This is a genomic window from Draconibacterium mangrovi, from assembly GCF_010586825.1.
In the GTDB taxonomy this organism is placed as follows: Bacteria; Bacteroidota; Bacteroidia; order Bacteroidales; family Prolixibacteraceae; genus Draconibacterium; species Draconibacterium mangrovi.
This window is the reverse complement of record NZ_JAAAGB010000017.1, coordinates 1-57671: the sequence shown is the minus strand read 5'-3', so window position 1 is coordinate 57671 and position 57671 is coordinate 1. Positions and strand designations below refer to the sequence as shown.

Annotated in this window: 57 protein-coding genes; 24 read left to right on the top strand and 33 right to left on the bottom strand. The window is 40.5% G+C overall.

Features of this window, described 5'->3' with window-relative positions; translation table 11 throughout:
* Nucleotides 1–394: 394 nt before the first annotated feature.
* From fabF to G4420_RS22520, 6 genes are all read right to left on the bottom strand, one after another.
* The gene (gene fabF / locus G4420_RS22545) at nucleotides 395–1645 is read right to left on the bottom strand and encodes a beta-ketoacyl-ACP synthase II (RefSeq protein WP_163326213.1); all 1251 of its coding nucleotides are present in this window, start codon (nucleotides 1643–1645) and stop codon (nucleotides 395–397) included.
* A gap of 151 nt (nucleotides 1646–1796) precedes the next feature.
* Complete coding sequence (locus G4420_RS22540) at nucleotides 1797–2627, bottom strand: nitroreductase family protein (RefSeq protein ID WP_163326212.1); 831 nt, start codon at nucleotides 2625–2627, stop codon at nucleotides 1797–1799.
* A gap of 153 nt (nucleotides 2628–2780) precedes the next feature.
* Nucleotides 2781–3812 (bottom strand): ACR3 family arsenite efflux transporter, encoded by a 1032-nt coding sequence (gene arsB, locus G4420_RS22535; protein WP_163326211.1) that lies wholly within the window; start codon nucleotides 3810–3812, stop codon nucleotides 2781–2783.
* A 34-nt stretch (nucleotides 3813–3846) separates the two neighbouring features.
* Nucleotides 3847–4272 carry an arsenate reductase ArsC gene (locus tag G4420_RS22530; protein WP_163326210.1) on the bottom strand — a complete coding sequence of 142 codons (426 nt, stop codon included), beginning with the start codon at nucleotides 4270–4272 and terminating at the stop codon, nucleotides 3847–3849.
* 21 nt (nucleotides 4273–4293) lie between these two features.
* A complete protein-coding gene (locus tag G4420_RS22525) occupies nucleotides 4294–4629 on the bottom strand; it encodes an ArsR/SmtB family transcription factor (RefSeq protein ID WP_163326209.1) in 336 nt (111 codons plus the stop codon).
* Between the two features lie 261 nt (nucleotides 4630–4890).
* Nucleotides 4891–5823 (bottom strand): magnesium transporter CorA family protein, encoded by a 933-nt coding sequence (locus G4420_RS22520; RefSeq protein ID WP_163326208.1) that lies wholly within the window; start codon nucleotides 5821–5823, stop codon nucleotides 4891–4893.
* A 310-nt stretch (nucleotides 5824–6133) separates the two neighbouring features.
* Between G4420_RS22520 and G4420_RS22515 the strand changes: the two genes are divergently transcribed.
* Both G4420_RS22515 and G4420_RS22510 read left to right on the top strand, forming a co-directional pair.
* Nucleotides 6134–6457, top strand: coding sequence for a hypothetical protein (locus G4420_RS22515; RefSeq protein ID WP_163326207.1), 324 nt, complete (start codon nucleotides 6134–6136; stop codon nucleotides 6455–6457).
* Between the two features lie 102 nt (nucleotides 6458–6559).
* On the top strand, nucleotides 6560–6952 hold the full coding sequence (locus G4420_RS22510; RefSeq protein ID WP_163326206.1) for a hypothetical protein: 393 nt from the start codon (nucleotides 6560–6562) through the stop codon (nucleotides 6950–6952).
* A 92-nt stretch (nucleotides 6953–7044) separates the two neighbouring features.
* Here the strand turns inward: G4420_RS22510 and G4420_RS22505 are convergent, their stop codons facing one another.
* From G4420_RS22505 to G4420_RS22475, 7 genes are all read right to left on the bottom strand, one after another.
* Complete coding sequence (locus G4420_RS22505; RefSeq protein WP_163326205.1) at nucleotides 7045–7818, bottom strand: pyrroline-5-carboxylate reductase family protein; 774 nt, start codon at nucleotides 7816–7818, stop codon at nucleotides 7045–7047.
* A 30-nt stretch (nucleotides 7819–7848) separates the two neighbouring features.
* Nucleotides 7849–8892 (bottom strand): permease, encoded by a 1044-nt coding sequence (locus G4420_RS22500; RefSeq protein ID WP_163326204.1) that lies wholly within the window; start codon nucleotides 8890–8892, stop codon nucleotides 7849–7851.
* Nucleotides 8893–8992: 100 nt separating this feature from the next.
* A complete protein-coding gene (locus G4420_RS22495) occupies nucleotides 8993–9217 on the bottom strand; it encodes a (2Fe-2S)-binding protein (RefSeq protein WP_163326203.1) in 225 nt (74 codons plus the stop codon).
* Nucleotides 9214–9921 carry an aromatic aminobenezylarsenical efflux permease ArsG family transporter gene (locus G4420_RS22490; RefSeq protein ID WP_163326202.1) on the bottom strand — a complete coding sequence of 236 codons (708 nt, stop codon included), beginning with the start codon at nucleotides 9919–9921 and terminating at the stop codon, nucleotides 9214–9216. The genes G4420_RS22495 and G4420_RS22490 overlap by 4 nt, the downstream gene beginning before the upstream one ends.
* Before the next feature lies 1 nt (nucleotide 9922).
* Complete coding sequence (locus G4420_RS22485) at nucleotides 9923–10321, bottom strand: nitrophenyl compound nitroreductase subunit ArsF family protein (protein ID WP_163326201.1); 399 nt, start codon at nucleotides 10319–10321, stop codon at nucleotides 9923–9925.
* Between the two features lie 22 nt (nucleotides 10322–10343).
* A complete protein-coding gene (locus G4420_RS22480) occupies nucleotides 10344–10577 on the bottom strand; it encodes a thioredoxin family protein (protein WP_163326200.1) in 234 nt (77 codons plus the stop codon).
* Nucleotides 10578–10638: 61 nt separating this feature from the next.
* A complete protein-coding gene (locus G4420_RS22475; RefSeq protein WP_163326199.1) occupies nucleotides 10639–10938 on the bottom strand; it encodes an ArsR/SmtB family transcription factor in 300 nt (99 codons plus the stop codon).
* Nucleotides 10939–11111: 173 nt separating this feature from the next.
* Between G4420_RS22475 and G4420_RS22470 the strand changes: the two genes are divergently transcribed.
* From G4420_RS22470 to G4420_RS22460, 3 genes are all read left to right on the top strand, one after another.
* Nucleotides 11112–11597, top strand: a complete 486-nt coding sequence (locus G4420_RS22470; RefSeq protein ID WP_163326198.1) for a glutathione peroxidase — start codon at nucleotides 11112–11114, stop codon at nucleotides 11595–11597.
* A 95-nt stretch (nucleotides 11598–11692) separates the two neighbouring features.
* Complete coding sequence (locus G4420_RS22465) at nucleotides 11693–12136, top strand: MarR family winged helix-turn-helix transcriptional regulator (protein WP_163326197.1); 444 nt, start codon at nucleotides 11693–11695, stop codon at nucleotides 12134–12136.
* A gap of 99 nt (nucleotides 12137–12235) precedes the next feature.
* Entirely contained in the window at nucleotides 12236–13231 is a 996-nt protein-coding gene (locus G4420_RS22460; RefSeq protein WP_163326196.1) for an FAD:protein FMN transferase, read from the top strand.
* A gap of 9 nt (nucleotides 13232–13240) precedes the next feature.
* On the opposite strand, the gene G4420_RS22455 is transcribed toward G4420_RS22460, so the two are convergent.
* Nucleotides 13241–13489, bottom strand: coding sequence for a hypothetical protein (locus tag G4420_RS22455; protein ID WP_163326195.1), 249 nt, complete (start codon nucleotides 13487–13489; stop codon nucleotides 13241–13243).
* 161 nt (nucleotides 13490–13650) lie between these two features.
* Between G4420_RS22455 and G4420_RS22450 the strand changes: the two genes are divergently transcribed.
* From G4420_RS22450 to G4420_RS22435, 4 genes are read left to right on the top strand one after another with little or no spacing between them, the layout of a single operon-like run.
* Complete coding sequence (locus G4420_RS22450; RefSeq protein WP_163326194.1) at nucleotides 13651–14007, top strand: hypothetical protein; 357 nt, start codon at nucleotides 13651–13653, stop codon at nucleotides 14005–14007.
* Nucleotides 14008–14053: 46 nt separating this feature from the next.
* Nucleotides 14054–14971, top strand: a complete 918-nt coding sequence (locus tag G4420_RS22445; RefSeq protein ID WP_163326193.1) for a hypothetical protein — start codon at nucleotides 14054–14056, stop codon at nucleotides 14969–14971.
* Between the two features lie 43 nt (nucleotides 14972–15014).
* Nucleotides 15015–15287, top strand: coding sequence for an acylphosphatase (locus G4420_RS22440; protein WP_163326192.1), 273 nt, complete (start codon nucleotides 15015–15017; stop codon nucleotides 15285–15287).
* A 51-nt stretch (nucleotides 15288–15338) separates the two neighbouring features.
* Nucleotides 15339–16781, top strand: coding sequence for a pyridoxal-dependent decarboxylase (locus tag G4420_RS22435; protein ID WP_204273792.1), 1443 nt, complete (start codon nucleotides 15339–15341; stop codon nucleotides 16779–16781).
* A gap of 26 nt (nucleotides 16782–16807) precedes the next feature.
* Here the strand turns inward: G4420_RS22435 and nth are convergent, their stop codons facing one another.
* Nucleotides 16808–17452, bottom strand: coding sequence for an endonuclease III (nth, locus tag G4420_RS22430; protein WP_163326191.1), 645 nt, complete (start codon nucleotides 17450–17452; stop codon nucleotides 16808–16810).
* Nucleotides 17453–17743: 291 nt separating this feature from the next.
* Between nth and G4420_RS22425 the strand changes: the two genes are divergently transcribed.
* A complete protein-coding gene (locus G4420_RS22425) occupies nucleotides 17744–19009 on the top strand; it encodes a serine hydrolase domain-containing protein (RefSeq protein ID WP_163326190.1) in 1266 nt (421 codons plus the stop codon).
* 3 nt (nucleotides 19010–19012) lie between these two features.
* Nucleotides 19013–20899, top strand: coding sequence for an ABC-F family ATP-binding cassette domain-containing protein (locus tag G4420_RS22420; RefSeq protein WP_163326189.1), 1887 nt, complete (start codon nucleotides 19013–19015; stop codon nucleotides 20897–20899).
* 10 nt (nucleotides 20900–20909) lie between these two features.
* Here the strand turns inward: G4420_RS22420 and G4420_RS22415 are convergent, their stop codons facing one another.
* From G4420_RS22415 to ffh, 3 genes are all read right to left on the bottom strand, one after another.
* Nucleotides 20910–21302, bottom strand: coding sequence for a DUF3276 family protein (locus tag G4420_RS22415; RefSeq protein WP_163326188.1), 393 nt, complete (start codon nucleotides 21300–21302; stop codon nucleotides 20910–20912).
* 213 nt (nucleotides 21303–21515) lie between these two features.
* Nucleotides 21516–22391, bottom strand: a complete 876-nt coding sequence (gene folD, locus G4420_RS22410) for a bifunctional methylenetetrahydrofolate dehydrogenase/methenyltetrahydrofolate cyclohydrolase FolD (protein WP_163326187.1) — start codon at nucleotides 22389–22391, stop codon at nucleotides 21516–21518.
* Between the two features lie 111 nt (nucleotides 22392–22502).
* Nucleotides 22503–23843: a signal recognition particle protein gene (gene ffh, locus G4420_RS22405; protein ID WP_163326186.1), complete on the bottom strand. Its 1341-nt coding sequence runs from the start codon at nucleotides 23841–23843 to the stop codon at nucleotides 22503–22505.
* A 233-nt stretch (nucleotides 23844–24076) separates the two neighbouring features.
* On the opposite strand from ffh, the gene G4420_RS22400 reads away from it, so the two are divergent.
* The 4 genes from G4420_RS22400 to G4420_RS22385 all read left to right on the top strand — a co-directional run bounded on the left by G4420_RS22400 (nucleotide 24077) and on the right by G4420_RS22385 (nucleotide 28699).
* Nucleotides 24077–24766: a hypothetical protein gene (locus G4420_RS22400; protein WP_163326185.1), complete on the top strand. Its 690-nt coding sequence runs from the start codon at nucleotides 24077–24079 to the stop codon at nucleotides 24764–24766.
* A gap of 258 nt (nucleotides 24767–25024) precedes the next feature.
* Nucleotides 25025–25615 carry a hypothetical protein gene (locus tag G4420_RS22395; protein WP_163326184.1) on the top strand — a complete coding sequence of 197 codons (591 nt, stop codon included), beginning with the start codon at nucleotides 25025–25027 and terminating at the stop codon, nucleotides 25613–25615.
* Between the two features lie 120 nt (nucleotides 25616–25735).
* Nucleotides 25736–27871: a Tex family protein gene (locus G4420_RS22390; protein WP_163326183.1), complete on the top strand. Its 2136-nt coding sequence runs from the start codon at nucleotides 25736–25738 to the stop codon at nucleotides 27869–27871.
* 123 nt (nucleotides 27872–27994) lie between these two features.
* Nucleotides 27995–28699 (top strand): M15 family metallopeptidase, encoded by a 705-nt coding sequence (locus G4420_RS22385; RefSeq protein ID WP_163326182.1) that lies wholly within the window; start codon nucleotides 27995–27997, stop codon nucleotides 28697–28699.
* Here G4420_RS22385 and G4420_RS22380 read toward each other — a convergent pair.
* Together G4420_RS22380 and G4420_RS22375 are read right to left on the bottom strand one after the other, a co-directional pair.
* The gene (locus G4420_RS22380; protein WP_163326181.1) at nucleotides 28689–28910 is read right to left on the bottom strand and encodes a PspC domain-containing protein; all 222 of its coding nucleotides are present in this window, start codon (nucleotides 28908–28910) and stop codon (nucleotides 28689–28691) included. The genes G4420_RS22385 and G4420_RS22380 overlap by 11 nt on opposite strands.
* Before the next feature lie 46 nt (nucleotides 28911–28956).
* The gene (locus G4420_RS22375) at nucleotides 28957–29211 is read right to left on the bottom strand and encodes a hypothetical protein (protein ID WP_163326180.1); all 255 of its coding nucleotides are present in this window, start codon (nucleotides 29209–29211) and stop codon (nucleotides 28957–28959) included.
* A 336-nt stretch (nucleotides 29212–29547) separates the two neighbouring features.
* Here G4420_RS22375 and G4420_RS22370 point away from each other — a divergent pair, with 336 nt between their 5' ends.
* From G4420_RS22370 to G4420_RS22335, 8 genes are all read left to right on the top strand, one after another.
* Nucleotides 29548–31278 (top strand): alanine/glycine:cation symporter family protein, encoded by a 1731-nt coding sequence (locus G4420_RS22370; RefSeq protein ID WP_163326179.1) that lies wholly within the window; start codon nucleotides 29548–29550, stop codon nucleotides 31276–31278.
* 256 nt (nucleotides 31279–31534) lie between these two features.
* Nucleotides 31535–32686, top strand: a complete 1152-nt coding sequence (locus G4420_RS22365; protein WP_163326178.1) for a hypothetical protein — start codon at nucleotides 31535–31537, stop codon at nucleotides 32684–32686.
* 102 nt (nucleotides 32687–32788) lie between these two features.
* Entirely contained in the window at nucleotides 32789–33823 is a 1035-nt protein-coding gene (locus G4420_RS22360; protein WP_163326177.1) for a sialidase family protein, read from the top strand.
* 663 nt (nucleotides 33824–34486) lie between these two features.
* Nucleotides 34487–36979, top strand: coding sequence for an endonuclease MutS2 (locus tag G4420_RS22355; protein WP_163326176.1), 2493 nt, complete (start codon nucleotides 34487–34489; stop codon nucleotides 36977–36979).
* 60 nt (nucleotides 36980–37039) lie between these two features.
* Entirely contained in the window at nucleotides 37040–37732 is a 693-nt protein-coding gene (locus tag G4420_RS22350; RefSeq protein ID WP_163326175.1) for an HAD family hydrolase, read from the top strand.
* Between the two features lie 91 nt (nucleotides 37733–37823).
* On the top strand, nucleotides 37824–39572 hold the full coding sequence (locus G4420_RS22345) for an arylsulfatase (RefSeq protein ID WP_163326174.1): 1749 nt from the start codon (nucleotides 37824–37826) through the stop codon (nucleotides 39570–39572).
* Nucleotides 39573–39624: 52 nt separating this feature from the next.
* Entirely contained in the window at nucleotides 39625–40041 is a 417-nt protein-coding gene (locus G4420_RS22340) for a VOC family protein (RefSeq protein WP_163326173.1), read from the top strand.
* Nucleotides 40042–40067: 26 nt separating this feature from the next.
* On the top strand, nucleotides 40068–41921 hold the full coding sequence (locus G4420_RS22335; protein ID WP_163326172.1) for a right-handed parallel beta-helix repeat-containing protein: 1854 nt from the start codon (nucleotides 40068–40070) through the stop codon (nucleotides 41919–41921).
* A 1431-nt stretch (nucleotides 41922–43352) separates the two neighbouring features.
* Here G4420_RS22335 and G4420_RS22330 read toward each other — a convergent pair.
* The 5 genes from G4420_RS22330 to G4420_RS22310 all read right to left on the bottom strand — a co-directional run bounded on the left by G4420_RS22330 (nucleotide 43353) and on the right by G4420_RS22310 (nucleotide 48925).
* On the bottom strand, nucleotides 43353–44099 hold the full coding sequence (locus G4420_RS22330) for an energy transducer TonB (RefSeq protein ID WP_163326171.1): 747 nt from the start codon (nucleotides 44097–44099) through the stop codon (nucleotides 43353–43355).
* 308 nt (nucleotides 44100–44407) lie between these two features.
* Entirely contained in the window at nucleotides 44408–44914 is a 507-nt protein-coding gene (locus G4420_RS23630) for a helix-turn-helix domain-containing protein (protein ID WP_394351217.1), read from the bottom strand.
* 180 nt (nucleotides 44915–45094) lie between these two features.
* The gene (locus G4420_RS22320) at nucleotides 45095–45472 is read right to left on the bottom strand and encodes a hypothetical protein (RefSeq protein WP_163326169.1); all 378 of its coding nucleotides are present in this window, start codon (nucleotides 45470–45472) and stop codon (nucleotides 45095–45097) included.
* Nucleotides 45473–45709: 237 nt separating this feature from the next.
* Nucleotides 45710–48001 carry a beta-glucosidase BglX gene (bglX, locus tag G4420_RS22315; protein WP_163326168.1) on the bottom strand — a complete coding sequence of 764 codons (2292 nt, stop codon included), beginning with the start codon at nucleotides 47999–48001 and terminating at the stop codon, nucleotides 45710–45712.
* Nucleotides 48002–48211: 210 nt separating this feature from the next.
* Nucleotides 48212–48925, bottom strand: a complete 714-nt coding sequence (locus tag G4420_RS22310) for a ThuA domain-containing protein (protein WP_163326167.1) — start codon at nucleotides 48923–48925, stop codon at nucleotides 48212–48214.
* A gap of 185 nt (nucleotides 48926–49110) precedes the next feature.
* On the opposite strand from G4420_RS22310, the gene G4420_RS22305 reads away from it, so the two are divergent.
* Nucleotides 49111–50343: an alpha/beta hydrolase family protein gene (locus tag G4420_RS22305; RefSeq protein ID WP_163326166.1), complete on the top strand. Its 1233-nt coding sequence runs from the start codon at nucleotides 49111–49113 to the stop codon at nucleotides 50341–50343.
* Between the two features lie 266 nt (nucleotides 50344–50609).
* On the opposite strand, the gene miaB is transcribed toward G4420_RS22305, so the two are convergent.
* The 8 genes from miaB to G4420_RS23335 all read right to left on the bottom strand — a co-directional run.
* Nucleotides 50610–51950, bottom strand: coding sequence for a tRNA (N6-isopentenyl adenosine(37)-C2)-methylthiotransferase MiaB (miaB, locus tag G4420_RS22300; RefSeq protein ID WP_163326165.1), 1341 nt, complete (start codon nucleotides 51948–51950; stop codon nucleotides 50610–50612).
* A 125-nt stretch (nucleotides 51951–52075) separates the two neighbouring features.
* Complete coding sequence (locus G4420_RS22295; RefSeq protein ID WP_163326164.1) at nucleotides 52076–52720, bottom strand: ferredoxin--NADP reductase; 645 nt, start codon at nucleotides 52718–52720, stop codon at nucleotides 52076–52078.
* 154 nt (nucleotides 52721–52874) lie between these two features.
* Entirely contained in the window at nucleotides 52875–53879 is a 1005-nt protein-coding gene (locus tag G4420_RS22290; protein ID WP_163326163.1) for a sugar ABC transporter substrate-binding protein, read from the bottom strand.
* A gap of 124 nt (nucleotides 53880–54003) precedes the next feature.
* Nucleotides 54004–54579, bottom strand: coding sequence for a Maf-like protein (locus tag G4420_RS22285; protein ID WP_163326162.1), 576 nt, complete (start codon nucleotides 54577–54579; stop codon nucleotides 54004–54006).
* Between the two features lies 1 nt (nucleotide 54580).
* Nucleotides 54581–55111, bottom strand: coding sequence for a KdsC family phosphatase (locus G4420_RS22280; RefSeq protein ID WP_163326161.1), 531 nt, complete (start codon nucleotides 55109–55111; stop codon nucleotides 54581–54583).
* A 2-nt stretch (nucleotides 55112–55113) separates the two neighbouring features.
* Entirely contained in the window at nucleotides 55114–55896 is a 783-nt protein-coding gene (locus G4420_RS22275) for a Rossmann-like and DUF2520 domain-containing protein (RefSeq protein WP_163326160.1), read from the bottom strand.
* The gene (locus tag G4420_RS22270) at nucleotides 55893–57500 is read right to left on the bottom strand and encodes an O-antigen ligase family protein (protein ID WP_163326159.1); all 1608 of its coding nucleotides are present in this window, start codon (nucleotides 57498–57500) and stop codon (nucleotides 55893–55895) included. The genes G4420_RS22275 and G4420_RS22270 overlap by 4 nt, the downstream gene beginning before the upstream one ends.
* Nucleotides 57484–57671 (bottom strand): hypothetical protein (locus tag G4420_RS23335; RefSeq protein WP_204273791.1); only part of this gene is annotated, 188 nt, incomplete at its 5' end. The genes G4420_RS23335 and G4420_RS22270, both read right to left, overlap by 17 nt.

Genomic DNA, 57671 nt, shown 5'->3' with positions numbered 1-57671 from the left:
TTGCATTGCGGGTGCAGTGGTGTGCGTTGTCTCTGCTCCTTTCTTGACCGTCATGCCCTATCGGACACTGACGCTCTCCGAAATCCGCCCCGACAACATGTACCAACCGTTAACACAAATAAAAACCAAACAGATGAAACTCAATTAACCGGGCACAAATGCCCAACTTGTAACACAGCTATCAGTTTAAAACTATTCCGGCACAGAGAGGAGCTAGCGTAAAAATAGCCAAAAAAGGCAAGATCAATTTTGAAATTATTAAGGTTTTAGAAGACTAACCGGCATGTTATCCCTGGTTTAACTTCTTAAATAATGAAAGTTTAAATTAAAGAAGTTTCCCGCAGATAATCGAGGATTATTTTATCCGCGTAAATCCGCGAAATCTGCGTGCAATCTATTCCACCCACTTTTTAAACACCAAAGTAGCATTGTGCCCTCCAAAACCAAAGCTGTTGGTAATGGCCACATCAACGTTGGTATGCACACTTTCTCCGGTAACAATATTGATCGTTTTCGGAATTACAGGATCAATCTCGGTAGTATTGATAGTAGGTGTGATTATCCCCTTTTCGATGGCTTTGATACAAAGAATCGATTCCACTGCTCCGGCAGCTCCCAGCAAATGGCCGGTCATCGATTTTGATGAACCGATTTTCAGGTTGTGAGGATTTTCGCCAAACAAGCGGCGTATGGCATTTATTTCGCTGATATCGCCAATTGGTGTTGATGTAGCGTGGGCATTCAGGTAGTCCACCTCGTCGGGTTGTACCCCGGCTTCTTTCAACGCAAACTCCATCGCTTTTGATGCGCCTTCGCCATCGGGGTGCGATGCCGCCACATGGTAGGCATCTGATGTCATGGCAGCGCCTACAATTTCGGCATATATTTTTGCGCCACGTTGTTTGGCATGTTCGTAGTCTTCAAGAATCAATGTTCCGGCGCCCTCTCCCATCACAAAACCATCGCGGTTTACATCAAAAGGCCGTGATGCCTGTTCCGGGTGCTCGTTGTTTACAGACAGGGCACGCATGGCATTAAAACCACCGATTCCCATTTCAATAATTCCGGCTTCTGATCCGCCTGTAACAAAAACTTTGGCTTTCCCCAGCTTTATGTAGTTGTAGGCATCCATAATGGCCGTGTTCGAAGTGGCACAAGCCGACGATGTAGTAAAGCTCATTCCTTTCAGGCCATACTTTAGCGAAATCATTCCGGCCGCCATATTTATCAGCATTTTTGGCCCCAACATCGGACTAAATCGAGGAATGTTGGTTTTGGCATAAACTTTTACTTCTTTTTCGTAATAATCCATGCCTCCCTGGCCCGATCCCCATATCACGCCAATGTCGTAAGGGTCGATGCCTGCCAAGTCCAAACCACTATCCCGCAAAGCTTCGCCGGTAGTAACCAGTGCATATTGCGAAAACAAGTCGGTACATTTTATATCCGACCGGTCGAGATGCTCCATTACATTAAAGCCTTTAAGCTCGCAGGCAAATTTGGTTTTAAAATTGGATGTATCGAATTTGGTGATGGGAACTGCGCCGCTTTTTCCGCTCACCGCATTTTCCCAAAATTCGTTTATATTATTTCCGATAGGCGTAAGTGCTCCAAGCCCGGTAATTACAACTCGTCGTTTTTCCATAATAAAACGGCACTCCCAGTTCGAGATATGCCAAATTGGTTATGATTTAGTTTCCGATTTATTCATAACGGCAATCTCTGCTGCTATGATTCACAAGCAAATATAAGCACTTATTTAAAAGATGAACTTTATCCCACCGGCAATTTCATTTTTAGTCCAGCTCGATACGGTTCAGATGCAGTCCTTCGCTTTGAACAGAGCGGGCATATTTTACTGCAGGTTTTCCGAAAAGCAACACTCCTGCGATTACATGATCTTCGGGAAGTCCAATTTTATGGCCTAATTCAGGAACGATATCGCGGATAATCCATTTTACAAAACCGTTCCATAAGGTTCCGATGCCGTTACTGTTGGCCAGCAGTTCGAAATAACTTAAAGCAATAGTAGCATCGGTTTCGGGCGTGGCAATTGCTTTTGGAGCCGAAGCAATCAATAAATGCGGTGCATTGCGGAAAATTACATCAATTTGTTTACTGTACCACAAACGCTGAAAATCGTTCATAAATGCCATCGGTGCAGGAAGTTTTCCTTCGTCGAAAGCGTTTTTGATACCGGCATAAGCCAGCTCTCTTAATTTTGCCAGGTCATTTTTATTATCGACAACCGAAAACATCACCATATTTTTATTGTGCCCCGTAGGTGCATAAGCTGCCGTTGCCAACAATTCATGTATGAATTCCGGCTCCAGTTCATCGGTTTTGAATTTACGAATTGAGCGACGTGTTTTGATTAACTGTGCCAATTTATCCGGTTCAACAATATTCTTTTTAACCGGAATGCTGTCTTCCGGCTTCTTCCCCAAAATTGAAAGCGCTGCCGTTGGGCAAATTGCCAGACAGTGCTGACATCTTATACACTGTGCTTCTTTTCCTTCTTTAATTTCCGGGTATTCGCTTTTTGGGTTGATTACCAGTGTTGGGCAATCGGCGGCACACAAACCACATTGGGTGCATTTCTGCTTATCTATTTTAAAATCGATCATCTTGGTTTTTTCTTTTTGGTGGTACAAAGATAGCAGTTGCTTTGAGAACACTCTTTATACGTTTTCGCGAAAGGCCTAAAACAAAAAACAGGTAACATTTAGCGCTGTTGCTACCTGTTACCTGTTCAATATCTTAAAGCTATTTTAGAGGAATTAGTATTTCCATTTATTGGCCAGCCGCACCAGCGATAACATTACCGGAACCTCGACCAACACTCCTACTACAGTAACCATTGCTGCCTGCGACTGTAAACCGAACAACGCAATTGCAACGGCCACTGCCAACTCGAAAAAGTTACTGGCACCGATCATCGCTGCCGGAGAACAAACTGCGTGTGGTAATTTTAATTTCCGGCCGCCAAACCACGCAATAAAAAAGATAAAGTAGGTTTGAATAACCAGCGGAATGGCAACCAGCACAATAATCAGCGGGTTTTTAACGATAATATCCCCCTGGAAAGCAAACAACAAAACCAGTGTAAGCAACAGGGCAATTATTGAAACCGGTTTAAACTTCGGCAGAAAGGTGTTCTTAAACCAATCTTCGCCCTTTTGTTTAACAAGTAGTTTGTGGGTAAGGTAACCCGCCAAAAGCGGCACAACCACAAATACAACTATACTCGCAACCAGCGTGTCATAAGGAATGGTGATGTTGGTAATTCCCAAAAGGAATCCAACAATCGGGATAAAAGCCACCAAAATAATCAGGTCGTTAACCGAAACCTGCACCAGCGTGTAGTTCGGGTCTCCGTTGGTTAAATAGCTCCACACAAAAACCATTGCTGTACATGGCGCTGCACCCAGCAAAATTGCACCGGCAATGTATTCTCCGGCCTGCTCGGGCGAAATAAACGCCGAATATAGTTTTGAGAAAAATATCCAGGCAAAAAATGCCATGGTAAAAGGTTTTATCAACCAGTTTACAACTAAGGTGAGAATTAAACCTTTGGGGCGTTTTCCCACATTCTTGATGCTCGAAAAATCAACCTGAAGCATCATGGGATAGATCATCATCCAGATTAAAATGGCAACGGGAATGTTCACCTTGTAAATCTCCATGTTGCTTAATACCTGGATGCTGTCTCCGGCAAAGTGCCCGATGCCAATTCCCACAGCAATACAAATTGCCACCCAAAGGCTCAGGTATTTTTCAAAAAAACCGATTTGTTTTTTGTTGTTGCCCATTTTTTGTTCCATTAACCGTTAAACAAAAATTGAACTACAGTTGTGGTTTAATCTCGTCCTCATACAGTTTGTAAAAGCGCTCTTTAATCTCATCGCGCACACGAATAAACTCGCTCCAGATAAACTCATCGGTACCGGTAGCGTGCGAAGGATCGTCGAAACCAATATGCAGACGGTGTTTCACTTCACCGAAAAAAGCCGGGCAACTTTCGTTGGCACCACCACAAACGGTAATTACATAGTCCCATTCCTCGTTTAAAAATTTCTGAACAGAATCGGAAGTATGTTCGCTGATATCGATACCAATTTCCGCCATTGCTTTAACGGCTTTTCTGTTAAGTTTTCCGGAAGCTTCGGTACCTCCTGACTCCACCTGGATACGCTCATCGAACGATTGTAAAAAACCGTGTGCCATTTGGCTACGGCAGCTGTTGCCTGTACAAAGAATTAATACTTTCATTTTATTTTTTATTGAATTTTATTAGGATTTACATTCATAATCTCCCACATTCAGACTGGTTAAGAATTGTTCGATTATTGCCTTCACTTCGGTAATCTTCTTCGGATTCAAACAATATTTTGTCCTGACTCCTTCGATATGTCCCTGTATTAAGCCGGCTTCTTTTAACTCTTTAATGTGCTGATTTACGGTGGTTCTGCCCAATGGTAATTCTTCCGAAAGATCTCCGGTTATGCAACTGTTTGCTTCCGACAGGTACTGCAAAATTTTTAAACGTGCCGGATGTGCCAACACCTTAAACCAGGCGGCCTGGGTTTTCAGTTCCTCATCGAATAAATCTGTCTTTGATTGTACCATTGCTGCTTATTTTGACGCAAATATACGTCAAAATAAATTCCGACGTATATATACATCTAAACAAATCATTAATTTAAGGTAAACTGATTATTTCTACTTTAACAGATCCATTGAAAAATTCAATCTGTTTTACCCTAAACCCTAAAGGGAACCAGATTGATTTTTTGGGTTTCACCCTTTAGGGTCGGGGTAAAAGTCCAAAAAATTGTATTGAAAAGATAATCTGTTAAAGTAGAATTATTTACCAAAGGCATATTGGTTTTAGAACCACTCGCGTTTTCGGAAAATAAGGATACCGATAAGTGCCAGAACTACCGAAATTCCGAGGATGAGAAAAAATGCCCAACGATGCGTTTCCAGATTGTTTGGCACGTTCATTCCATAAAAACTGGCTACGAGTGTAGGTATCATTAAAATAATGGAAATGGAAGCCAGCTGTTTCATTACCACATTCAGGTTGTTTGAAATAACCGAAGCAAAAGCATCCATCATTCCGCTTTGAATGTCGGAGTAGATTTGCGCCATATCAAGCGCCTGTTTGTTTTCGATTATGGCATCTTCAAGCAGATCTTCGTTGATCTCGCTAATCGAGCGCCGGTTTCCATTCTTCAATTTCGCCAAAACCAGTTCATTGGCCTTTATCGAAGTAATAAAAAACACCAGGCACTTTTCCATTTTCAGCAGTCGGTTCAACTCCTTGTTTCGGATCGATTTTTCCAGATCCTGCTCAATAATGGCCGTTTGCTGGTTAATGTATTTCAGGTAACGCAAATAAGTATTGGCGGTTCGCAGGAACAGTTTCAGCGCAAAATTCAACACGTCTTTAACCGGTCGGACATTATCGCGGTACAGCGACGGACTATCGTAAGGCAACACCTCGTTTTCAACCTGACAAATGGTAATGGTAAAACTTTCGGTCATAAAAATACCGAGCGGCACCGTAAAATACGGAACTCCGTTATCCTTGTCGGGTACCGGAATACGAATAATAATCAGCGACCAATCATCGTCGTGCTCAATCCTCGAACGCTCATCGGCATCGAGAATATCCCGCATAACATCTTGCGGTACATTAAAATCTTTAGTAAGTAATTCTATTTCGTTGGCGTTGGGTTGTGTAACATTAATCCAGCAACCGCTTTCCGGCTTTTCAATTTCGTTGTATCCACCAAAGGTTTTGAAAATTTTCAACATGGTATACCTCCTCTGTTTTTTACCGGCAGGAGGCAATATGGCTCCTAGCGGTAAGAGTTATTTTTTAATTCTCTATGATACGGGCCTTCGTCCATATTAATTTTTGTTTTTTTTTAATTCGCTTGCAAAGGTAATTTTAAACGGCCAAAACCCGGCCATTGTTCTAAAAAATATGTTAATGAACTCTTAACGCCTACCCCAAACGGGATCATTAACAACTCGATAAGAAATGTTAACTCTAATTAACTTTAATTCTGCTCTACAATATATTTAAAGCACTAATTTTAATTCCGGAAACAAAAGAAACCGTATGAGATGGATTTTTTACATAGTATGTTTTTTGCTGCTCGGAATCAATTCCGCAAGCGAAGATGTACTTCCGTCTCAGACAACTTCGTGCGAAAGCTTCTGCGCAAATCAGAAAAATCAAACGATTATCATCTCTCCCGATCAATTTATTTCGGAAGATTTGGATACCGAATATTTTGCTCCGGGTTCGGGAATAGTGGTATCAAACGAGCTATCCGCTTATTTCTCGGAGAAGGGAAAAGATGTTAATGCTTCTTTTCCGGCCGGATACTGCTTTCTTTTATCGGCCTGGTTGATTGACCTTCCACCACCTTCTTTAGTGTGATCTAAAAGCGAGTATCGCTGTGCCAACCCGAAATAGTTTGGCAGGTTTATACTCATCATCCGTTCAGGAAAGAACAATTATTCACACTAAAAAAATACGATCATGAGAACAATACAAAATATTAATGAATACGCACAAAATCAGGCAATTCACCTTGAAAAAATTAATGATAGTTCAAACCAGGTAGAAATAGCAGAAGTGAACTATACTCCTGAAAGTAACCTGGAACTTTTGCTTCAATCGCCACTGTTCATTCGTTCGCCACGAAACATAAAAATTGCGGGAGACCGGCTGACATTAACACTGGAAGAATTTGTTCGGGCCGATTACCCCGACCGTGCGCCGGAGTTTGCCTGGGCCAGCTTTTTTTACCACACCTATGTACGATTTCACCATATCTCGTTTTTATTACCGGGCGATGATTTTTACATGATAAAATCGGCCTTACTTCCTGAAGCCCTTTACCTGAAAATTGTTTTAGGAATGGCTGACTAAAACTGGAGTTTTTGTTTTTGTAACCATAATGAGTTCATAGAAAGGGGGTAAGTCTTAACGACTACCCTCTTTCGTTTTTTATGGTTTGTCTTTTAAGCTTTAATTTTCTCGTATAAGCCCAACAATTTGGTCTGATAAATTTCTTTGATCTGCTCTTCGGCATCGCCAATAGGTTTTACCGGAATAAGATCTTTTACCTCATCGGCCGACATGCCCGATTTAAAGAAAATGGAATGCGATTTTTTCAATGTGGCCTCCACTGCTTTTTTTGCTTCATTTTTATCCAAACCGGTAGCTACGGCAACTCTTAGCATTTCTTCCCACTGAAACCAGAAATAGGTTGGCAACATGGCTGAAACAATCGCATATCCTTCCAGTTTATTCTCTTCCACCTCGAAGTTCTTGCCCAAAGCTTTCACCAGCTTCATAAAGCCTTTTTTGGCTTTTTTATCGGTTTCCGGATGAAAAGCCACAGGATTATAACCTTTGTTAATGAAGGATGTAGCATTAGGAATCATACGTACAACTTTTGAAGTTCCCAAAGCACCGGCAATTTTCTCGATAGTAACTTTTGGCGCCAGCGAAAGCACCTGCGTATCTTCTGATACAACATCTTTAATAGCTGTAAGTGTTTCGGCCATTACCGGCGGGTGGACAGCCAAAACCACCAATTGTTGTTTGGCAGCAGCTTGTGCCGACTCAGCAGCTTCAATATCCGGAAATAAATTCTGGAGTGCACTCAGCGTTTCGCTGTTTGGTTCGAATACTTTTACGTTCTCAAAAGCAACTTTTTTGTTTTTAAACGCCTGCAAAAAGATCTTAGTGATCCTTCCGCCACCAATAAATCCAATGGTTTTTGTTTTCATCTTTTTGAGTTTTATCGTTAGTTGAAACAATTACATCACGTAGTTAAAAATGAATCCTACAATTACAATTCCGGCAGCAACAATACCCACAAACGCAGCTATTAACTGCCACTTTAATACCTTTTTCAGGATGATTATTTCGGGGAGCGACAAGGCGATTACCGACATCATAAATGCCAGTGCAGTGCCCAGCGACACACCTTTTTCGATGAGTACACTTACAATTGGGATGATTCCGGCTGCGTTGGAGTACATGGGAACGCCCATTAAAATAGCCAGCGGAACACCATACCAGTTTTCCTTTCCAAGCAAGGAACTAAGAAAATCTTGAGGAACATAACCATGTGCTCCTGCCCCAACGGCAATACCGATAATAATATATATCCATATTTTACCAACAATTTCTCGAACCGAATCAAATCCTTTCTGAATACGGCCACCAAACGAAAGCTTTTCATCTTCTCCTGCTGCAGCATTTGCTTTTACGCTGTAAACCCACTCGGCGACATATTTTTCCATTTTAAGTTTGCCTATCAGCCAGCCCGAAAGAATTGCTATAGTTAAACCGGTGCCAACATAAATAAGCGCCACTTTCCAGCCGAATAAACCAACCAGTAAAACCAGCGCCACCTCGTTTACCATAGGTGCCGCGATTAAAAACGAAAAGGTAACGCCAATGGGAATACCAGCCTCAACAAATCCCAGAAACAAAGGGATGGCCGAACACGAACAAAAAGGAGTTACAATTCCTAACAATGCCGCCATTACATTTCCGGTAAACAAGGATTTTCCCTGCAGCATTTTCCTTGTCTTCTCTGTAGAGAAATAGCTGCGAATAATTCCAACTCCGAAAATAATAAGCACTAGCAGTAGCATCACTTTTGGCACTTCGAAAATAAAAAAGCGCAGTGTTTCGGTTAAATGTTTTCCGGCGGGCATCCCTGCCACATCGTCGATAATTAAATCGGCAATGTTTTGCAGGTTCATGTATAACAATAACCAAACGGGTAACATAAAAAGCGGGAGTAACCAACCGTTTGTTTTTCTGTTTAGTGTTATCACTTTCTCAATCATCTTTTTTCTATTCGTATTTTTACGAACTATTCTTTTAAAATTTTTTATCTCAATAACAGCTTTTAAATCCTGGTCTCTGGTTTATTCACAGCCATAAAAATTAGCCACAACAGCAGCACTTTGGCTTTTCAGGCTTCTGTTCTCCCAATATCTGGCGAATATCATCGGCACAACATTTTCCTGAAGGATTTAGCGTTTTACAATCCGATCCGGTACACGCTCCGGTTGTATCCTTTATATCCTGCAAGCTTTTAGCACCTTTATCCATTGCAGACCTAATTTCTGCTTCGCTAATATTTTTACAATAACAAATTATCTTACTCATGGCAATACAAACATGACCAGAATGTAATAAATACCCACCCCGATAAACAACACCGCAATTACGCGGCGCATCCAAATCTCAACACTTTTCAGAACGTTGTAAAACGAACTAACACCACTAATTGTATAGGCCAGCAGCCAGGCAATAATTAGTACCGGAATTCCTGTGGCAAATGCAAAAGCCAGCGGCAATACCAATCCCTGCACCGATCCGATAGACATGGGAATCAGCATTCCGAAATAAAATGCTCCGCTATACGGACAAAAAGCCAAAGCGAAAACCATTCCCAACAGGAATACATTCCAGAAATTCCACTTATTCTTTTCTTCCAACCGTTTGGAAAATTTTGTCAGCCCCGGAAAATTTATCTTGATTACACCCAACATAATCAGTCCGATAAGAATCAATAGTGGTCCAACAATTTTTTCGCCGTACGATTGAAAAAAGTAGGAAAGACTAAACTGATCGGCTCCGATAAATAAAATAAAAGCCAACAACCAATACGATGCTGCCCTGCCCAAGGTATAAACTACACCACTAAAAAAAACCTGTTTCTTTTGGCCAATATCTTTGCTAATGAATCCAATGGCCGTAATGTTGGTGGCCATTGAACAAGGACCGATTGCGGTTAACAATCCAAGTATAAAAGCCGAAAGAAGCGGTATTCCGGAATTCTCATATAGTGAAGTCAGAAATGTTTCCATTCTATTCTTCCAGTGCTTTTATTATCGCTTTGCGAAGCTTTTCCGGTTGTTTAACCGCGTACATAAATCCTTTACTGGTAAGGTCTGTTTTCTTATCCCCTTCAACAATAATTAATGCAGTACCGGTTACTCCCAGTTCCTTTACCAATTCTTTATTTGATTTGTCTTCTGCATTGTATTCGCTAAATACAATTTTTCCATTTTTGACTTCGTTGGAGAAATTCTCATCCAACACCTTTTTAGTCTCTGCCTCAATGGCTTTGCATGTCGCACAGCGTCTGGTATTGTGGAAATAAAGAATCTCCTTTTTGGCACTATCCGGTTTTTGAGTTGTTGCTCCATAAGTTTGTGCTGAAACAGACACAAAAAGGGCAAGCATAATAAAAAGTACGGTTTTCATTTTATAAGTTTTTGTCGGTTGATTATTCGCTTAACAATTGTTTTAATTCGTCCGATTTTGGTAAACGCCCGGTTAATACAACTTTATTATCTACTACTAAACCCGGAGTGCTCATCACACCAAATTGCATAATCTTGTAAATGTCTTCCACTTTTTCGATTGTGGCTTCAATGCCTAGCTCATTTACTGCAGTTCTTGTTAGTTGTTCCAGCTTTTTGCACTTTGCACAGCCGGGTCCTAAAACTTTTATATCCATCTTCCTTTGGTTTTTTTTTGATTTATTGCTCGCTGTTTCACGAACTATTTTCTCAAATTTTTTAATCTAATTTCAGAAAATCTTTAAACAACTCCTGCGCTTCAACCCAGTTTTCTTTGTTCACACAGTATTTAATTCGAGGAGCTTCAATTTCGCCCTGAATCAATCCTGCATCCTTTAATTCTTTTAAATGTTGCGACAAAGTTGACTTTGCAATTGGCAGCTCGTCACTTAAATCGCCACTGTAGCAACAACTCTGTTTGCCCAGCAATTGCAATACATACACACGCACAGGATGTCCGAGTGCTTTTGCATAACGGGCTATTTTTTGCTGCTGATCTGTAATAATTTGTACTTCCATGTAACTTACATTGTTCGTTGTTCGCAAAAGTACGAACAGTTTTTCGAAATATGAATTTATCCCCACTTTTTATTACTATTTATTTTATATCGCTTGCGACATTAAATATTGTTTTTATATTTGTATCGCGTACGACATTTTAAAAAAAAGACAAATAAGAAAACAATTAAACAATGGAAAACAATTTTTATCAATTTTCAGCAACAAGTTTACAGGGCAAAGAAGTTGCCATGGACAGTTACAAAGGGAAAACGGTTTTAGTAGTGAACACCGCCAGTAACTGTGGCTTAACACCACAGTTTGAAGGGCTGGAAAAACTTTACAAAGAGTACAAAGACAAAGGATTGGTAATTCTCGGATTTCCGTGTAACCAGTTTGCCAACCAGGAACCCGGCGACGAAAAATCAATTGCCGAAGGTTGCCTGCTCAACTATGGTGTAACATTCCCAATGTTCTCGAAAATAGATGTAAACGGTGATAACGCCCACCCCATTTACAAATACCTGAAAAAAGAACTGGGCGGAATTTTGGGAAGTAAGATCAAATGGAATTTTACAAAGTTTCTGATCGATGCTGAAGGTAACCCGGTAAAACGATTTGCGCCAACTACAAAACCCGAAAAACTGGAAGGCCACATTGCAAAACTTTTACAGATTTAAATAAAAAATAAACGAAGATTAATAACAGTAAATGAAGCCGTTGTTGACACACTTCAGCGACTTCATTTTTTATCTTTGCACAAAAAATAAATAACATGGAATTCGAACAGCTAAAACTCAGTAATCAGCTTTGTTTCCCCATTTATGCAGCATCGCGCCTGATAACACGCACGTATCAGCCAATGCTCGACGAGCTGGGAATTACTTACCCGCAATACCTGGTTTTAATGGTGCTTTGGGAACACGATTCCATGCCGGTAAATACAATTGCAAAAAAACTGATACTGAACACTAACACCATCACTCCGCTTTTAAAAAGGATGGAAGTGCAGGGAATTGTAAAACGTACCCGATCAGATGAAGATGAACGAAAAGTAACTGTTAGTCTAACAGACAAAGGGTTACAGTTGCGCACTCTTGCAGCCGAAATACCGGAAAAACTGGTTGCTCAACTTGATACCGATAAAATTTCGGTGGATGAACTGATCGACCTCCGCGAAAAACTTAACCGCCTGATTGATTTAATGACTGAAAGATAATTGAGAGCTTTCATTAAAACTTCTCTGGTTTTTCAGTTATGCAGTACTGCCCCTTGCGCATAAATTTCCTAAATTCGCAACAAATTCAAATGCGTAAAAATGAATCAGCGAATACTTCTCCTAATTGGATTGATCTTTATTTTTCAAGCTTGTAACACCGGCACTTCGAAATACATTGCCAATAACGGAACCATATACGGCACCTATTACAGCATTAAATATGAAAGTCCAAACGGCGAAGACCTGCAAACGGAAATTGACGAGGAGCTGCAACGCCTGTCGCGCATTTTTTCGCACTACGACAAAGAGGCAACCATCTCAAAAGTAAATAACAATACTCCCGTTGAGCTTGAACCTGAATTTGTAACCTGCTTTTTAAAAGCTGAGGAAATTGCAAAAATTACCAATGGTGCTTTCGATATTACCGCAGGTCCGCTTATTAGCGCATGGGGATTTGGACCCGAGGACCGGCAAAAAATGACAAATGAAAAGGTGGATTCCTTAAAGCAAATTTGTGGATATGAAAAGATCAAGCTGGAAAATGGCAGGATCCTAAAGGAAAATCCGCACATGACCATAAATATGAGCGCCATTGCCAAAGGTTACACTTGCGACCTGATCGGTGAGTTTCTGCAAAAAAAAGGCTGCCTGAACTACATGGTTGATATTGGCGGCGAAGTTGTGGCAAAAGGCGCGAACGACAAAAGCAAAGTGTGGACAATAGGAATTCGCGAGCCTATTGAAAATCCTTTTGAAAATGAATTAAGTGCAGCTTTAATGTTGGAAAACCGCGCGATGGCAACATCAGGAAACTACCTGAACTTTTATGAAGATGAAGGTAAAAAATATGCCCACACCATCGATCCAATTTCAGGATACCCGGTACAGCACAGTTTGTTAAGCTCTACGGTAGTTGCCAACGATTGTATGACTGCTGATGCTTTTGCCACTGCTTTTATGGTGTTGGGTAAAGATGCAGGAATTGAAATTGCACGACTGGTGCCGGGAATGGAAATCTACTTTATTTATGCCGACGAAAATGGTGAGAACCAGGTATACATGTCGGAAGGTTTTGGCGAAATGTTACGAAAATAAAAAAGCCGGTTATTTACCGGCTTCTGTATCTGTTATTAAATTCAATTTTTTGAATTGCAGTTCTTTTCTGGCCTCTCGCTGTGCCAATTTATCTTGCGTGGTTGCACAATAAACACCGTTTTTCTTTAGATACGCGTTTCCACCAACGTGCGTATTCGGGAATTTTCCTCCTTTAAGAAAAACAATCCTCATCGTCATTCCCAGCATTCCGATGCCTAACAAGGCAACTGCCAATAAAACTACTTTTAAAATTTCCATATCCTATCCCTTTGAAACTTAGCGATGCAAAATTAAAGTTTTCTAATTAACTAACCCTATCTAAATAACTAATTTAACGGCAAATTGTTGCTGTTCATCTAAAAGTTTCACCGGTACACCAGTGAATTCTGTACATTCAGGGAAACAAAAAACAACAAGTCATGGAAAAACACATTAACGTAGTTGCTACACTACAAATTGGCTACAGCATTTTTGGATTAATTATCGCAACAACTATTTTTATTCTTTTTCACCTAATTGGTGATTTTGCCGATGATCACGAAGCCGAATTTGTTCTTTCGATTATCGCCAATGTTATCATGATCATTGCATTTATAGTAAGCTTGCCGGGAATTCTTGCCGGAATAGGTTTATTCAAACGTAAAGAGTGGGCCCGAATTCTTACCCTCATCATTTCTGTACTCAACCTGTTTAGTTTCCCAATCGGAACGGGCATCGGTGTTTATTCAATCTGGGCACTGGTACAACCCGAAAATGTAGAAGCTTTTAAAAATTAACCCGGCGAAAAATCTTTATCTATTTTTACAAAAACATAATTTAAACATGAACCTCATTCAATTAAAAGAAAGTGCGGAAGAAAAAAACCGCATTGAGAAACTTTTAAACCTTACTCAAAACGAACTTACTCAAGAACAAAACAAGTTAATTCAACTCAAAAAAGAACTGCAGAAGGAGTTCGAAGATATTAAACGACTGGAAGATGGAGGACTATCCGGCCTTTTTCATGAGATTTTAGGAACAAAAGAAAAGAAGCTTGACAAAGAACGGCAGGAACACCTGGCAGCCAAACTGAAATACGAGAATTGCCAAAAACAGATCGACAACCTAAAACAAGAGGTTGAAAGACTGAGCCGCGAACTCCAACAATGTGGAAATCCCGAAAAAGATTACAAAGTGCAATTAACAGCAAAAGAACAGCAGTTAAAAGCCGCAAACGATGGTACGCTTCAGAAATATGAAGAACAACTCGGCCACTACTATTCACAGAAGAAAGAAGTTAACGAGGCAATACATGCCGGCGAAATGGCCATTAAAGGATTAAAGCTGGCACTGGAATCTTTACGTAAAGCACAAAACTGGGGTACATTTGATATGGTTGGCGGAGGACTACTGGCAACGGCGGTGAAACACTCGAAAATGGACGAAGCAAAATCCCTAATCCATGATGTACAATACTGGCTGCGCAAATTTAACCGCGAACTCAAAGATGTTCAGGTAGGCCAGGTAAGCTCGATGGATCTGCAATTGGACGGACTGACAACTTTTGCCGATTACTTTTTTGACAACCTCATTATGGACTGGGTTGTACAGAGTAAAATCAATCGTTCGTACGATGGATGCGTGGATGTATTGAACCAGGTTTCCCGAATTGTGCATCAACTTAAAGCTGCCGATTCCTCTTTAAGCAATAAATATAAAGCCACCAAAAAAGAATTGACTGACTATTTGGTACAAGCTTAAATAATCAATTTTATTACTTTTACGTTCGCATGAATTTAAAAATATGATTCAATACGAAATAAGAGTAACAGGAAGAGTTCAGGGAGTAGGTTTTCGCTACTACGTGCAGCAACAGGCCAAATTACTAAATGTTACCGGCTGGGTGCGCAATACGGTTGATGGAGGCGTGATGGTTGTGGCTCAAGGTTCGGAACCGGCTGTTAAAACATTGCTTGATTACCTATGGGTTGGTCCTCCCCTTTCCCTTATAAAGAGTGTTCACCATGCCGAACTTCAGGCTATTGAAACGTATACCGACTTTGAAGTCAGGTATTAATATTTCTGCGTATTTGCAAAGCTCAATCTAAAAAAACTAAACCACACAAAATTGGAAAAACTTAACTACCACATGAGCCCGGAGCAGTTTCGGGAAGAAGGCAAAAAAATAATCGACTGGATTGCTGATTATTACGAACAGATTGAAGATTATCCAGTTCTTTCGCAGGTAAAACCCGGCGATATCATCAATTCATTACCGGATGCAGCACCTCTGCAAGGTGAAAGTATTGATGATATGATTAAAGATCTTGATGAAAAGATAATGCCGGGAATTACGCACTGGCAGTCGCCCAACTTTTTCGCTTATTTTAATGCCAACACTTCTTTTCCCTCAATCTTAGGCGACCTGGTATCCTCGGGACTTGGCGTACAGGGAATGTTGTGGGCTACCAGTCCGGCTGCTACCGAAGTGGAAACGCGGGTTCTCGATTGGCTGGCCGATATGATGGACATGCCCGAACAATTCAGGTCGACTTCATCGGGTGGTGGTGTTATTCAGGATACCGCATCAACAGCAGCATTAACGGCAATTATAGCAGCACGTGAAAGAGCCACAGGATTTAAAACAAACGAAGACGGACTGGATACAAAGCTGGTGGCTTACGTCTCGTCGCAAACGCACTCATCGGTTGAAAAAGGAATTAAAATTGCAGGAATCGGGCGGGCAAATTTGAGACTGATCGACGTTGATGAAAACTGCTCGATGCAGACCGACCTGCTCGAACAACACATACAACAAGACCGCGCCAATGGATTAATTCCATTTTTTGTTTGCGGAACTATTGGAACAACCTCATCAACCGCAATTGATCCACTACCCGAAATCGGGAAGATCTGTAAACAGGAGAAATGCTGGTTTCATATTGATGCTGCATCGCTGGGAACAGCCATGCTTTGTCCGGAATTCCGACATTTAGCAAACGGCGTTGAATTGGCCGACAGTTACAGTTTTAACCCACACAAATGGATGTTCACCAATTTCGATTGTAATGTTTTTTGGGTAACTAACCGTCATGAACTGATCAACACTTTTTCCATTCTGCCTGAATATTTGCGCAACAAAGCCACAGAATCGGGCGAGGTGTTTGATTACCGCGACTGGCACATTCAACTCGGCCGGCGTTTCAGGTCACTAAAACTGTGGTTTGTAATTCGCCACTACGGCGTTGAAGGACTTCAGCACCTTATTCGCGAGCATGTTCGACTGGCTAACGAATTTGAAAGTTGGGTAAACACTTCGGATGATTTTGAAGTAGTTGTTCCCACAACAATGAATTTGGTTTGCTTCCGCCATAAATCCGATGATGCGTTCAATCTAAAACTGATGAACACCATCAACGAAGCCGGAAAGATCTTTTTTACCCATACAAAATTAAACGGGCAAGTTGTGCTTCGCATGAATATCGGTCAAACGCACATCGAAGAAAAACATGTGAAAAATGCCTGGAAAATCATTCAGGAAACTGCCAGAGAATTGGAATCAAACGATTAAAACAGACATCACATAATTTGTATAACTTACTTCTGCACTTCCTTTTTATAAAATTTACAAACATCGGTTAGTCCGCATTTTTCGCATTTGGGTTTGCGGGCCAAACAGGTGTATCGCCCGTGCAGAATAAGCCAGTGGTGGGCCTTGGGCACCAGTTCTTCAGGAATGTATTTCATTAACTGCAGTTCGGTTGCCAAAGGAGTTTTTGCGTTCGTGCTTAATCCAATGCGTGCTGCCACTCTAAAAACATGGGTATCAACAGCCAGTGCCGGTTTATTATAAACTACCGATGCAATTACATTCGCCGTTTTTCGTCCTACACCAGGTAACTTTTGCAGGTCATCAACATCGCTCGGAACTTCTCCATCAAACAATTCGATAAGTTTTTGCGCCATTCCAACCAGGTGTTTGGCTTTATTATTCGGATACGAGCAACTTCTGATGTAATCGAAAACTTCTGCCGGTTCCACCTCTGCCATTTTGTAAGGTGTTGGAAAACGTTTCAGCAATTCCGGAGTAATTTGATTCACCCGTTTATCGGTGCATTGAGCCGATAAAATTACAGCAACAATCAACTCAAACGGATTCCCGTAATCGAGCTCTGTTTCAGCGATTGGCATTGATTGTTCAAAATAATCTATGATGTATTCAAAGAGTTCTTTCTTTCTCATTTTACAATTTTTTTCAAAAATAAATGAAATTTCTTGTCAAAACGTGTAACAAAAACAAAAGTGTGCAGTCCTATTTAATGAATTGCTTAAGCATCGTTTCTCCTCCTTACAAGAAATGGTTTTAAGTAATAATTAAACAGCAAAATAAAAAGCCGGTTCATGCCGGCTTTTTTCTTTTTTGCAGGTTATTAATATCAACTCGTGAATAAAAAATGTCCGGAAAATTCCACTTCACCTAAAAATCAAGCAGATAAATTCTATTTTTGTTGAAATTGTGAAGGAGGAATCGTTTTGAAGAGAAGAATTTACGTAGTTGTGGTGATAGTTGGGTTGGCAATTCTGGCTTTCAAATTACAGTCGTTTGTTGGAACGGAAAAGGCAGAAGCACAGGCCAAACAGGAAGTTGCTGTTGTTGAGCCGGAGTACAATCCCGTTGTTGAGATTGAAAATACACTTACACGTTTCGATAGTTTACTGGAACAAAATTTAAAAGAATCGGGAACGGTTGGAGCTGCAGCGGTAATTACCTACAAAGGAAAAATTGCACTGGTGAAATGTTTTGGCGTTCGAAAAGCCGGAGAGAAAAATCCGGTGAACGAAAATACTGTTTTTCGCCTGGCTTCGGTTTCAAAATCGGTAACCGGTGTGTTGGCAGGCATTCTTGATGAAGAAAATATTGTAAAACTCGACGACCGCATTGTTGACTACCTTCCCGATTTTAAACTGAAAAATCCGGAATACACAAACCAACTTACCGTTCGTCATTTACTGAGCCACACCTCGGGTTTGATTCCACACGCTTACGATTTAATGGTAGAAGACAAAGTACCTTTGGAAAAGATTATTGAGCGATTAGACCAGGTTGATATGACTGCTGCTCCCGGACAAAATTACGGCTACCAAAATGTGGTTTACAGTATTTACGATCCGATTACGTGTGCAAAAACACAGAAAACTTTTGAGTCGGTGATTAAAGAAAAATTATTCCAACCATTTGGGATGGCCGATGCTTCGGTGAATTTTGAAGATTTTAAAAACAACAATAACAAAGCTTATCCGCATTACAATCGCGGGCACAATCGTTACAGCCCAATGCGCCTTAACGATCGTTATTACACCACCGCCCCGGCAGCAGGTGTTAACGCCAGTATTTCCGATCTTGGTCATTTTTTGTGCACGTTAACCGACGACGATTCGGAGATATTCGATACAAAAGCACGTCAAACTGTTTTTACGCCACAGGTAAATTCGCCGTTAAACCACTCCTATTTCAAAAGCTGGGGACGCGATGTAAAATCAAAACGTTATGGTATCGGCTGGCGAATTGTAGATTACAAAGGTCGCGAAATTGCCTACCACGGCGGTTATGTTTTGGGCTATAAAGCTGAAATTGCCATTTGCGACCAGGAAGACATTGGTATTGCAATTCTGAGTAATTCGCCAAACAGTGCCACAGCTAAAAACATTCCTACTTTCCTGAATATGTTGTTTGATTACAAAGACAGCGTGGCCTTACAAGAAGAACAAAAAGACGATTCTTCGCAAAACAAATCGTAAAACATGAAACCATTTTTACAAGCTGAAAACCTCTCGAAACGTTGGGGAGAGTTAATGCTTTTCGAAAATATTTCCTTCACTGTTTTTGAAGGAGCGAAAGTTGCACTTATTGCAAAAAACGGAGCAGGAAAATCTTCCCTGCTCGATCTTTTGGCCGGAAAAGAATCGGCCGATGAAGGATTGATCACACTCACGAACGATGTTAAGATGGGTTACTTTGAGCAGATTCCTGACTTGAATCCAAATAACACCGTAATTGAGGAGGTTTTTGAAAGCGACAACGAAAAGATAAAAACCGTAAAAGCTTTCGAGCTGGCTGTGGCTCATAACAAACAAGATGAGATTTCTGCTATTTCGGCAAAAATGGACGAGCTAAATGCCTGGGCTATAGAAGTGGAAATTAAACAGATCCTGACAGAGCTGAAGATCAATTTCCTGGAGCAGAAAGTAGCGGAACTTTCCGGCGGGCAGAAAAAACGCCTGGCACTGGCAAAAGTGCTAATCAACCAACCCGACTTGCTGATTCTTGACGAGCCCACCAACCACCTCGATCTGGAAATGATTGAATGGCTGGAAGCTTATCTCGCAAAGACAAAATCGACCTTGTTGATGGTAACGCACGACCGCTATTTTCTTGATCGTGTTTGTAACGAGATCATTGAAATGGAGGACAACCAAATCTACCGTTACCAAGGCAATTACTCGTACTTTTTAGAAAAACGCGACGAACGCATTGCCATGCAACAGGCCAGCATATCAAAAGCCAAAAACCTGATGCGCACCGAAATTGAGTGGATGCGCCGCATGCCAAAAGCGCGGAGCCATAAAGCAAAATATCGTGTCGATGCGTTTCAGGAACTGAAAGACAAAGCCTCGCAGAATATTCGCGATGACAAGGTGGAAATGAGCGTAAAATCGGCACGACTGGGCAAGAAGATTGTTGAGCTGGAACATGTATCCAAATCGTTTCCCGGCGTTAAACTGATCGAAGATTTTTCGTATAAATTTCAGCGTTTCGAGAAAGTGGGAATTGTGGGTAAAAACGGTACCGGAAAGTCAACTTTCCTCAACCTGTTAACCCAATCATTAACTCCCGATTCGGGTGACATTGAAATTGGCCAAACGATAAAATTTGGCTACTACCGCCAGGAAGGAATTGCTTTCGATCCGCAGGAAAAAGTAATTGAGGCGGTTCAAAAAATTGCCGAGTTCATTCATTTTGAGGATGGAACGAAAATGAGCGCCACACAAATGCTGACGCATTTTCTATTCCCACCTGAAACGCAATACAATTACATTGAAAAGCTGAGTGGTGGAGAGCAACGCCGCTTATACCTTTGCACGGTACTCATGCAAAACCCGAATTTCCTGATCCTTGATGAGCCTACCAACGACCTGGATATTATGACGCTGAACGTACTGGAAGATTATTTGCAGTCGTTTGCAGGTTGTGTGGTAGTAGTTTCGCACGACCGCTTTTTTATGGATAAAATTGTGGATCACCTTTTTGTTTTTGAAGGCGAAGGAGCGATTACTGACTTCCCTGGAAATTACACTGTGTACCGCAACAAAGTGGAAGAAGACGAGCAACAAAAAGCAAAAGAAGAAGCCAAAAAGAAAGCCGAAGCAAAAGCAAAATCGGAAGCTGCGGCAAAACCTTCTCAACCGCAAACAAAAAAGAAATTATCGTATAACGAAAAACGTGAGTTTGAGCAGCTGGAAAACGAAATCCCGGAACTGGAACAGCAGATTGGCGAATTGGAAGAATTACTTAATTCAGGTAATCTGAATCACGACGAATTATACGAAAAATCTTTGCAATTAGACGACATGAAATCGCAGCTCGACGAAAAAGAATTACGTTGGCTGGAATTAAGCGAGTTGGGGTAAAACTTACGGCTTAAATATCTTCGAACTCCACGTTGGTGTAGTCTTTAACCGGAACTTCTTCCTCTTCAGCAACTTCCTCTGTATCAGTTTGTGGTTCTGCTTCATCACGCAGTTCTTCAGGTTGTTTACCGTGAATATATTCAACCACTTCCTGCAGACTTTCTATGAACTTGGTGAAGTCTTCCCTGTATAAAAAGATTTTGTGTTTCTCGTACGAATATTTACCGTTTTCGCCAAAACGCTTTTTGCTTTCGGTAATGGTTAAGTAGTACTCATCATTTCGAGTGCTTTTTACATCGAAAAAATAAGTTCTTTTTCCTGCACGAATAACTTTTGAATGAATCTCTTGCTTGAATTTGCTGTCTTTAAACTTAGCTCCCTCGTTAGTATCACCACTTTCCATTCTTCAATATTTTGGTTTTTGGACTTAGTCAGGTTTCAAAAATAGAAAAATATTTGACAAATATTCAGAAACTGTCACGTAGCAGTTTTATTCAATGGCAAAAAATGCTATTTATATTGGTTCTACAAACAAATTTCCAAATCTAACCGTTTGGTAAACAGCATAAAAAAAAGGGGACACATCAATGTCCCCTTTCAATAGAAGTATATCGTTTTATTTATAGATCGCTTTTTTTGCCGACAGCAAGGTATTTAACAACAACGAGGTACGTGTCATCGGTCCTACTCCACCCGGAACCGGAGTGATGTATGAACATTTTGGAGCTACCTCATCATACAAAACATCGCCTTTCAGTTTCCATCCCGATTTTGTTTTATCTGATTTTACGCGTGTAGTTCCCACGTCGATAACAACAGCACCTTCTTTAACCATATCAGCGGTTACAAACTTAGGAACTCCCATGGCAACGATTAAAATATCGGCATTGGCGCAAACCTCTTTCAGGTTGGCAGTGCGGCTGTGAGCAACGGTTACAGTGGCGTTAATTGCCTTTTGCGACATCAATACACTCATCGGTCGACCAACAATATTACTGCGGCCCAAAACAACACAGTTTTTACCGCTGGTTTCAATGTTGTAGCGTTTCAGCAATTCAACAATTCCGTATGGCGTTGCCGACACAAACGATGGTAAACCAATGACCATACGTCCAACGTTTATCGGGTGAAATCCATCAACATCTTTTTTCGGATCGATGGCTTCGATTACTTTTTGCTCCGAAATATGTTTTGGCAGTGGCAACTGAACAATAAAACCGTCCAAATCGTCGTCATTGTTCAATTCCTCAACCTTGGCAAGCAATTCTTCTTCGGTTACATCGTCTTCATAACGAATCAGCGAAGACTTAAAACCTACCGCCTCACAATCTTTAATTTTGTAAGCAACATAGGTTTCGCTACCACCATCATGACCAACCAAAATAGCTGCCAAATGAGGTTGTTTCCCTCCGTTGTCGATGATTTGTTTAACCTCTTCTGCTATTTCCTGCTTTATTTCAGCAGCAACTTTATTTCCGTCGATCAAATTCATGTTGTTCTCTCGCAAAGGCGCCAAGACGCCAAGTTATTATTACAAAACTTTACTTACGTATTTTATTTGTCAGTGGCTTCTTGCTACTTCCTAATGACCAATCACCAGTGACTAAAATTTTCGTCCCTGTCCCTGCATTCCACTCATCATGCGCTGAACATTTTTCCCCTGCGACACCATACGCATCATTTTACGTGTTTCGCCAAACTGTTTCAGCAAACGGTTTACTTCCTGAACATCCGTCCCCGAACCGCTGGCAATACGTTTTCTGCGGCCTCCGTTAATCAACGATGGATTTTCCCGCTCAGCAGGTGTCATTGAGTAGATAATGGCTTCGATGTGCTTAAATGCATCATCGTCAATATCCATTCCTTTTAACGCTTTTCCCATGCCCGGAATCATTCCCATCACATCTTTCAGGTTACCCATCTTTTTAATCTGGTTAATCTGTTTCAGGAAATCGTTGAAATCAAATGTATTTTTTTGCAGCTTTTTCTGCAGGCGTTTTGCTTCTTCTTCATCAAATTGTTCCTGGGCTTTTTCAACCAGCGAAACAATATCACCCATTCCCAAAATACGGTCGGCCATACGATCGGGGTGGAAAACGTCGAGTGCATCAACTTTTTCGCCGGTACCCACAAACTTGATTGGCTTTTCAACTACTGCGCGAATGGATAGCGCAGCACCACCGCGGGTATCACCATCGAGTTTGGTAAGAACAACACCGTCGAAATCGAGGCGGTCGTTAAATTCTTTTGCTGTGTTTACCGCATCCTGACCTGTCATCGAGTCAACCACAAACAGAATTTCATCCGGATTGATTGCTTTCTTCACCGCAGAAATTTCGTTCATCATCTGCTCGTCGACTGCCAAACGACCGGCGGTATCCACAATCACCACGTCGTTGCCATTTGCTTTTGCATGTTGAATTGCTGCTTTGGCAATTTTAACCGGATCCATGTTTCCTTCTTCGGTGTAAACCGGAACATTGATCTGATCGCCCAGAACTTTCAACTGATCGATTGCAGCCGGACGATAAACGTCGCATGCCACCAACAGCGGATGACGGCCTTTTTTGCTTTTCAGCATATTTGCCAGCTTCCCGGAGAACGTTGTTTTACCCGAACCTTGTAGTCCCGACATCAGAATTACTGCCGGTTTATTTTTCAGCTCGATATCGGCAAAAGTACCTCCCATCAATTCTGCCAGCTCGTCTTTTACGATCTTCACCATCATCTGCCCCGGTTTTACGGCAGACAAAACATCCTGCCCCAAAGCTTTGACTTTTACGTCGTCGGTAAATTTTTTGGCAATTTTAAAGTTAACGTCGGCATCCAATAACGCACGACGAATATCTTTTAGCGTTTCCGCCACATTGATCTCGGTAATTTTCCCCTGCCCTTTCAGTAGTTTGAAGGACTTCTCCAGCCTGTCGCTTAAATTATCAAACATGCTTTTACTTCTTTTTGAAAATGAGGTGCAAAAATAGCAAAAACAACACAAAAGATGAAAGGAAATAGAAGCAAAAAGAAAAAGCATTTTTTATTTCTAAAAAACAGCCACAAAACTCTTGCAAAAATTTCTATTTTCATATTTACTCAGATTATCATAACTTGTAAACGCAAAGTATTATTTCAGAACAAATACGCTTTTAAGTTTAACCATATATTAAAATTTACATCAACATGAAAAAAGCAACTTTCACTGTATTTCTTATTCTTGCATCCATCATAAGTTTTGGACAATACCTCGACAATCAATTCTATTTTCGTTTCGGCTATTCGAGTCCTTCATGGAAACAATTCGGAATGGAAGAACAGGACTGGAACGACCTGGGTATTACATCAAAGGCTGGAGCCAATTTTGAGTTGGGATCGATATTTATGCTTAAACGCATTATAAACCGCAACGATATGGCGCTTGGGATTAATGTAGACTACCTATATACTGTTTTCCATAATTTCGAAAATGAAGATGATGTGAATGGCGGTAGCCTCGGTGTTCTTCGTGCCGGGTCGAAAATTGGGCCGTCTCTTACTTACAGTCCGGTGGATAAACTGGAATTTGATGTTTATACAAAACTGGATTGTGCATGGGCAACAGGAGCTGTAATCTATTATTCGGATATGATTGACGATGCCGAGGACTTTTTTCTGGGTACAGTTGATTTTGGATTTTCAACCGGTTTAAACATTCGTTACGGAGTACTGATGCTTGGCGTAGAGTTTAACACCATCAGCTCAGAATTGGAAAGCGATGATTATCCGGGGGTATATCTGCAACAATTCGTTGATGCGGAGTTTTCGGATAACCTTGGATCCGAAAAAAAATCGAAACTTCCGTGTACCAATTTTACCATTGGCCTGAGTTTCTAGATTAGTAACCAATAATTTAACATGAAACCGCTCTGTATAAGCTGTGCAGAGCGGTTTTTTTATTTCGACATCTCTCCTACTTTTTAAACATTTGTTTTGGCAACATAGCTAAACCAAAGTTCACAATAACCTAACAATCTGGTTTTCACCTAAATAATATTCTATCAGCCATTGTTTTTAAAATACAATAGTCGTAAATTGCATTAAAGACTTACGGGTCTTTATTTATTTTGCAATCAATAATCCAAAAAACGCAACATGAAAACAAGGTTCTTATTTTTAACAATGTTTGTATTATTCGCTGTAGCAGCAGAATATGCAAGCGCCACCGATCTTCCGAAAATGGAGATTTCGCAAAATGGAAATGAAGCTGCCCTGCTGGCATTCAACTCCAACGTTCCCAAAACTTTCGAAATTACGGTTACCAATGATAATAACTCGATCGTCTTCTTGCACAAAACCACAAAAAAGCAAGCCAGTTACAACGAAAATCTTGATTTTTCGACATTAGGCGATGGCACTTATTGCATTTGTATTAATTACGGCAACCAAAGTTTAAACAACAAAATAACGGTTGCTGACAATAAAATTACTACCGAGAACGTACAACATTTGTACGAACCGTATATGAAACTTGATGATGACAAGCTGAAAATTTCATTTTTAAATACAGCACAAAAAGGTGTTTTCCTGAATATTTATAAAAACGGCGAGCACGTGAATGGGTATAACCTGGGTAAAAAATTAACGATACATAAATGCTACGACATATCGAACTTAACGAGCGGCGAATACCGCGTTGTTGTTACCGACGATTTTAAAGACCATATTTTTACTTTACGGAAATAGCGTAAATTTTCGTAGTTAACTGCAAACCACCCGGAAAGCCCCGGGTGGTTTTTTTGTTTTGTCATCTTCTTTTGAAATGAAAAGTTCCTTGTCTACCTTTGCGATTCAAGAAAACAAAATATGCAAAACAAAACCATAGATCTTATTGCCCGCAATCTGGGGCTGAACACCACCCAGGTTTTAAACACCATAAATTTACTGAATGAAGGCGCCACCGTTCCGTTTATTTCGCGCTACCGAAAAGAACGTACCGGCAGTCTCGACGAAGTGCAGGTGCTTCAAATTAAAGAGCAAAACGATAAGTATGCAGAACTTGCCAAACGCAAGGAAACCATTCTGAAAACCATTGATGAACAAGGGCAGCTAACCTCGGATTTGAAATCGCGAATTGAAGATTGTTTTGATTCGGTTGAACTGGAGGACATTTACCTGCCCTACAAACCGAAACGCCGCACAAAAGCTACCATCGCCCGCGAAAAAGGACTGGAACCACTGGCCAAAATCATAATAAAACAACTGGAACGCGATCCTGAATTCAGGGCCAACCAGTTTTTAAACGACGAAGTACCTTCAGTAGAAGACGCTCTTTCGGGTGCCCGCGATATAATTGCTGAGTGGGTTAGCGAAAACGAACGTGCCCGTAATATTGTGCGTAAAGGTTTTGATCTGGGAGCCTATATAACCTCAAAAATAATTAAAGGAAAAGAAGAAGAGGCCGCCAAATACCGCGACTATTTTGATTGGAGCGAACCGCTAAAAAAATGTCCATCGCACCGTTTGCTGGCCATGCGCCGCGGCGAAAACGAAGGATTTTTGCGTGTATCTATTTCGCCAAACGAAGAGCGGGTATTGGAAAACCTGGAGCGTTTTTTTGTAAAAGGAAACAACGACAGCTCGGAACAGGTAGCGCTTGCCGTAAAAGACAGTTTAAAACGCCTCATCCAGCCATCGATTGAAACGGAATTTGCCAAATTATCAAAAGAAAAAGCCGATACCGAAGCCATAAACGTTTTTACCGAAAACCTGAAGCAGTTGCTGTTGGCACCTCCGCTGGGCCAAAAAAGAACACTAGCAATCGATCCGGGTTACCGCACCGGCTGTAAAGTAGTATGTTTGGATGAACAGGGCAACCTGTTGCACAACGAAAATATTTACCCGCACAAACCACAGGAAGAAAAAAAGATGGCGGCCAAAAAAATTTCCTCGATGGTAGAAATTTACCAGATTGATGCAATTGCCATTGGAAACGGAACGGCCAGCCGCGAAACAGAAGCTTTTATAAAAAAGTTGCGTTATAACCGCGAAGTGCGTGTATACGTGGTAAGCGAAGATGGCGCTTCGGTATATTCTGCCTCATCGGTGGCCCGCCAGGAATTTCCACAATACGATGTTACCGTTCGTGGAGCCATTTCCATTGGCCGCCGGTTGATGGATCCACTGGCCGAGCTGGTAAAAATCGACCCGAAAAGTATTGGCGTTGGACAATACCAGCACGATGTTGATCAGAAAAATCTGAAAAGCAGTCTCGATTCGGTTGTTGAATTGAGTGTAAATTCTGTTGGCGTAAATTTAAATACCGCCAGCAAACACCTGCTAACCTACATTTCCGGTCTTGGTCCGCAGTTGGCTGAAAACATTACCACTTACCGAAAAGAGAACGGCATGTTCGAATCGCGCGACGCACTAAAGAAAGTACCGCGAATGGGACCAAAAGCTTTTGAACAGGCAGCCGGATTCCTGCGAATTCCCGATGCCAAAAATCCGTTGGATAATTCAGGTGTACACCCTGAATCGTACAAAATCGTATCGAAAATTGCCAAGGACTTGAAGTGCGAAGTGAAAGACCTGATCAGAAATGAAGAGCTGATCTCGAAAATTGATTTTAAAAATTATGTGACTGCTGAAGTAGGTCTCCCTACCCTAACCGACATAAAAAACGAGTTGCTGAAACCGGGACGCGATCCGCGAAAACCAATCAAGGTTTTTGAATTTGCCGATGGTATTTTCAACATCACCGATTTGCAGGTTGGCATGGTACTACCCGGAATTGTAAACAACATTACCAAGTTTGGAGCTTTTGTTGATGTGGGTATTAAAGAGTCGGGACTGATACACATTTCGGAAATGGCCGATCGTTTTATTTCTGATCCCAACGAAATTGTAAAATTGCACCAACACATAAAAGTGCGGGTGAAAGAATTGGACATTCCTCGCAAACGTATTCAATTGTCACTAAAAGGAGTTGAACAGGAATAAATGATGAAACGAACATGAATTTTCTTCATTCTAAATTCACAAATAAGAATGATTAAAATTTAAGTGAGTTCCTGAATGACTACAATTTTTTTGAACATTCAGAAATCAAAAAAATTTAAACAGATGAAAACAACCAAAATATTTACGCTCCTTTTCTTGAGTGCCTTTCTGGTTTCGTGTGTAACAAAAAGCACTTCAGAGAAACGGAATCCGCATAATCTGCCAATTGTAAATTCAGTGGAAGAATACAAAACTCAGCTTGCAGAAAATCCGGAAATGGAACTGGTTGACCTGGAAAAGAAGCTAAATAATGTGGTTCTCGACATTCGTTACGCCACCAACAATAATTTTACAAAAGAAATAATTTACAAATCGTCAAAAGCCTATGCCCGCAAACCGGTGGCGGCGGCTTTAAAATTGGTGCAGGATTCGCTGGCATCGTTAAATCTTGGCTTAAAAATTTACGATGCTTATCGTCCGTATGCCGCAACGCTGAAATTTTATGAGGTGTATCCCGATCCTGATTTTGTGGCCAGCCCGAAAACCGGCTCCCGCCATAACCGGGGATGTGCTGTTGATGTTTCGTTGGTGAATTTATCTACAAAGCAAGAACTTGAAATGCCCACAGCATTTGATGATTTCTCGGAAAAAGCCCATTCCGATTATACCGATCTTCCGGAAGCAGCCCTACAAAACCGCACCATTTTAATTGGTGTTATGTCTCATTTTGGATTTTCAGTGATTTCTTCTGAATGGTGGCATTTTGATTTTATCGGCTGGGAAAATTTTCCGCTAATGGATCTTTCGTTTGAAGAGCTTACGAAGTAGTTTCCGAATTATACGGATTGACAGGTTTTTCGGGCGTTAGAATCCAAAAAACAATATAAACCAGCAAACCGGGAAATCCGGCAGAGAAAAGCGATAGCAGCACATAAATCAATCGAACCAAAACCACATCTATTGAGAAGTATTCGGCAAAACCAGCCAAAACACCACCCAGCACTCTGTTTCGCGAACGATATAAACGATCTGCTACCATTGCTATTCCGTTTATTTTTTGCTGAATGAAATCAGCGCTTTAACAACTACTCCTCGTCGTCGTCTTCTGCCAGAAGTTCTTCGTTTTCAAATTCTTTTTCCAAAAATTCTTCGGCTGCTTCAACCAACTCCGAAATCAACTTTTCGTCACCCGGCTCACCATCCATCCAATGAATTTCCTGGTTGTTCCAGAAATCATCGATATCTGCTTCTACAATAAAACGTGGCGTTTCGGTGTGAACCACAAAAATAGTATCAGGAGTCTCCTGTGAATTGTCGGCTAATAAAAACTTTGGTAACATGATTAATTGCTTTTTAAGTTGTTTACGCGAAATTACGACAAAAACCAATCGGTTTCGATAATGTTTAAAAGAATTTGAAAAGCAGGCTTAAAAACATGATTTCGCGTACTCCGCCAAACAAGCCACCACAAAAGATGACCTTTCTCAGGATTTAATAACATTTTAAAAATAAAAACCCTCATTTTTTAGCAAATTGAACAGGATTACTATTTTTAGCTCGATTTTTGAAACGAGCATACGACAATACCTTCAATCCGAAGAAAAGTGTTGGGCTATGCAGGTTTCAAAAGTTACCTTTTTGAATTAACAATTCAACGTATAAAAAAACTGCAAATAATGAACAAACTCAATGAGATTCTTTCTACCATCGACGGCCATATTGGAGGCTCGCAATGGTTTGTATTTTTATTACTCGGAACGGGTATCTTTTTTACCATTTACCTGAAATTTCCACAATTCCGTTACCTTAAACATTCGTTGCGAATTGTAAGAGGAAAATTCGACAAAGAAGGCGACGTAGGCGACACTTCGCACTTTCAGGCCTTAACAACAGCCTTGTCGGGAACAGTGGGAACCGGTAACATTGCCGGAGTGGCGCTGGCCATTCACCTGGGTGGGCCGGCAGCACTTTTCTGGATGCTGGTAACAGCAGCACTGGGTATGACCACCAAGTTTGTGGAAGTTACGCTTTCGCACAAATACCGCGACAAAGCTGCCGACGGAACAATTGCCGGGGGTCCCATGTATTTCATGAAAAAACGCCTGAACATTCCCTTGAAAAACAATAAAATTTTAAAAACCGGGACTTTGCTCGGAGGACTTTTTGCTGTTGCAACCATCCTTTCATCGTTTGGTACCGGAAACCTGCCGCAAATTAACAGTATCTCCAACTCGCTGTTCGAAACCTTTGGTATCAACCACATGGTAAGTGGTGGTATTTTGGCCGTATTGCTCGGGCTGGTAATTGTTGGCGGAATTAAACGTATTGCCAATGTTACCTCGAAACTGGTACCGCTGATGGCCATCGTTTATTTTATCGGTGCGATGGCTGTAATCACTTACAATTACGATAATATTATACCGTCTATTGTTGCCATTTTCGGAGACGTTTTTAACGGCTCGGCAGCTGTTGGCGGCTTTTTGGGTGGCAGCATTGCTTTTGCTTTTAACCGTGGAGTAAACCGTGGATTGTTCTCGAATGAGGCAGGTCAGGGATCGGCGCCAATTGCCCACGCCGCAGCACGTGCACACGAGCCGGTTTCTGAAGGCCTGGTTGCATTGTTGGAACCATTTATTGATACCATTATCATTTGTTCTTTAACCGGACTGGTATTGTTATCATCAGGTGTTTGGACGGAGAAACACCAGAACCTTTTCCAGGAAACCGATATTGTTGTACTCGACGGAAACTATTCGGAAGCCATAGAAAGCGATGTCCATCAGTTACACAACTACCTGGTTGGAAAAGCAGATTTGGCCATGTTCAACAATGTTCTTGAGGTTCAGAACGGAGAAATTATCGACCAGCCAACAATTTTGCACGCCCGCTCGGTAGCCGAAGACATTCGCGTTTTTGTGGATAATCAGCCTTATTCGGGTGAAATTAAAGTTACCGGAGGAAAGATCGACAGAAGTCCCGACAGCCCCAATCCAAAAGATTTGGCACTGGAAGGAAAATCGTTAATGCACAGTGCGCCACTTACCACCATTGCCTTTACCAAGAGTTGGTTTGGTGACTACGGGAAATACATTGTTTCAATCGGCCTGTTGATGTTTGCTTTCTCAACCGCCATCAGTTGGTCGTATTACGGCGGCCGCGCAGTTACCTATTTATTTGGCGTTAAAGCCGAAGTTTGGTACCGTGTGGTTTATGTAATCGGATTCTTTTTGGCTTCGTTTACCGACACTACAATCATCTGGACATTATCGGGAATTACTATAGCCTTAATGACCATTCCTAACCTTATCGGTATTCTCTCGCTTTCAAAAGAAATGAAGAGCGAGGTAAAATTATTCTGGGTGGAGTACGGAAAACGTTTCCCGGACGAGAAAGTACCGAAAGGATAACTTTCAAAATTAATTTAAGGCAGATCATTGCCAACAGATTTAGGGAATCGTACTCAATTAAGGAGAACGGTTCCCTATTTTTACATCAGCTGCTTAACAACATAGATTGTTTTATGCTAATTATAATTTGATAATTTATAAATTAGAATGCCAAATAAAATTAATTAACAAGCACATCAAAATGACAACTAAATTTCCCAAAAACAAACTTTTCATTCTTTTCTTTTTTATATCAATTATTAGCTGCCAAACACTTATGGCACAATCTACTTTCCGGCCAGGCTATTACATTACTTGGGACAACGACACTGTTTATGGCCTGATCGACTACCGGGGAGAAGTTCGAAATTCACGAATCTGCGAATTCAAAGAAAACCAGGAGCAGGAAGTAAAAAAACTGGATGCTACCGAAATTCAATCGTACAGGTTTATTGATGATAAGTTTTATGTATCAAAAGAATTGAATTTACCGAATAATACCAATAAAACAGTTTTTGTTGAATTTCTTGTAAGCGGTATTGTAAACCTCTATTTCTATCGCGATGTAAATAATTACATGTATCTGATTGAACAAGATGGCAGAATTTATGAACTATCGAAAAAAGGAAATAACAACAATGAAAAAAGCTCTTTTAGACATATTGGAATATTAAAAGCAATATTTTCTGATTGTAATGAAATTGAAGAAGAAATCAATAAAGTTAGCCTGAATCATAAATCGTTAATCGATATTACCAATAAATACCACGATTGTGTTTGCTCCGATACGCTATGTGTTTTTTACAAAAAAAATGCACCTAAGACAAGAATTCGGGTTGCTCCCGTAGTTATGGGTGGAGTTGGTGAACTTCATTTCGACAAAGGAATTTTCTCTAACTATCAATTTGACAAAACCTATTTTCCCTCGGCCGGAATGCTATTTAGTCTTTCCTTTCCTTACTGGAATGAAAAACTATCGTTTGAAGTTGAAGCCGACTTCAGCAAATTAAACAACCACGGATCCTATACAGATGTTGCCAGCTATCAAACCGATTATTATGACATCTATTTGGATTTTTGGGCATTTCAGCCCTCAATAGGATTGAAATACACCTTCTCTCAAAACAAAATTAAACCAACTTTAACCCTGGCACCATGCATGAACTATGTATTTTCGTCGAGCCAAAAAGTTGTCAAGAGAACGGTAAAGGACATTAGTGACACAACATATGAATCGGAAGAAACACCTCTGGCATCCAATTTCTTTGGAATTTCGGTACAAGCTGGATGTGAGTATAAGTTAAACAACAATAAAGCAATGTTTACCAATTTACGGGTGTATCGAACCGTATTCAAAGAGGCGGGTGTGTCAACATTGTTCAATTCAGTAAGTATTGGCGTTGGAATGTATATTAGCAACGATAATTGAACTTCGCGAAACGGTGACCGGGATTAAGCATGATTTCTTTTTGGTTTTAATACGGTATCAAATCCTTTTTTTCAATAAAAAGAAAATTACGACATTTGATTTATGAAAAAATTAATCCTGTCGTTTAGTTTTCTTTTTCTAATAATTACTGGTTGCCACCAAAAGAAAAGCATAAACTTCACACTTGTTTCCGAAAGCTACATTTCCGACACTTTGCAATATGCGCAATGTCACGCTTCATCGATAATTGAAACAAAAACTGGACTTTTGGTATCGTTTTTTGGAGGGCCGCACGAGCGGCATCCCGAGGTTAGTATTTACACAGCAGCTTTTGAAAACGGACAATGGCAAAAACCGAAAAAAGTAGCCGACGGCAAAATTGATACAACCTCGTTCCCAACCTGGAATCCGGTTTTGTTCAGAAGTGCAAACAATCAAATTGATCTTTTCTACAAAGTTGGTCCCAGCCCAAACGATTGGTGGGGAATGGTAATTCATTCGTCTGACGAAGGAAAAACCTGGTCGGCACCCGAAAAACTGCCCGACGGAATTCTTGGCCCGATCCGGAATAAACCGATTCAACTGTTTTCCGGTGTAATTCTTAGTCCATCGAGCACCGAAGAAAGCCATGAGCTTTGGAAAGCGCACATTGAGCGATCGACAAATGGCGGCCAAACCTGGACAAAAATTGACATTCCTTCGCCCGATTCGGTAAAAGTTATTCAACCAACCTTGCTCGTTTACCCCGATCAAAGTATACAGGCACTTTTGCGCAGCAACCAAAATTTTGTAATGGAAAGCTGGTCGCACGATGAAGGAAAAACATGGTCAGTAGTTCTGCCGACAACCATTCCGCATCCCAATTCGGGAATTGATGCTATTACACTGCAATCGGGGGGAAAATTGCTGGTTAACAATCCTCTGCCAGGTGGCGATTCGTGGGAAGCCGGAAGAAACAAACTCGATCTTTATTATTCCACCGATGGGAAATCGTGGAAAACAATCATGCATCTGGAAAATGAACCGGAAGGAGAATTCAGTTATCCTTGTATTATTCAAACAACTGATGGATTAATTCACATTTCGTACACCTACAACCGCAAACAAATTAAACATGTTGTTTTAAGTGCTTCATAACTAAAGCTTATAAATTCATCGTTTTTCCTAAAAGCTTTATGATATCAACAAAAACATCAGCTTGAATTATTTTTTACTTCTGTTTATCTGTATTTTACCTTCTTCTATATGTTTTTTACATACCCTCCTATGTTATATTTCATTTTTATTATGCTTTTATGCTCTATTATTACCTTTTTATCCTTGTTTATTAGTCTTTATACCTTTACATAGAGGCTTAGTAATTAGCCTTTTGGGCTATAAACATATAGCTAATTCCTATTTTCTTAAACGTTGAGGATCAGAACTCAAACGAAGTACATATTTTCTGAATCGTTGTACTTAAGAAGTTTTACGATGTACTTATTTTCCCGGAATTTGAAGCAAGGAAGATCTAACTTGAAGCTTTTTTCTCAAATTAATCAGTTCCGAAGTAATAATAAATACTTCGGAAGTTATAAGTAGTACCTCAGATGTCAGAGAATGATCTTCTGAAGTCCGGTATCGAAGCTAATTGCTCCAACTTTTAAGTAATGAAGTTAGCGGTCACTCCAAAAATCAGAAAATTAGGAACCAATATCACACACTCCCGCTACCAGAGCCATTGGAAACGCTAAACAATGAACCCGTTACTTTGTACTTTGAACTTTGAACTGTATTTTTGCAGCTGATTAAGAAAAGGCTATGCAAAACATTTATCCAAATAATTTCGAGGCAAAAATTGGTTTCGACCGCATTCGCGAGATGCTCACCAACAAGTGCATCAGCACCATGGGAGACGAGTGGGTGCAGGAGATGCATTTTCAAACATCGTACGACACCATTTTGCAACAACTGAATGAGGTAAATGAGTTTTGCAGAATCATTCGCGAATTCGATAGTTTCCCGGCCACGCATTTTTACGATCTGCGCGAGGCTTTGAAAAAAATCCGGTTGGAAGGCCGTTTCCTCGAACCGGAAGAATTGTTTGACCTGAAACGGTCGCTCGAATCGGTACGTGCCATCGTAAACTTCTTTTCGAAACAGGAAGAAGAAGCCTTCCCTATCCTAAAGCAAAAAACATCGCGGGTGCAGGTGTTTCCGTACATCTACGACCGTATAGATGTGATCATCAATAAATTTGGCAAGATCCGCGACAACGCATCGCCCGAACTGGCACAAACACGACGCAGTATTATGAACATGCAGTCGAGCATGTCGAAACGTTTGCATGCCATTTTAAAACAAGCACAAAAAGATGGCTGGGTAGATGAAGATGCGTCGGTTTCAATCCGCGACGGACGTGCCGTAATACCTGTTGCAGCGGCCAACAAACGCAAGCTAAAAGGTATTGTTTACGATGAATCGGCCACCGGAAAAACATCGTATGTTGAGCCCAACGAAATCGTGGAAATGAACAACGAGATCCGCGAACTGGAATACGCCGAACGCCGCGAGATCATTAAAATACTCACCAATTTTGCCAATGATATCCGTCCTTACCTGGAAGAACTGTCTTATTCGTACGATTTCCTTGGCGAAATGGATTTTATCCGGGCAAAAGCTTTGCTGGCGGTTGAATTTGATGCCATCCGCCCCGAATTTAAAGAGGAGTCGATAATCGAATGGTACAACGCCATTCATCCGCTGCTTTTAAAAACATTAAAAAAGGAGAGCCGCAAAATTGTTCCACTCGATATAAAACTCACCGACGAAAAACATATCCTGTTGATTTCGGGACCCAACGCCGGTGGGAAATCGGTTTGCCTGAAAACTACCGGGCTACTGCAATACATGTTGCAATGTGGCTTGCTAATTCCGGTTAACGAAGCCAGTAAAACAGGCGTATTCGAACAACTTTTTATCGATATCGGCGATGAGCAATCGATGGAAAACGACCTGAGTACTTACAGTTCGCACCTGATGAACATGAAACATTTTGTGCGCAACTGTAACGAAAAAACCTTGATCCTGATTGACGAATTTGGTACCGGAACCGAACCTATGCTGGGTGGAGCCATTGCCGAATCGATTCTGGAGAAGCTAACAGAACTGGGAACTTTTGGCGTAATTACCACACACTACACCAACCTCAAACACTTTGCATCGTCGGCCGAAGGAATTATAAACGGTGCCATGCTTTACGATTCGCAAAACATGAACCCGCTGTTTAAGCTGGATATTGGCAAACCGGGCAGTTCGTTTGCTTTTGAGATTGCACGAAAAATCGGATTGCCCGAAGATATTTTGGAGCATGCCACCGAAAAAGTGGGAAAAGACCACATTGATTTCGACCGTAACCTGCGCAAAATTAACCGCGACAAACGCTACTGGGAAACCAAGCGAATGAAGATTCGTAAGGTGGAAAAGATTATCGACGACACGGCGGAAACCTACGAGGCGGAATTGCTGGAGATACAAAAGCAGCGAAAAGAGATTCTGAAAAAAGCCAAGGAAGAAGCCGATGCTTTGCTGAAAGGTGTTAACAAACGGATTGAAAATACCATTCAGGAAATAAAAAAGGCACAGGCCGACAAGGAAAAAACTAAAGAGGCACGTGCTAAACTGGGCGATCTGAAAAAGGATATCGACCGTAAAACAACGGGCAACGGTTCGCAGATCGCGAAAAAAATGGAGCAACTGCGCCAGAGGGAAGACAACCGGAATAAACACCGCCCCGATGAGTCGAAAAAGCCGGTAAGCAAAGAAAAACTGGAGCAAAGTGCAGAAATGCGCCCCGGCGATAAAGTGCGTTTAAAAGGACAAGATACCGTTGGCGACCTTATTGAAATAAACGAGAAAAATGCGGTGGTTGCTTTTGGCCAGTTAATGACAACAATGCCAAGTAAAAACCTGGAACGCATCAGCAATAACGAAGCGAAAAAGCTGGATAAGAACCGTAGTGGTCGGGCATCTGTTCTTACTGAAGGTTTCTCGGAACGCCGACTGAGTTTTAAACCCGAAATTGATATAAGGGGCCAGCGCGTGGAAGAAGCTATTTCCAAAATCACCGAATTTATCGACGAGGCGATTATGTTTGAGGCAGGTCAACTTCGGATTCTACATGGTAAAGGACACGGGATTTTAAAACAAAGTATCCGCGACTATTTGCGTTCTGAACCCATGGTTCGAAGCTATAAAGATGAGCATGTTGACTTTGGCGGCGCCGGAATTACCGTGGTGAATTTAGCGTTATAAACCAAGCTTATAGATAAAAGCAAATTTGCGTTTTCAGCGAAATCTGCGAGAAACATCATCATGAAAACCAACTTCAAAGTAATAGGATTTGATGCCGACGATACCCTTTGGGTAAACGAAACATTCTTCCGCGAAACCGAGGAAAAGTTTTGTGCCTTGTTATCAGAGTTCAGTACTTCGGACGAAACTATGGAAGTACTTTTTGCCACCGAAATGCAAAACCTTGATGAATATGGTTACGGCACCAAAGGTTTTGTACTTTCGATGATAGAAACCGCGCTGAAAATCACTGGCAACAAAGTTCCGCAGCAAACTTTGGAGCAAGTTATTGAATTGGGTAAAACACAAATCAATCAGCCGGTAGAACTGCTCGACGGCGTTATTGAAACACTGGAATATCTGCAGCAAAAAGGCTATAAATTAATTGTTGCCACAAAAGGCGATTTGCTCGATCAGGAACGAAAATTGCAAAAATCGAAACTCGAAAAATATTTTCATCATGTGGAAGTAATGAGCAACAAAAAACCGGCCGATTACCAAAAGCTGATCCGGCACCTTGAAATTGAGCCGAAAGATTTTCTGATGATAGGAAATTCCTACAAATCAGACATTGAACCGGTGCTGCAGTTGGGAGGTTTTGGTATTCATATTCCTTTTCATATTACCTGGATTCACGAAAAAACGGAAGAAATGGAAGAGCACCCGAACTGGATAAAACGATCAAACTTAGCTGAAATAAAAACGCTGCTATAGTTGCAGCAACAAACGATAATCCTTCAGACTCATGGCATGTCGGTTTAGTGCTAAATATTAGTTATTTTAGCCTTAAACTAAACCAACAATAATGAAAAACCTGCTACTTCTTCTTTTTCTATTCATATTATCCTGTTCACACAAACCATACGAAACAAAACCCAACATCATAATAATATTAACTGACGATCAAGGTTGGGGAGACTTAAGCTGTAACGGAAATACAAACATAAAAACTCCAAACATTGATAAACTGGCTGAAACCGGTGTTACTTTCGACCGTTTTTACGTTTGTGCAGTTTGCTCGCCTACCCGGGCCGAATTGTTAACAGGACGGTATCATGTGCGCAGTGGTGTTTGGTCAACCGGAGCCGGTGGAGAAAGAATGGATCTTGATGAAACTACTTTGACCGAAGTATTTAAAAATGCCGGATATACTACCGCTGCTTATGGGAAATGGCACAATGGCATGCAGGCCCCCTACCACCCAAACTCCAGGGGATTTGACGACTTTTATGGCTTCTGTTCCGGTCATTGGGGAAACTATTTCAGCCCAATGTTAGAACACAATGGCGAAATTGTAACAGGTAATGGTTTTATCATCGATGACTTCACACAAAAAGGCCTGAATTTTATAGAGGAAAATAAGGATCAACCATTTTTGTTGTATTTGCCATTTAATACACCTCATTCGCCAATGCAGGTACCCGATCAATTCTGGGAAAAATATAAAAACAAAAACCTTGAAATGTTTAACCGGAATAAGGAGAAGGAAGACACCCTGTTTACAAAAGCTGCTTTGGCTATGTGCGAGAACATCGATTGGAATGTCGGTCGCATAACGCAAAAACTTGAAGAACTGGAACTGACGGAGAAGACTATCATTCTATATCTTTCTGATAACGGCCCAAATAGTGTTCGCTGGAATGATAACATGAAAGGTAAAAAAGGATCTACTGATGAAGGTGGAGTACGTTCTCCACTTATTATGAAATGGAAAGGAAATTTTAGCCCCGGAAAAGAAATTAGTGAAATTGCCAGCGGAATAGATTTGCTCCCCACACTGGCAGAACTGGCCGGAATTAATATGCAAATAAAAAACCCGCTTGACGGTATAAGCTTAAAACCTTTGCTAATGGACGATGCCACAGAATGGAAGGATAGGATAATTTATAATTATTGGGGTGGCAAATTAAGTTTAAGATCTCAGAAATTCAGGCTCGATCATGAAAATAAACTTTTTGATATGGAAAATGATCCGGAACAATATTTTGATGTATCTGAAAAATATCCAAATGAATATCAGCAACTACTTATGGCAAAAACAAACTGGCAAAAAAACGTAGCAAGCGAATTGGATATAAATGCAGATCGTCCCTTTCCGATAGGTCATCCAAGTGTATTTCAAACCCAACTTCCGGCACGTGATGCAATTGCTTCCGGTAATATAAAAAGGTCAAACAGGTGGCCAAACAGTTCATACCTGCTTAACTGGACAAGCACTGAAGACAAAATAACTTTTAATGCAGAAGTCTTAAATTCAGGAAATTATGAAGTTGAATTATTTTATACCTGCCCTGAAGAACAAATCGGCTCAACTATAAAACTAAGCTTTAACGAAGCAGTTCTCGAATTCAAAATCGACGAAGCATTTAACTCCCCGTTATTGGATAATATGGATATATATCCCCGAGCAGAGGGATATGTAAAACAATTTAAGAGGAAAAAAGTCGGAAACATCTACCTTGAAAAAGGAAAGGGATTATTAACCATGCAGGCAAGCTTTATTCCCGGCAACGAGGTAATGGATTTTCGATTACTTCTGCTTCGGAAAATTTAATTTCGCTTGAACCATTTAATAGCGTTATCTTTTTATTGATAAAAGAAAATTTATGAAAAAAGTAACAGGCATCGGCGGAATCTTTTTCAAAACAAAAGATCCGGAAAAGATGAAAAATTGGTATAGTGAAAACCTGGGTCTGGTAACAAACGAATACGGTTCGGTTTTTGAATTCCGGAAATCGGATTCGCCGGATGAAAAAGCCTACTCGGTTTGGAGTCCGTTTAAAGATGATACCAACTATTTTCAGCCTTCAGAGAAAGAATTTATGATCAACTACAGGGTTGAAAATATTGAAAAATTGGTGGCTGATTTGCAAGAAGCAGGGGTAACAATTTGTGATGAAATTGAAACATATGAGTATGGAAAGTTTGTCCACATCCTCGATCCTGAAAACAACAAAATAGAACTTTGGGAACCGGTTGATGAAGTTTTCCAGTCGATGTATGAAGGAAAAACCACAAAATAGTATCTTGCAAAAAAATAGCAATTACTATGAGACCCGGATTTCTAATAATACTGTTTTCGTGGCTGTTTTCTTTCACTATGCAAGCTTCGGCTTCCGAAATTCCAAACGACACCACATACATTTTTCTGAAAGATTACGGTTTATACAAAACCCGGAAGAACAATGCCATTAAACACTTTTATAAAGCGCTGGAAGATCTGAAAACCGATCAACCAAAAGTGCTGGTATTTTCCACCGGCACTTACCATTTTTATCCCGATGATTGCAAAACCAAAGTTTATTACCAGGCAAACACCTTAAATGCAGGTCTGAAAGTTTGTGCATTTCATTTTGAGAATATTAAAAACCTGGTAATCGACGGGCGCGGCAGCCACCTGATCTTTCACCAGGAAATGCAGCCCTTTACCTTCGACAATTGTGAAAACATTACCCTTAAAAATGTTACGATTGACTGGGAACAACCTTTTATTGCCCAGGCTGAAGTTTTACGGGCGACCGACCTTTATATTGACATAGCCCTGAATCCCAAAGAAACACCCTACCATTTAGAGGAAGGAAAGATCTATTTTGATGTGGGAAATAGCCGGACCAACGAATGGAAAAAAACCTTGGAGTTCGACCGAAACGGCAGATTCATTGTTCCTCATACCGGTGACAACCCTTGTTTGGGCGAAGACTGGGAGGCTTATACTGCCGAGGCTACAATGCCCGGGATTGTGCGCCTGCATTTTAACTTTAAACGTAAGCCCCAAATTGGGAATTTCCTGATAATGCAACATGCCACGCCAACACACGCAGGTATTTTTATTTCAGAATCGAAAAACATTGCTATTGAAAATACAAGATTGTATCATGCTGCCGGTTCGGGTATTCTGGCGCAATACACCAAAAATCTGGAGTTCGACCGGTACCAGGCAGTCCCTAACCGTTCTAAAATACGTTACTTTGGAGGAGGCTTTGACGGATTACGGGTAGTAAATTGTCAGGGCAAGGTTTGGGTTAACAATTGCACCTTTGAGGGCCTTGTTAATGAGCCTGTTCATGTTTATGGCATCAGCGTTCGTGTTGACGAAGTTATATCGGGAAACGAAGTAAAATGCAGCTACCTGGATAAACAAAGTGAAATTCAGAACTGGGCTCGTCCGGGAGATCAGGTAAATTTTGTTGGAGCTGACATTACGAACACGGTTAAAACGATAACACCCATCGATGACATGCACTTTTCGTTACTTCTGGATCAACCGATACCAACAAACCTGCAAGCCGGAGCTTGTATTGAAAACCTGAGCTGGACACCGGACCTGACAATAAGGAACAGCAATTTTAAAAGTAGCAGAGCCAGTGGCATTGTACTGGCTACTCCCGGAAAAGTATTAATTGAAAACAATACGTTCGAATCCAGCGGAAGCGCCATACTAGTTGCTGGCAATGCAAATACTTCGCTTAAAACAGGCGGTGTAAGCGATGTATCCATATCGGGGAATATATTTACCTCCTTATGTAATTCAAGTACTTACCGGTACAATGAAGCAGTTATTTCCATCAATCCAGTCATTCCTGCTTTAAATGATAATACTCCAGGTTATCACCGAAATATAAGCATTCAGCATAATCAGTTCAATCCTTTTGATTATCCTTTACTTTATGCACTTTCTGCTGAGGGACTGTCTTTTGAGGGAAATAGCGTAACCAGAAATTACGATTTTTCGCCGTTTCATAACCGGCTTTACACCTTTAGCCTTGAGTATTGTAAACAAATAGAAATTATCGGCAACAACCTTTCGTATGATATGCTGGGGCAAAATATTTATTTGAAAAGGACCCCTGAAAATGAATTAAAAACGGATATGGAATCCATCTTCACATTTGAAAAGTACTGATTACTGAGCAACAACTTCATAAAAACTGATTACCGACGTAAAATAGACGGAATCGGGTGTTGCCGTTGTTACTTTTTCTCTTATTGTTTTACTTTTACTGCCAGACGCAATAATCGAAAAATATTAAAATACTGTGGTGATCCATTTTTAGGATGGTTCTACTTTTTCAGTACACTTTTTGAAGTGGTTTGTAAATACAAAACCGTTCATGTTGATGAACGGTTTTTTTCATGGTGGCCAGCCTTTAATTATCTTTTGTTTTTACAGCCTCTTTAAATTATTATTAACATAACATTAAAAAAGAAGCAAAAAGAAAGGGTAGAACTTAAGGACGCTTTTTAGTGATGATTGATAATTTACAAACCCCTTTATACAGAACCAATCAAATTAGAAGTCGTTCTACCCTGTTATACAAACCCTATATTTTTATTTTCCTAATTTGTCTTATTAATAGCAATCGGTGTTCCGAAAATCATTATCCTCTCATTTACTGCCACTTAGCCGTGCCAAACTTTATATTCACGGTTTCATATTGGGACATTTTTCTCGATATAGAACTCAAAATGGACAACGCTCCCTCTCGTTCATTGGCAATTACGCTCCTGTAAATAATCAGTCGGAGGTATAAAATGAAACTGTTCCCATAAAATGGCTCGATCGTAAAATCCGGCAGATTACCATTTTATTTATTTTGCTGCCGCGGGCCTTCCCCCACGTTTTTATAAAACCTTAATTCGGAAGGGCGATCACCTCACCCACCGTTTTGCTATTAAACCGGCAAATAGCAATCAAATGATTACATAAAAAACAAAAGGCAACTCAACAGTTGCCTTTTTATATTTCTTACGTCCTCGTAAGATGTAAAAGAATTGTGCCTTATTAAAAAAACTTGAGTTGAATTGAAAAGGGTAAGTGAAAAAGCCCTAACCAATTTTATCCTCCCCACAACTGATCAGGTCGATCGTTGTTCTTCCAAATTTACGTATTCAAATACAAAAAACCTTGAAACCGCCTGTCATTTAAGACTATTTCAGCAAACTGCCTAAAACCCGATCGGTATTTTTGACATCCGGAATAAGTCAACTTTTCCCCCGATTTAAATTTATATTTTAAGAGTAGGATATTGAGAAAAACGTGTTTTGGATTTGACTAAAAAAGAAAGGGCAGTTCAACAACTGCCCTTATTAATGTTAACCCCCAAACACACAATAGGTCGGAACGACCTATCACCAACAAAGAAAATAATTCTTTTTTATTTACACAAATAAATATATCCCAAACCACTAAATTTAGGCAAATCACCTAGTGAGCTCTCAGCATTTTTAACCTTCTGATTATCTGTCTTGTTCATTTCATTGTATTTATAAAAAAGGCCCGGAATCAGATTCCGGGCTTACAGTTTTCTTACATCGAAGATTCGTTACTAATAGCCTACCTTTCTTCCAGCAAGGCCATAAGAGCTTCGTATGCTTCTAAACCTTTTGCCTGTGCAAGAAATTTGGTATTCATATCAATATCTCCGAGTTCGAATAAACGATTCCAGTCTTCCCGTGCTCCTGCTAGGTTTCCTCTTTCATAACGGCAGAGTCCCCGCATTAACAACAGACTCTCATCGTAAGGCATGTAAGTGATTCCTTTGGTAAAAAGTCGTTCTGCCTTTTTCGATTTTCCTTTTTCAAAAAAACATTCTGTTCCCTGTGTGAAACAGCTGGTAGCTACTTTAAGAAATTTTTCGTTCGTTTCTTCAGCATTCTCTGACAATGAAAATACAATAGAAACTTCTTGTTCCATCGCAACAGGGATACCATCTTTAATTCCTGGTTTCCACATTCCATTTGTCGATTCAAGTACACGAATAAGTTCATCGTCAATTTCCGGGCACACACCATTTACAATGTCGATATCGGTTACTTTACCCTGAACATTTACGTTGAACTTAATCACTTCTGTTCCTTCCCGACTACAACGTTCTGCCTTTTCCGGATATTGAATATTTTCAGAGAGATACCGTTGTAAATAATTGGCATCGATATTTGAAAAATCAACATAGTTTTTAATTCCGGTAAAAGCAGGAGGTGAAATCTCGACTTCATCGATTGAAACTCTTGGGTTATCATTTTGACCCACTGCCAGCAAACAAATACAAATTGCCAGCATAATAAATAATAATTTTTTCATGGCTTTCTGGTCTTTAATTAACATTAATAAACAGACTTCTGAACATTTTCCTCCTTTCTTAATCAGAAACTTTTGGTATACAAGTTACGCCGAAATGAAAAGTAAAGTCTTAAAACTATGTTGCATTCATTACACATGTTTCCAAATCCTTTAAAATATGAGCGCCGATTTAAACTATGTCGTATTAGTACAGTTATAGTTGTTTTAGAATAATTTTGAGAAGTTGCAATTTCGATCATTTCTTTTCATTCCTTATCGAGAATAAAAAGGTGTTTTCGGTGTACGACACAGAATTCCAGGGCTTTTATTTATAACCAAAACACAAGATATAGCATAAGAATTACGAGGATTAGGGCAATAATAATGAAACCAAAATAACGAACGGTTTTATGGTATAAACCGGAACAACGTTTCACTTTTCCAGGAAATTCGGGATGGTTAGTCAGATTATTTTGGGAGGCAGAAAAGTGTTTATGCACACCTGGCGAATGGCCAAAATAATCGTGAAAGCACTTATTAAAATAACTGGGACTGCCAAAACCAACTTTGTAAGCGATTTCTGAAACCGTATTATTATTCTCTTTTAGCAACTCGCTTGCATGAAGCAAACGTATTTCGCGAATAAAACAACTTGGGGATTTGCCGGTAATACATTTCAATCGCCGGTGCAACTGCGATCTGCTTAATCTTACTTCCTTGGCTAAAACATTTACACCAAAATCATTTTCCAACAAATTTTGCAACACTATTCCACGTAGTTCAGATAAAAACTCAGAATTTTGCGTAGTACTATTATTTGCATGTCGACCGAACATTGATTAGTTGTAAACTTTTTTCACCTGAATATCAAACAGGCTAAAAGTAAATCGTAATAGCATACGAAATTTTGCTGAAAAAGATTTAAGCACCAAGTTTAACTGTTTGTGAGAAAAGGGAATGAAGTATGATGCAGATAAAACAAAATAGAAGACTGAAACCAAATAGAAATATTGGCGTTAAGCTCCAATTTGTATTTCTTCTGCTAATCGCTCCGTGTTTTCAATTCCTGAATTGAGAACTAAATCTGTCAGGTTAAGGCTATCGATGTATTGCACCGCTTCGGTGTATGACCGAATATCGCGTCTTACTTCTAAAATAGTAATATCGGGATCGGGATTATCTACCATTTCGTTATACACCGGCGCTCTAAACTCGGCCATAGGAATTATAGCCTCCTCATTGTAATTGTATACAAAATCGTTGTGGCGGGCAAAAACAAATTCCAGATCAGTATGATTAAAACCTGCTTTATAAAAGCGGGCAAAACACAGATAGACCTTCCCATCGGGTAGCCCATAGAAATGCACCGGATAGTGGGTTGGTAAAAATGTCATACTGGATTTGTGGATTAACCTGCCTAAAGATTTCATAATACGCAAGTTAAAGTGGTTTTATCGCTCGCTAAGTTAATGAAATTTATATCGGGTACATCGCCTCTCTTTTTATCTAAATGTTAAAAGATGTTATATTCAATATTAAATCACCAGCTTTCACACTGTGCACAAACAAAAAACAGGCGATTTCAGTTTTATTCTGAAACCGCCTGTTTTTTACCAGCACTAAAAGTGTGATTAATTCATCTTTTTCAGTGTGAATGAAGCAGCCATTCCTTCAGCAGAGTTTGGACCAACCCACAGATTAAAATCTCCCGGTTCGGCTTTCCACTCTTTCGAGGCTCCATAAAATTCAAGATCTTTTGTAGTTATCTCAAACGATACCACTTTCGACTCTTTTGGCTCTAACTTTATTTTCTCAAAACCTTTCAGTTCTTTCACCGGGCGCGAAATACTTCCAACCAGGTCGCGAATATACAGTTGAACGATCTCTTCTCCGCTAACATTTCCGGTATTGGTTATTGTCGCTTCAACTACAATTTTTCCGCCTTCGGTTAATTCATGTGCCGACAGTTTCAGATTTGAATAATCAAAAGTAGTGTAACTTAACCCGTAGCCAAATGGATAAAGCGGTTCTTTACTCTGGTCGGTATAGTGCGACCAGAATACATTTCCCTCGCCATTTGTCGCACGGCCGGTATGAAAATGATTGTAATATAATGGCTGCTGCCCAACAGCTCGTGGAAACGACACCGGTAATTTACCGGCAGGGTTGTAATCGCCAAACAATACTTCGGCTATTCCGTTGCCAGCTTCCGATCCCAGGTGCCAGCATTCTACAATTGCAGGAACATGTTCGGCCATCCAGTTAATTTCTATCGGACGTCCATTCATCAGTACAACCACAACATTTTTATTTACTTTGTAAACCTCTTCCAACAACTCCTGCTGAAAACCTTTCATCGAAATATCGGTTTGGCTGCGGCCTTCGCCCGACTGCCAGCAATCTTCACCTAATGCAATAACTACCACATCAGATTTTGAGGCCAATGAACGTGCTTCCGACATTCCACTGCGGTCGGTAGTGTTAATGTTTAGTTCGGTAGTAAACCAGCGTAAACCTTCTGTGTAAGCAGGCCCCTGGGCAAAGCGAATGCTGGAACTTCCGGCTACATTTTTTATTCCCTCCAGCAACGACACTGCTGAATTTGTAATTGCTTTAGCTCTCCAGCTTCCAAGTGGCACATCTTTGCTTCCGGCCAGTTCGCCAATAACGGCAATTTTTAGTCCATCCTTTTTCAACGGAAGAAGATCGTTTTCGTTTTTCAGCAAAACAATACTTCTATTTGCGGCTTCTTTGGCTGCTGCAAGGTGTTCGTCGCAACGCAATACTTTTTCACGCTCAGGATTGCAATATTTATAAGGATCATCGAACAATCCCAGTTTGAATTTGATAGTTAATATGCGGCGTACGGCATCGTCAATCAAAGCTTCATCAACTTTTCCTTCGTTTACCAGTTCTTCCAGGTTATTTATGTAAGCATTACCTTCCATGTCCATATCCGAACCGGCGGTAATAGCTTTATAGGCAGCTTCCTTTTTATCGACAGCTACTCCGTGCGGCACCATTTCACCAATCGAATTCCAGTCAGAAACCACAAATCCTTCAAACCCCCACTCACCTTTCAAAATATCGCGTTGCAGGTAAGAGCTGGCTGTTGCCGGTGTTTCATTAACGGTGTTAAACGCATTCATAAACGTTGCCACACCTGCATCAACACAAGCTTTAAATGGAGGGAAAACAATATTGTGCAAAGTTGGATCGCCAATTTGTACTGTATTGTAATCACGTCCCGACTCAATAAATCCATAAGCAGCAAAATGTTTGGCGCACGCAGCAATGGTTGTTTCATCCGACAGGTCGTCGCCCTGAAAACCTTTTACGCGAGCATAAGCCATTTTAGCTCCCAGATACGGATCTTCGCCAGATCCCTCCATAAAACGTCCCCAGCGGGCATCGCGGGCAATGTCGACCATAGGCGCAAAAGTCCAGTGTAAACCAACTGCAGATGCTTCAGTTGCAGCAACCCTCGACGATTTTTTTGCCAGTTCAGGTTCCCAACTGGCAGCCTCGGCCAATGGTATCGGAAACATAGTTTCGTAACCATGAATTACATCGTAAGCCAGTATTAGCGGAATTCCCAAACGGCTGCTGTCAACTGCCCAGGCTTGAATTTTTCGGGTGGCATTTGCTCCGGTAACATTCAACATTGAGCCAACTTTTCCTTCTTTAACCATGTTGTAAAGCGACATTGAATCAACGCCTTCCGGTGCGGGCCCTGTTAATTCCCAACGCGAAGAATATTGGTTTAACTGACCGATCTTTTCAATCAGCGTCATTTTCGACAGTAAAGCCTCAACTTTTGTGTTAATAGCTGAATTATTTTGGGAGGTAGTATTAGTACCAGGCTTTTGGCAAGCCACTGCAATTAATCCCAATAGAAGTAGTGATAGAAATTGTTTTTTCATTGATTATATTATATTGCTTATTGTATTTTTAACAGTTTGAAACAAATATAATATAAAAAAGTTCTGAAAACCTAAGCCTCAGCTCAAATACTAAAAATATGAAGCTGATTTTTACTGCTTCAAAATAACAACAAGTCCCAACCGAAAATTTCTAAAAACAGATCGGGCAAAATGATAGTATACTTTTAATGTATTTTTTTTGTAATTACCTTATTTATTGAAAGTATTCAGGTATTGTATGGCTTGAAAAAGAAGCTTTCGGTACTCGTCGGTTTCGTATGTACGTTTATCGTGGCCAGGCTGTATATAAACAATCGCTGATGCGTTATACCGGTTCTCCCACGCAACATATTCAGCGCTTTTAGGATGACGCGTTCTCAACAATGGTTTTACATTGTCAGAGATTCGAATATTATCGTATACCTCGTCGAAAAAACGTAATTCGCGAAATCCGGCAGTAACAGGCGTATAATTTTCAATCGAGCAATACACCCACATATCATGTTCGTATTCCGACCATTCCTCTTCCGGAATTTTTTTGTTTTGCTCGACATAACGACCTCCTACAATTTCCTCGAACGCCGGCCAGTTTTGATACGAAACGAGCGAATGATGTAGAAATAAAAATGGTTTTCCCTCTTTAGTCAGTCGTATATAAGCAGCTTTCTCATCCCGGGTTATTTTGTTCCACATATCGTAAAAAACAACTACATCAAAATCGTCGGCAACACCATTTGCAATTGCTTTGTTGGCATCGGGTTGGGCAAAATGTGTATACTCTATTTCCGGCATCCGATCGAACAGTTGAAAAAACTGGAGCGTATCGAAACTATGTCCTCCGGTAACCAACATTACTTTTATCGGCTGAGCCATAACGACACTTGCAAACATGCTTACAACAACAAAAAGTATAATTTTCTTCATCATTTTTTTGTTTGGAACCCAAATGGATTGTTTCTGTATGGCGAAAATAAAAAAAACATCCGGATCACTTCCGGTCGAAAAAGTATTGTTGTCAACACCGGAAATTCATAAATCGCTAAAACAAAGTTTCACAGGTGTAAAAATTACCCTATTTTTGGTTAAATTAATTCAGAAAACACATTTCCATGAACAAAAAACTATTTCTATTTTACTTCTCGTTGATTGTGGCCGCTTTTATATCGTGCGACCACATGGACGATGTTGAACCGGTAACTCCGGCCAATGATTATCTTGTTGATGCAGAATTGCAATTTCGGATCTCGAAAACTGTAATTGATTTAACGATTGCCGCTGCAAGTGTGGAATACGAAGAATTATCTGCGATAAGCGACCTCATATATTCCGGAGTTGACGTTTATAAAATCACTTACAAAACTACGTTTAACGATAGTCCGGTTTTGGCATCGGGTGTAGTTGCCATCCCCGATGTTGATGGTGATTACCCGGTTTTAAGTTACCAAAACGGGACCAACACGGAACACAGTAATGCACCCAGCGTTGATTCAGAAAACCAGCTTTTCAAAATGCTGAAAATGATGGGATCCACTGGTTTTATTATTTCGTTGCCCGATTACCTCGGTTTTGGCGATTCTGACGATATGTTTCACCCGTACCTGCACCGAGAGTCGACTGTACAAACTGTTACCGACATGCTGGAAGCAGTGCGCGAATTTATCGACGACAAAGATGGTATTTCGCTAAACGACGACTTGTACCTGGCGGGATATTCGCAAGGAGGCTGGGCAACCATGCAGGTTCAGCAGGCCATTGAGGCCGATGCCGGTTTTTCCTACAATTTAAAAGCAAGTGCCTGCAGTGCGGGGCCATACAACCTGGCAACACTTAACGAATATGTTGTTGGGTTGGAAGATTATCCGCAACCCTATTTTTTGGCGTATATTTTTAACAGCTACCTGAAACTTGGGGGCGAAACACCTGTAAATACCGTTTTTCAGGCACCGTATGCCGATAAAATTGAAACGATGTTTGACGGTCAGACTTCAGGAGCAGATTTAAACGCTGAGCTAACTACTACCGTTTCCGACTTATTTACACCTGAATACCTTGCCGGATGGAATACAGAAGCAAAGTATGCGCCTGTTATTGAGATGTTGCATGATAACAGTGTTCCGGCTTTTGTACCCTCTGTACCGACCACCTTATTTTACGGGACAGCCGATACTTATGTGCCGCCAATTGTGAGCGAAGAGAAGTATGAAGAATTTATTGAAGCCGGTGCATCCACCAACCTGGTTCAAAAAGTTCCTCTTGATGGGCTCGATCATCAGGGAGGAGTTCTTCCTTCTGGAGTGGCATCGATACTTTGGTTTCTGGAAATGAAAAATGCAGCGATGTAATAAAGCCTGGAGAACAAAGCAGCAGACGGAAGTCCCGGATCATTATTGAAACTTCATTAAAAGATATTTTACAGACTCCAAAACGATTCAGATTCATATTTTGAGTGCAAAATGTCAATCCTGACGGTTCAGATTCATATTTTCTGTGCAAAATGCCCATTCCAAAGCCGCTACCGCGCGAATCACGTTACTTGATCTATCAAAAAAAAAAGATTCCATCTCTCAAAAAGATGGAATCTTTATAATATATTTTCTAAAGTCTTTTTCTAACAACTGGCGGCCACTTCCACCAACTCGCCTTCCAGCGAGAAATCGGATGCTGAGGTAATCTTAACATCGGCAAATTGCCCGATCATCGATTTATCGGTACAGGCAAAACGAATGGTTAATTTGCCCTCGGTATACGATGTAAGAAAACCTTCTTTGCGGTCTTCACCACGAACCAGTACACGTACCGTTTGCCCCACCAAACTTTCATTGTATGGCAAGTTGTGTTTCCTTAGATCTTCTGTAAGTTGATGCAGACGTCGTTTTTTCTCTTCCAGCGGTACATCATCCACCCAACGGTGACTGGTTGCCCCCGGACGAGGTGAATAGATCGCCGTGTACGACATGTTGAATTTAAACTCATCGAAAGCCCTGCGTGTATTATCAAACTGCTCCTCTGTTTCGCCTGTAAATCCAACGATCACATCGGTAAACAAAGTTGCTTGCGGAATAAGGCGACGGATGCTCTCCACAATATGACGGTATTTTTCCATGTTGTGTTTGCGGTTCATGCGCATCAACACTTTATCGTCGCCACTTTGCATGGGCAGGTGAATCTGTTTTCCCAAAACAGGATATTCGGCAATCACCTCAATTACTTCATCAGTCATATCGCGCGGATGTGGCGAAGTAAAATACAGCCAGAATTCTTTTTTCATGCGTTTCCCCAATTCTCCAATCTCTCGTAACAATTGCGGGAAAGTCAGCTCCTCTCCTTTTTTATCCAGTCCGTAGGAGTTTACGTTCTGTCCCAGCAAGGTAATTGATTTATAACCCTGCGCCACCAACAACGCCACTTCGGCAATAATATCTTTTGATGGGCGCGACACCTCACGTCCACGTGTATAAGGCACAGCACAATATGTACAGAATTTATCGCAACCGTTCTGGATTGGAATAAACGCCTCGAAATTCGACTGGTAATGTGGTTGCACGTTCCAGAAATCTTCGATATTCTCGTTATGCGGATCGATGCCCACATTCAAATGTGTAGGTGTTGTAATACCGTAACTGCTGATCATTTTGGGCAGCTCGGGCAGGTCTTTCATCTGGAAAGTAATATCAAAAAGTTTCAGGAACTTTTCATGATCGTCGGGCAAAATACAACCCGAAATAAAAGTAACCAGGTTTTTATTGTTTTTCCACTTATTCCACTTATGAATGCGTGAATACACTTTATCGATGGCTTTCTGACGTACCGAGCACGCCAAAATACCAATCACTCCTGCCTCCTCCTCGTTGTCGGTCCACTGGTATCCGGCTTCTTCAAGTACCGAGATCACCCGCTCGCTATCCGACATATTCATCTGACACCCTAAGGTTACTACGTGATATTTCATCCTGTCTATCTATTTTGCTTCTTTTTCACCCTTCTGTCTTCGTTCCTCTGCCATCTCTCCGTCAGCCGACGGAAGAATTAAAAGAGGGGTGATTTCTGTACCCTGCTATGTACAGGTTTATATATTTAAAAGTATACTTCGGTATAAATGTTCGAAGTCGGGATTCCTTTTTCCGACAAAACATCGAACACTTCGTATATCATTTCACTGTTTCCACAAAGAAAACAGTTTGTATTTTCATCTATTGTCCCGGTCTTTAAAAATTCGGTTACCCTTCCGTGGAAGTCGCCTCCCTTTTCACCTGAAGTGCACAAAGTTACCCTTTCTTTATTAAAATCGTCATGATCGTAAGCTTCTTCTACTTTACGCACACCGTGTATCATTTTGTAATTCAGCTGCGGATGCGTTTTTACAAAACCATGAAACGGGCTGATGCCTGTTCCGGTGGCAATGAACAAAAATTGCTGCACCTGAAAACTGTGCGGATCGAACTTAAAAAAACCAAACGGTCCATCCACATCAACCAAATCGCCGGCTTTTAGCTTTTTCAATTTTGACGATACTTTACCGCCGTCCACTTCGCGTACCAAAACTTCCAGGTAATCGTCGTTCTCTCCACTGTAAATGGAGTATTCACGCCGGTCTACCGCTCCTTTTGTTCCGAGCAATACAAATTGACCGGTTTGAAACTCCATACCATTTCGTTCGAACCGAATTACAAATGTTGAATCGGTTAAATGCCTGACCTGTGTTACTTTATGTTTCTTCAATTATTAAGACCTGTTCTAAATAAATCGGTGCAAAAGTATAAATAATTGGCAAATCATCAAGGTTTTAACGGTTTACATTATTCATTCATAAAAAAGTACAACAAAAAAGGGATCCTGCTAACAGAATCCCCTTAACAAATAATCCTCCTTCACACTAATTGTATACCTCTTCCTCTCTTTGGTATCCCTCTGATATAACGGTTAACTGAAGGTTCTCCTTATTAACGATCATTCCGTTATGGAAAACCGTAGGCACCAACTTTTCACCGTTACTAACTGTCTGATATGTTTTTTCCCCATTTTCATCACGTGCAAGTTTTATTGCCAAATCGGCGGTAGTGGCGGCCAATTTTTCGTAAGGTTTATAAACGGTACAGGTTTGATGACCGGCAACAATTTCGCGTAAATTTCGTAAATCGGCATCCATTCCTGCTATCAATATCTGGTCTTCCTTTCCTGCTTCTTTTACCGCCCTTATCACTCCCATTGCCAATTCGTCGTTTCCGGCAATAATTGCATCTACATCCGGATGTTCTTTTAATAATTTTTTGGCATGTTCATACCCTTCGCTTTCTTCCCATGCATTGGTAAATTCGTTATAAACAATTTCAATATCGCCCCGATCAACCAAAGGCTGAAGTACATTTCGCTGGCCAAGATAAAGCAACTGGCTATTGTTGTCGCTCATTGCGCCCCCAATTAAAGCATATTTTCCTTTGGGTTTTATGGTGGTTAAATAACTGGCCTGCAACGAACCAATCTCTACGTTATCGGTCGATACATAATAATCCAGTTTGCAATTTTTAATTAAACGGTCATACGAAATAACTTTTACATTCTGCGCATGTGCAGCTTCAACAATAGCAGCGGCAGCAAACTGATCTACAGGTACTACCACTAGCACGTCAACACCGTTGGCGAGCAGTTCTTTTGCCTGAGCCAATTGTCTATCGGCATCATTTTCGGCATTCATAACTTTTACGGTTCCTCCAAGTGCCTGAACATCTTCTACAAGATAGTCCCGGTCGTTTTCCCACCGTTCTTTATCAAATGCATGGATTAAAAATCCTACTTCAACAGGTTCGTCTTTGGTATCGCAAGAAGTAAAGCAAAGTCCGGAAAGAAAAACTAAGATGAGTAATGTTATCCTGTAATTCATATTATTGAATTTAATTAAGTTTCTATTCAATTTACGAATTATCAGGTGATAGGTTAACCCCTAAAATTGTTTTAGTTGGTTGTTTTAAAACATTAGAAATAATGAAACCTTTTGAAATAGTAATTTAAAATTTTTGAATTTCCTCGTATAATTTTTGAAGCGGAAGCCCCATTACATTGTAAAACGATCCTTCGATATGGGAAATTCCAATTGAACCGATCCACTCCTGAATGCCATACGCACCGGCCTTATCAAAGGGTTTGTAATTCGTAATGTAATAATCAATTTCAGTAATTGTTAGCTGTTTAAACTGCACCTGGGTTAACGACGAAAATACCACTGATTTTTTAGTAGAACTGAGACAAACCCCTGTTATTACCTCATGTTTTTTACCGCTTAATGCCGATAACATTTTATAGGCATGATCATAATCTTCCGGTTTTTCGAGCACTTGCCCGTTCAAAACAACAATTGTATCGGCCGTTATCAGCAAATCTTTATTGTTCAATTCGGTGGCAAATGCTTTTGCCTTTTTTTCTGCCAGGTATCCGGGAATCTGATCGGGAGAAAGTTCCGGTGGGTAATTTTCATCCACGCCTTTGGTTTTCACCTGAAAATCAATTCCCAATGATTTTAAAAGCTCTTGCCTGCGCGGTGACTTTGATGCAAGAATGAAGTTATATTTGGGTATCCAGTTCATTTCAGAATGCTCTTGAATTTAGCATTTCGCTGGTAAACCATTTGTGTTGCGCTTTTAATGTCTGCTCAATCACATCGCGCACGCAACCTTCGCCACCGTTTTTGTCCGAAATGTATTTCGATATATTTTTAATATCACTAACTGCATCTTTGGGGCAAGTTGGCAAACCTACAGCCTGCATTACCCGGTAATCTACCAGGTCGTCGCCCATAAAAAGTACATCTTCGGGAGCTACGTTCACCTTTTCCAGGAAATCATTTAAACAGGCTACTTTATCGCGTGCTTTATCATAAAAATGCTCCACACCCAATTTTTCGTAGCGCAAGCGAACGCGTTCAATATAACCTCCGGTGATAATCGCAATCGGATAACCGGCTTTTATGGCACTTCTGATGGCAAAACCATCTTTAACGTTAGCTGTTCGTATCGGATCACCATCCTCGTTAAGTGGCGAAACGTCTTGCGACAATACGCCGTCGACATCGAATACAAAAGCTTTTACGCGGGTAAGTTCTTCTTTAAAAAACGACATTCTTATTGTTTTTCCTGATGATGCTCAAAAATACTCTTTGAAATTGAATTGTACAATTCCTGCAGTTCGGACATCTCTTTTAATTCACTCAGGTGTGAGTTTATAATGTTTTCATCAAAACGGATGGCCGGGCCGGTTTGTGCCTCTTTTGGATGTAATTCCTGCACTTTTTGGGCCGTTTCCATTATTAATGAGCGCAAAATTTCAAATGGTAATTCTTTACTTTCCAGATATTTGGCAGCCATTGCATAACAATGATTGGCAAAATTACAGGCAAACACTGCGGCAATGTGTAAGCTCTTGCGCTTTTCAGAATTGAGTATTGTAACTGATTCTGAAACCTCATGGGCGAGTTCTTCTAAAATATCTAAATTCTCTGCTAAACTTGCTTCAACAAAAATAGGAATCTGCTTAAAATCAACTTTCCTGTTTTTTGAAAAAGTTTGTAAAGGATAGAAAACGCCATAGTTTCTGGCGAACTTGCTTAGTACATTAATTGGCAAACTTCCCGAACAATGTACCAGTAATTTATCGCCAAACTCAATCTGACTCAATACCTGATCCACTGCCGAATCTTTTAATGCCACAAAATAGATATCCGCTTCTTTTGTGATCGTTTCAGTGTAAGTTGTAAAGGTCGTACGTAAACTATCAGCCAACTGTTTTGCCGCCTCCTCGGTACGACTGTATACCTGAACAATTTCGTGTCCGCATTTTTTCAATTCAGTCGAGAGATGTGTTGCCACATTTCCTGCGCCAATAAAAGCGATTTTATATTTTTTCATTTGTGCTTTTCTTGAAAGGTAAAGTTTTTAATCCGTTCCGGCGAATGCCACAAAAATAGGCTATAAAACAAACAAAAGAATGAAAGTCCCATATGCGTTTCAAGATTGGCATCGCCTAAATTGGCAATTCCAATAAAAACTAGCAATAACCATAACAACAGGTTTTTTTCCTGGTTTTCTTTAAAAACGGGTATTAAGATCATACTCATTATGACCGCGAAACCTATCAGCCCGAACTTTACTATGTAATTTAAGTACTGATTATGCGAAGACCGCTGATTTTCCTCCTTTAGTTTCGAGTTTAGCTCATCGTATGCTTTCGCATATTCAGTCTTCCAGTTTCCTGTCCCAATCCCAAACCAAATATTCGTTTTTATGATTTCGAGTGATGCTTTTACAAACTCAATACGTTGAGATAGCGATTGATCATTAGGATTTCCGGTTGCTTTGTACCTGTCGTATTCCCAAATGGTCTCGTAAATTCGCGGATATAATGAGTAACGTTTTTCTGCATAAATGTAATTAGCAATTCCCTGTTCAATATTTTTAATATCGGCCTCAGTTAATTGGCTCACTCCGGCACTATCTTTTCTTAATCCCCTGCTTGCAAGGTAACGAACCAAAGTGGACCGATTACTAAAGCCATGACGATTAAGCGAGTCATACTTACACTCACTTCTTTTATTCCATTCCTTTCGCAACTCATCATCACAAATATAACTTTGCACCCCATGCCCGTTTTCTTTTTCCTGCGAATCAAAATTAAAAGTATACGGGTTTCCTGAAGCTGTATATTTATCTACGGTTTGCGGATCCAGCTTTTTGACGTTATAAAAATCATTCCAAATGGATTTTGTATAGATAAACGGCAACGCAACCAAAATTGCAAGTATAATAACAAGGAAATAGTTGATTTTCCGTTTTACTGCAAATAGATGATAAAGCCCCAAAAAACATACCGTACCCCAAAAAGCAATAATTCCGGTTATTGACTTTAATAGAAAAAGAAAGAACACCAGCCAAACTGCCATGGTTATAATTGCTGATCTGTATTTAAATCCTCCGCTTTCCTTCCTACTCCGTATAGCAAGGAAAATGCAACAGAATATGGCTAATGCCACCTGATAGGAGTACCTGATATGTGAAATGAGCGAAATATCTCTGAAATCGGTGATATTGAATGCTGATTTAAAAATGAAGCGTATAGCAGCGATTACAGCTACTACAGTAACAGCCATGCAGAATACTGTCAATACTTTATAGAAGCGTTTTTCTGATAACCGTGGAGAGAGTACTATTCCGAGTGGAATTATAATCCAAAATGCCACCTTTTTCAATTCATACATTGACAATGCCAAGTCTCTTGTATGAAGCATCCCCAACAGATACACTCCAAATATTGCCAGAATATAGAATACGGATTTATGCCTGGTTAACGACTTTTTTAAATCACTTACAGGTTGAAATAATAGTGATTGCAGAAATAGAATTGCTGCTGCAATACTAACAAAAGCTTCGGAAAAAGGCAGAACTATAACAAATAGCAGTAGGCTATAGTAAAAACTTTTTTCGCGTAATTCAGCAGTGTTATTTTTCAGACTCATTCAGCCAAGTTGCAATTCGATTTATTAAACGGCACAGAATTAATAATAATTGCTGATAACCGCAATTTTTTGCAATAAAAAAGCCCGTGCTCAGATGAACACGGGCTTTGGATAAAATTGGCAGCGACCTACTCTCCCACTTTACGCAGTACCATCGGCGCTGACGGGCTT

What these genes read in the sequence shown, in the direction of transcription:
- fabF (WP_163326213.1), bottom strand. Translation starts at nt 1,645, where the DNA reads ATGGAAAAACGACGAGTTGTAATTACCGGGCTTGGAGCACTTACGCCT.
- G4420_RS22540 (WP_163326212.1), bottom strand. Translation starts at nt 2,627, where the DNA reads ATGATCGATTTTAAAATAGATAAGCAGAAATGCACCCAATGTGGTTTG.
- arsB (WP_163326211.1), bottom strand. Translation starts at nt 3,812, where the DNA reads ATGGGCAACAACAAAAAACAAATCGGTTTTTTTGAAAAATACCTGAGC.
- G4420_RS22530 (WP_163326210.1), bottom strand. Translation starts at nt 4,272, where the DNA reads ATGAAAGTATTAATTCTTTGTACAGGCAACAGCTGCCGTAGCCAAATG.
- G4420_RS22525 (WP_163326209.1), bottom strand. Translation starts at nt 4,629, where the DNA reads ATGGTACAATCAAAGACAGATTTATTCGATGAGGAACTGAAAACCCAG.
- G4420_RS22520 (WP_163326208.1), bottom strand. Translation starts at nt 5,823, where the DNA reads ATGTTGAAAATTTTCAAAACCTTTGGTGGATACAACGAAATTGAAAAG.
- G4420_RS22515 (WP_163326207.1), top strand. Translation starts at nt 6,134, where the DNA reads ATGAGATGGATTTTTTACATAGTATGTTTTTTGCTGCTCGGAATCAAT.
- G4420_RS22510 (WP_163326206.1), top strand. Translation starts at nt 6,560, where the DNA reads ATGAGAACAATACAAAATATTAATGAATACGCACAAAATCAGGCAATT.
- G4420_RS22505 (WP_163326205.1), bottom strand. Translation starts at nt 7,818, where the DNA reads ATGAAAACAAAAACCATTGGATTTATTGGTGGCGGAAGGATCACTAAG.
- G4420_RS22500 (WP_163326204.1), bottom strand. Translation starts at nt 8,892, where the DNA reads ATGATTGAGAAAGTGATAACACTAAACAGAAAAACAAACGGTTGGTTA.
- G4420_RS22495 (WP_163326203.1), bottom strand. Translation starts at nt 9,217, where the DNA reads ATGAGTAAGATAATTTGTTATTGTAAAAATATTAGCGAAGCAGAAATT.
- G4420_RS22490 (WP_163326202.1), bottom strand. Translation starts at nt 9,921, where the DNA reads ATGGAAACATTTCTGACTTCACTATATGAGAATTCCGGAATACCGCTT.
- G4420_RS22485 (WP_163326201.1), bottom strand. Translation starts at nt 10,321, where the DNA reads ATGAAAACCGTACTTTTTATTATGCTTGCCCTTTTTGTGTCTGTTTCA.
- G4420_RS22480 (WP_163326200.1), bottom strand. Translation starts at nt 10,577, where the DNA reads ATGGATATAAAAGTTTTAGGACCCGGCTGTGCAAAGTGCAAAAAGCTG.
- G4420_RS22475 (WP_163326199.1), bottom strand. Translation starts at nt 10,938, where the DNA reads ATGGAAGTACAAATTATTACAGATCAGCAGCAAAAAATAGCCCGTTAT.
- G4420_RS22470 (WP_163326198.1), top strand. Translation starts at nt 11,112, where the DNA reads ATGGAAAACAATTTTTATCAATTTTCAGCAACAAGTTTACAGGGCAAA.
- G4420_RS22465 (WP_163326197.1), top strand. Translation starts at nt 11,693, where the DNA reads ATGGAATTCGAACAGCTAAAACTCAGTAATCAGCTTTGTTTCCCCATT.
- G4420_RS22460 (WP_163326196.1), top strand. Translation starts at nt 12,236, where the DNA reads ATGAATCAGCGAATACTTCTCCTAATTGGATTGATCTTTATTTTTCAA.
- G4420_RS22455 (WP_163326195.1), bottom strand. Translation starts at nt 13,489, where the DNA reads ATGGAAATTTTAAAAGTAGTTTTATTGGCAGTTGCCTTGTTAGGCATC.
- G4420_RS22450 (WP_163326194.1), top strand. Translation starts at nt 13,651, where the DNA reads ATGGAAAAACACATTAACGTAGTTGCTACACTACAAATTGGCTACAGC.
- G4420_RS22445 (WP_163326193.1), top strand. Translation starts at nt 14,054, where the DNA reads ATGAACCTCATTCAATTAAAAGAAAGTGCGGAAGAAAAAAACCGCATT.
- G4420_RS22440 (WP_163326192.1), top strand. Translation starts at nt 15,015, where the DNA reads ATGATTCAATACGAAATAAGAGTAACAGGAAGAGTTCAGGGAGTAGGT.
- nth (WP_163326191.1), bottom strand. Translation starts at nt 17,452, where the DNA reads ATGAGAAAGAAAGAACTCTTTGAATACATCATAGATTATTTTGAACAA.
- G4420_RS22420 (WP_163326189.1), top strand. Translation starts at nt 19,013, where the DNA reads ATGAAACCATTTTTACAAGCTGAAAACCTCTCGAAACGTTGGGGAGAG.
- G4420_RS22415 (WP_163326188.1), bottom strand. Translation starts at nt 21,302, where the DNA reads ATGGAAAGTGGTGATACTAACGAGGGAGCTAAGTTTAAAGACAGCAAA.
- folD (WP_163326187.1), bottom strand. Translation starts at nt 22,391, where the DNA reads ATGAATTTGATCGACGGAAATAAAGTTGCTGCTGAAATAAAGCAGGAA.
- ffh (WP_163326186.1), bottom strand. Translation starts at nt 23,843, where the DNA reads ATGTTTGATAATTTAAGCGACAGGCTGGAGAAGTCCTTCAAACTACTG.
- G4420_RS22400 (WP_163326185.1), top strand. Translation starts at nt 24,077, where the DNA reads ATGAAAAAAGCAACTTTCACTGTATTTCTTATTCTTGCATCCATCATA.
- G4420_RS22395 (WP_163326184.1), top strand. Translation starts at nt 25,025, where the DNA reads ATGAAAACAAGGTTCTTATTTTTAACAATGTTTGTATTATTCGCTGTA.
- G4420_RS22390 (WP_163326183.1), top strand. Translation starts at nt 25,736, where the DNA reads ATGCAAAACAAAACCATAGATCTTATTGCCCGCAATCTGGGGCTGAAC.
- G4420_RS22385 (WP_163326182.1), top strand. Translation starts at nt 27,995, where the DNA reads ATGAAAACAACCAAAATATTTACGCTCCTTTTCTTGAGTGCCTTTCTG.
- G4420_RS22380 (WP_163326181.1), bottom strand. Translation starts at nt 28,910, where the DNA reads ATGGTAGCAGATCGTTTATATCGTTCGCGAAACAGAGTGCTGGGTGGT.
- G4420_RS22375 (WP_163326180.1), bottom strand. Translation starts at nt 29,211, where the DNA reads ATGTTACCAAAGTTTTTATTAGCCGACAATTCACAGGAGACTCCTGAT.
- G4420_RS22370 (WP_163326179.1), top strand. Translation starts at nt 29,548, where the DNA reads ATGAACAAACTCAATGAGATTCTTTCTACCATCGACGGCCATATTGGA.
- G4420_RS22365 (WP_163326178.1), top strand. Translation starts at nt 31,535, where the DNA reads ATGGCACAATCTACTTTCCGGCCAGGCTATTACATTACTTGGGACAAC.
- G4420_RS22360 (WP_163326177.1), top strand. Translation starts at nt 32,789, where the DNA reads ATGAAAAAATTAATCCTGTCGTTTAGTTTTCTTTTTCTAATAATTACT.
- G4420_RS22355 (WP_163326176.1), top strand. Translation starts at nt 34,487, where the DNA reads ATGCAAAACATTTATCCAAATAATTTCGAGGCAAAAATTGGTTTCGAC.
- G4420_RS22350 (WP_163326175.1), top strand. Translation starts at nt 37,040, where the DNA reads ATGAAAACCAACTTCAAAGTAATAGGATTTGATGCCGACGATACCCTT.
- G4420_RS22345 (WP_163326174.1), top strand. Translation starts at nt 37,824, where the DNA reads ATGAAAAACCTGCTACTTCTTCTTTTTCTATTCATATTATCCTGTTCA.
- G4420_RS22340 (WP_163326173.1), top strand. Translation starts at nt 39,625, where the DNA reads ATGAAAAAAGTAACAGGCATCGGCGGAATCTTTTTCAAAACAAAAGAT.
- G4420_RS22335 (WP_163326172.1), top strand. Translation starts at nt 40,068, where the DNA reads ATGAGACCCGGATTTCTAATAATACTGTTTTCGTGGCTGTTTTCTTTC.
- G4420_RS22330 (WP_163326171.1), bottom strand. Translation starts at nt 44,099, where the DNA reads ATGAAAAAATTATTATTTATTATGCTGGCAATTTGTATTTGTTTGCTG.
- G4420_RS23630 (WP_394351217.1), bottom strand. Translation starts at nt 44,914, where the DNA reads ATGTTCGGTCGACATGCAAATAATAGTACTACGCAAAATTCTGAGTTT.
- G4420_RS22320 (WP_163326169.1), bottom strand. Translation starts at nt 45,472, where the DNA reads ATGACATTTTTACCAACCCACTATCCGGTGCATTTCTATGGGCTACCC.
- bglX (WP_163326168.1), bottom strand. Translation starts at nt 48,001, where the DNA reads ATGAAAAAACAATTTCTATCACTACTTCTATTGGGATTAATTGCAGTG.
- G4420_RS22310 (WP_163326167.1), bottom strand. Translation starts at nt 48,925, where the DNA reads ATGAAGAAAATTATACTTTTTGTTGTTGTAAGCATGTTTGCAAGTGTC.
- G4420_RS22305 (WP_163326166.1), top strand. Translation starts at nt 49,111, where the DNA reads ATGAACAAAAAACTATTTCTATTTTACTTCTCGTTGATTGTGGCCGCT.
- miaB (WP_163326165.1), bottom strand. Translation starts at nt 51,950, where the DNA reads ATGAAATATCACGTAGTAACCTTAGGGTGTCAGATGAATATGTCGGAT.
- G4420_RS22290 (WP_163326163.1), bottom strand. Translation starts at nt 53,879, where the DNA reads ATGAATTACAGGATAACATTACTCATCTTAGTTTTTCTTTCCGGACTT.
- G4420_RS22285 (WP_163326162.1), bottom strand. Translation starts at nt 54,579, where the DNA reads ATGAACTGGATACCCAAATATAACTTCATTCTTGCATCAAAGTCACCG.
- G4420_RS22280 (WP_163326161.1), bottom strand. Translation starts at nt 55,111, where the DNA reads ATGTCGTTTTTTAAAGAAGAACTTACCCGCGTAAAAGCTTTTGTATTC.
- G4420_RS22275 (WP_163326160.1), bottom strand. Translation starts at nt 55,896, where the DNA reads ATGAAAAAATATAAAATCGCTTTTATTGGCGCAGGAAATGTGGCAACA.
- G4420_RS22270 (WP_163326159.1), bottom strand. Translation starts at nt 57,500, where the DNA reads ATGAGTCTGAAAAATAACACTGCTGAATTACGCGAAAAAAGTTTTTAC.